The sequence below is a fragment of the Streptomyces sp. S186 genome (assembly GCF_051603415.1).
Lineage (GTDB): Bacteria > Actinomycetota > Actinomycetes > Streptomycetales > Streptomycetaceae > Streptomyces.
In genome coordinates this window covers 7,420,984-7,469,758 of sequence record NZ_CP193932.1, presented here as the reverse complement: position 1 = coordinate 7,469,758, position 48,775 = coordinate 7,420,984, and the positions used below count along the sequence as shown (strand labels likewise).

General features: G+C 68.4%; 80 protein-coding genes and 3 pseudogenes (2 of these 83 running past the window's edge). 16 read left to right on the top strand and 67 right to left on the bottom strand.

The features are described from left to right. The 24 genes from ACRAS8_RS32500 to ACRAS8_RS32385 all read right to left on the bottom strand — a co-directional run. Positions 1–144, bottom strand: the 5' portion of a protein-coding gene (locus ACRAS8_RS32500) for a hypothetical protein (RefSeq protein WP_438489564.1). 120 nt of this gene lie to the left of the window's left edge; 144 of the gene's 264 nt are visible here — the first part of the coding sequence; the start codon lies at positions 142–144; its stop codon lies off the left edge, out of view. Positions 145–246: 102 nt separating this feature from the next. Then, positions 247–903, bottom strand: a complete 657-nt coding sequence (locus ACRAS8_RS32495) for a hypothetical protein (RefSeq protein WP_438489563.1) — start codon at positions 901–903, stop codon at positions 247–249. A 383-nt stretch (positions 904–1,286) separates the two neighbouring features. Continuing rightward, positions 1,287–1,466, bottom strand: a complete 180-nt coding sequence (locus tag ACRAS8_RS32490) for a hypothetical protein (RefSeq protein WP_438489562.1) — start codon at positions 1,464–1,466, stop codon at positions 1,287–1,289. An 87-nt stretch (positions 1,467–1,553) separates the two neighbouring features. Next, a complete protein-coding gene (locus ACRAS8_RS32485; protein ID WP_438489561.1) occupies positions 1,554–2,042 on the bottom strand; it encodes a nucleoside 2-deoxyribosyltransferase domain-containing protein in 489 nt (162 codons plus the stop codon). Then, positions 2,039–2,416 (bottom strand): HIT family protein, encoded by a 378-nt coding sequence (locus tag ACRAS8_RS32480; RefSeq protein ID WP_438489560.1) that lies wholly within the window; start codon positions 2,414–2,416, stop codon positions 2,039–2,041. The genes ACRAS8_RS32485 and ACRAS8_RS32480 overlap by 4 nt, the downstream gene beginning before the upstream one ends. 229 nt (positions 2,417–2,645) lie before the next feature. Beyond that, positions 2,646–2,948 (bottom strand): DUF7739 domain-containing protein, encoded by a 303-nt coding sequence (locus tag ACRAS8_RS32475; RefSeq protein WP_438489559.1) that lies wholly within the window; start codon positions 2,946–2,948, stop codon positions 2,646–2,648. A 74-nt stretch (positions 2,949–3,022) separates the two neighbouring features. Beyond that, the gene (locus ACRAS8_RS32470) at positions 3,023–3,202 is read right to left on the bottom strand and encodes a hypothetical protein (protein ID WP_438489558.1); all 180 of its coding nucleotides are present in this window, start codon (positions 3,200–3,202) and stop codon (positions 3,023–3,025) included. Between the two features lie 336 nt (positions 3,203–3,538). Continuing rightward, positions 3,539–4,078 carry a hypothetical protein gene (locus ACRAS8_RS32465; RefSeq protein ID WP_438489557.1) on the bottom strand — a complete coding sequence of 180 codons (540 nt, stop codon included), beginning with the start codon at positions 4,076–4,078 and terminating at the stop codon, positions 3,539–3,541. A 13-nt stretch (positions 4,079–4,091) separates the two neighbouring features. Beyond that, on the bottom strand, positions 4,092–4,673 hold the full coding sequence (locus ACRAS8_RS32460) for a DUF6197 family protein (RefSeq protein WP_438489556.1): 582 nt from the start codon (positions 4,671–4,673) through the stop codon (positions 4,092–4,094). After that, positions 4,673–4,879, bottom strand: coding sequence for a hypothetical protein (locus tag ACRAS8_RS32455; RefSeq protein WP_438489555.1), 207 nt, complete (start codon positions 4,877–4,879; stop codon positions 4,673–4,675). Before ACRAS8_RS32455 ends, ACRAS8_RS32460 begins: the two co-directional genes overlap by 1 nt. A gap of 244 nt (positions 4,880–5,123) precedes the next feature. Further along, positions 5,124–7,280 (bottom strand): hypothetical protein, encoded by a 2,157-nt coding sequence (locus ACRAS8_RS32450; protein ID WP_438489554.1) that lies wholly within the window; start codon positions 7,278–7,280, stop codon positions 5,124–5,126. A gap of 5 nt (positions 7,281–7,285) precedes the next feature. Beyond that, positions 7,286–8,629: a hypothetical protein gene (locus tag ACRAS8_RS32445; protein WP_438489553.1), complete on the bottom strand. Its 1,344-nt coding sequence runs from the start codon at positions 8,627–8,629 to the stop codon at positions 7,286–7,288. Positions 8,630–8,665: 36 nt separating this feature from the next. After that, positions 8,666–8,884 (bottom strand): hypothetical protein, encoded by a 219-nt coding sequence (locus tag ACRAS8_RS32440; RefSeq protein WP_438489552.1) that lies wholly within the window; start codon positions 8,882–8,884, stop codon positions 8,666–8,668. A 91-nt stretch (positions 8,885–8,975) separates the two neighbouring features. Continuing rightward, complete coding sequence (locus ACRAS8_RS32435) at positions 8,976–9,134, bottom strand: hypothetical protein (protein ID WP_438489551.1); 159 nt, start codon at positions 9,132–9,134, stop codon at positions 8,976–8,978. Positions 9,135–9,222: 88 nt separating this feature from the next. Beyond that, positions 9,223–9,420, bottom strand: coding sequence for a hypothetical protein (locus ACRAS8_RS32430; RefSeq protein ID WP_438489550.1), 198 nt, complete (start codon positions 9,418–9,420; stop codon positions 9,223–9,225). Further along, positions 9,417–9,758 carry a hypothetical protein gene (locus ACRAS8_RS32425; RefSeq protein ID WP_438489549.1) on the bottom strand — a complete coding sequence of 114 codons (342 nt, stop codon included), beginning with the start codon at positions 9,756–9,758 and terminating at the stop codon, positions 9,417–9,419. The genes ACRAS8_RS32430 and ACRAS8_RS32425 overlap by 4 nt, the downstream gene beginning before the upstream one ends. Positions 9,759–9,844: 86 nt before the next feature. Next, entirely contained in the window at positions 9,845–10,039 is a 195-nt protein-coding gene (locus ACRAS8_RS32420; protein ID WP_438489548.1) for a hypothetical protein, read from the bottom strand. A 75-nt stretch (positions 10,040–10,114) separates the two neighbouring features. Next, the gene (locus tag ACRAS8_RS32415; RefSeq protein WP_438489547.1) at positions 10,115–10,285 is read right to left on the bottom strand and encodes a hypothetical protein; all 171 of its coding nucleotides are present in this window, start codon (positions 10,283–10,285) and stop codon (positions 10,115–10,117) included. A 30-nt stretch (positions 10,286–10,315) separates the two neighbouring features. Beyond that, the gene (locus tag ACRAS8_RS32410; RefSeq protein ID WP_438489546.1) at positions 10,316–10,597 is read right to left on the bottom strand and encodes a hypothetical protein; all 282 of its coding nucleotides are present in this window, start codon (positions 10,595–10,597) and stop codon (positions 10,316–10,318) included. A gap of 73 nt (positions 10,598–10,670) precedes the next feature. After that, a complete protein-coding gene (locus tag ACRAS8_RS32405; protein WP_438489545.1) occupies positions 10,671–10,874 on the bottom strand; it encodes a hypothetical protein in 204 nt (67 codons plus the stop codon). A gap of 19 nt (positions 10,875–10,893) precedes the next feature. Then, the gene (locus ACRAS8_RS32400) at positions 10,894–11,103 is read right to left on the bottom strand and encodes a hypothetical protein (RefSeq protein WP_438489544.1); all 210 of its coding nucleotides are present in this window, start codon (positions 11,101–11,103) and stop codon (positions 10,894–10,896) included. 42 nt (positions 11,104–11,145) lie between these two features. Beyond that, the gene (locus ACRAS8_RS32395; RefSeq protein ID WP_438489543.1) at positions 11,146–11,424 is read right to left on the bottom strand and encodes a hypothetical protein; all 279 of its coding nucleotides are present in this window, start codon (positions 11,422–11,424) and stop codon (positions 11,146–11,148) included. A gap of 5 nt (positions 11,425–11,429) precedes the next feature. Then, complete coding sequence (locus ACRAS8_RS32390; protein ID WP_438489542.1) at positions 11,430–11,861, bottom strand: hypothetical protein; 432 nt, start codon at positions 11,859–11,861, stop codon at positions 11,430–11,432. Positions 11,862–12,616: 755 nt separating this feature from the next. Beyond that, positions 12,617–12,832: a helix-turn-helix domain-containing protein gene (locus tag ACRAS8_RS32385; RefSeq protein WP_438489541.1), complete on the bottom strand. Its 216-nt coding sequence runs from the start codon at positions 12,830–12,832 to the stop codon at positions 12,617–12,619. A gap of 188 nt (positions 12,833–13,020) precedes the next feature. On the opposite strand from ACRAS8_RS32385, the gene ACRAS8_RS32380 reads away from it, so the two are divergent. The 7 genes from ACRAS8_RS32380 to ACRAS8_RS32350 all read left to right on the top strand — a co-directional run bounded on the left by ACRAS8_RS32380 (position 13,021) and on the right by ACRAS8_RS32350 (position 18,229). Next, positions 13,021–13,557 (top strand): UTRA domain-containing protein, encoded by a 537-nt coding sequence (locus ACRAS8_RS32380; protein WP_438489540.1) that lies wholly within the window; start codon positions 13,021–13,023, stop codon positions 13,555–13,557. A gap of 1 nt (position 13,558) precedes the next feature. Then, entirely contained in the window at positions 13,559–14,320 is a 762-nt protein-coding gene (locus ACRAS8_RS32375) for a GntR family transcriptional regulator (protein ID WP_438489539.1), read from the top strand. A gap of 140 nt (positions 14,321–14,460) precedes the next feature. Then, on the top strand, positions 14,461–15,042 hold the full coding sequence (locus tag ACRAS8_RS32370; RefSeq protein ID WP_438489538.1) for a GntR family transcriptional regulator: 582 nt from the start codon (positions 14,461–14,463) through the stop codon (positions 15,040–15,042). Positions 15,043–15,138: 96 nt separating this feature from the next. Further along, positions 15,139–15,516, top strand: coding sequence for a DUF6907 domain-containing protein (locus tag ACRAS8_RS32365; protein WP_438489537.1), 378 nt, complete (start codon positions 15,139–15,141; stop codon positions 15,514–15,516). 293 nt (positions 15,517–15,809) lie between these two features. Next, positions 15,810–16,601, top strand: a complete 792-nt coding sequence (locus ACRAS8_RS32360; protein WP_438489536.1) for a phosphotransferase — start codon at positions 15,810–15,812, stop codon at positions 16,599–16,601. A gap of 200 nt (positions 16,602–16,801) precedes the next feature. Next, a complete protein-coding gene (locus ACRAS8_RS32355; protein ID WP_438489535.1) occupies positions 16,802–17,518 on the top strand; it encodes a hypothetical protein in 717 nt (238 codons plus the stop codon). Positions 17,519–17,860: 342 nt separating this feature from the next. Beyond that, positions 17,861–18,229 (top strand): hypothetical protein, encoded by a 369-nt coding sequence (locus ACRAS8_RS32350; RefSeq protein WP_438489534.1) that lies wholly within the window; start codon positions 17,861–17,863, stop codon positions 18,227–18,229. A gap of 222 nt (positions 18,230–18,451) precedes the next feature. Here the strand turns inward: ACRAS8_RS32350 and ACRAS8_RS32345 are convergent, their stop codons facing one another. Both ACRAS8_RS32345 and ACRAS8_RS32340 read right to left on the bottom strand, forming a co-directional pair. Further along, positions 18,452–18,694 (bottom strand): hypothetical protein, encoded by a 243-nt coding sequence (locus ACRAS8_RS32345; protein ID WP_438489533.1) that lies wholly within the window; start codon positions 18,692–18,694, stop codon positions 18,452–18,454. A gap of 99 nt (positions 18,695–18,793) precedes the next feature. Further along, positions 18,794–19,105: a hypothetical protein gene (locus ACRAS8_RS32340; protein ID WP_438489532.1), complete on the bottom strand. Its 312-nt coding sequence runs from the start codon at positions 19,103–19,105 to the stop codon at positions 18,794–18,796. 112 nt (positions 19,106–19,217) lie between these two features. Between ACRAS8_RS32340 and ACRAS8_RS32335 the strand changes: the two genes are divergently transcribed. Further along, on the top strand, positions 19,218–19,379 hold the full coding sequence (locus tag ACRAS8_RS32335; RefSeq protein WP_438489531.1) for a hypothetical protein: 162 nt from the start codon (positions 19,218–19,220) through the stop codon (positions 19,377–19,379). A gap of 57 nt (positions 19,380–19,436) precedes the next feature. On the opposite strand, the gene ACRAS8_RS32330 is transcribed toward ACRAS8_RS32335, so the two are convergent. From ACRAS8_RS32330 to ACRAS8_RS32285, 10 genes and pseudogenes are all read right to left on the bottom strand, one after another. Then, complete coding sequence (locus tag ACRAS8_RS32330) at positions 19,437–19,820, bottom strand: DUF4326 domain-containing protein (protein ID WP_438489530.1); 384 nt, start codon at positions 19,818–19,820, stop codon at positions 19,437–19,439. Continuing rightward, positions 19,820–20,089 (bottom strand): hypothetical protein, encoded by a 270-nt coding sequence (locus tag ACRAS8_RS32325; RefSeq protein WP_438489529.1) that lies wholly within the window; start codon positions 20,087–20,089, stop codon positions 19,820–19,822. Before ACRAS8_RS32325 ends, ACRAS8_RS32330 begins: the two co-directional genes overlap by 1 nt. Before the next feature lie 255 nt (positions 20,090–20,344). After that, a pseudogene (locus tag ACRAS8_RS32320) lies at positions 20,345–20,731 on the bottom strand (hypothetical protein); the annotation flags it as partial. 172 nt (positions 20,732–20,903) lie between these two features. Continuing rightward, positions 20,904–21,095, bottom strand: a complete 192-nt coding sequence (locus ACRAS8_RS32315; protein ID WP_438489528.1) for a hypothetical protein — start codon at positions 21,093–21,095, stop codon at positions 20,904–20,906. 72 nt (positions 21,096–21,167) lie between these two features. Next, a complete protein-coding gene (locus ACRAS8_RS32310; RefSeq protein WP_438489527.1) occupies positions 21,168–21,527 on the bottom strand; it encodes a hypothetical protein in 360 nt (119 codons plus the stop codon). Further along, entirely contained in the window at positions 21,524–21,769 is a 246-nt protein-coding gene (locus ACRAS8_RS32305; protein ID WP_438489526.1) for a hypothetical protein, read from the bottom strand. Before ACRAS8_RS32305 ends, ACRAS8_RS32310 begins: the two co-directional genes overlap by 4 nt. A gap of 72 nt (positions 21,770–21,841) precedes the next feature. After that, positions 21,842–22,090, bottom strand: a complete 249-nt coding sequence (locus ACRAS8_RS32300; RefSeq protein ID WP_438489525.1) for a hypothetical protein — start codon at positions 22,088–22,090, stop codon at positions 21,842–21,844. 45 nt (positions 22,091–22,135) lie between these two features. After that, entirely contained in the window at positions 22,136–22,345 is a 210-nt protein-coding gene (locus ACRAS8_RS32295) for a hypothetical protein (protein ID WP_438489524.1), read from the bottom strand. A gap of 48 nt (positions 22,346–22,393) precedes the next feature. Further along, positions 22,394–22,711, bottom strand: coding sequence for a WYL domain-containing protein (locus ACRAS8_RS32290; protein ID WP_438489523.1), 318 nt, complete (start codon positions 22,709–22,711; stop codon positions 22,394–22,396). A 119-nt stretch (positions 22,712–22,830) separates the two neighbouring features. After that, on the bottom strand, positions 22,831–23,235 hold the full coding sequence (locus ACRAS8_RS32285) for a hypothetical protein (RefSeq protein ID WP_438489522.1): 405 nt from the start codon (positions 23,233–23,235) through the stop codon (positions 22,831–22,833). 170 nt (positions 23,236–23,405) lie between these two features. Between ACRAS8_RS32285 and ACRAS8_RS32280 the strand changes: the two genes are divergently transcribed. Then, positions 23,406–23,687 (top strand): hypothetical protein, encoded by a 282-nt coding sequence (locus ACRAS8_RS32280; protein WP_438489521.1) that lies wholly within the window; start codon positions 23,406–23,408, stop codon positions 23,685–23,687. A gap of 15 nt (positions 23,688–23,702) precedes the next feature. After that, positions 23,703–24,200, top strand: a complete 498-nt coding sequence (locus ACRAS8_RS32275; RefSeq protein ID WP_438489520.1) for a GIY-YIG nuclease family protein — start codon at positions 23,703–23,705, stop codon at positions 24,198–24,200. Positions 24,201–24,390: 190 nt separating this feature from the next. Here ACRAS8_RS32275 and ACRAS8_RS32270 read toward each other — a convergent pair whose 3' ends face one another. The 26 genes from ACRAS8_RS32270 to ACRAS8_RS32145 all read right to left on the bottom strand — a co-directional run bounded on the left by ACRAS8_RS32270 (position 24,391) and on the right by ACRAS8_RS32145 (position 38,170). Continuing rightward, entirely contained in the window at positions 24,391–24,693 is a 303-nt protein-coding gene (locus tag ACRAS8_RS32270) for a hypothetical protein (RefSeq protein WP_438489519.1), read from the bottom strand. 151 nt (positions 24,694–24,844) lie between these two features. Next, positions 24,845–25,090, bottom strand: a complete 246-nt coding sequence (locus ACRAS8_RS32265; protein WP_438489518.1) for a LuxR C-terminal-related transcriptional regulator — start codon at positions 25,088–25,090, stop codon at positions 24,845–24,847. Continuing rightward, positions 25,087–25,458 (bottom strand): hypothetical protein, encoded by a 372-nt coding sequence (locus tag ACRAS8_RS32260; protein WP_438489517.1) that lies wholly within the window; start codon positions 25,456–25,458, stop codon positions 25,087–25,089. The genes ACRAS8_RS32265 and ACRAS8_RS32260 overlap by 4 nt, the downstream gene beginning before the upstream one ends. Then, the gene (locus ACRAS8_RS32255) at positions 25,458–25,640 is read right to left on the bottom strand and encodes a hypothetical protein (RefSeq protein WP_438489516.1); all 183 of its coding nucleotides are present in this window, start codon (positions 25,638–25,640) and stop codon (positions 25,458–25,460) included. Before ACRAS8_RS32255 ends, ACRAS8_RS32260 begins: the two co-directional genes overlap by 1 nt. A 92-nt stretch (positions 25,641–25,732) precedes the next feature. Next, positions 25,733–27,157 (bottom strand): DNA cytosine methyltransferase, encoded by a 1,425-nt coding sequence (locus ACRAS8_RS32250; RefSeq protein ID WP_438489515.1) that lies wholly within the window; start codon positions 27,155–27,157, stop codon positions 25,733–25,735. Further along, a complete protein-coding gene (locus ACRAS8_RS32245; RefSeq protein WP_438489514.1) occupies positions 27,154–27,459 on the bottom strand; it encodes a hypothetical protein in 306 nt (101 codons plus the stop codon). Before ACRAS8_RS32245 ends, ACRAS8_RS32250 begins: the two co-directional genes overlap by 4 nt. Next, positions 27,456–27,677: a hypothetical protein gene (locus tag ACRAS8_RS32240; RefSeq protein ID WP_438489513.1), complete on the bottom strand. Its 222-nt coding sequence runs from the start codon at positions 27,675–27,677 to the stop codon at positions 27,456–27,458. The genes ACRAS8_RS32245 and ACRAS8_RS32240 overlap by 4 nt, the downstream gene beginning before the upstream one ends. After that, on the bottom strand, positions 27,674–27,970 hold the full coding sequence (locus ACRAS8_RS32235; RefSeq protein ID WP_438489512.1) for a zinc finger domain-containing protein: 297 nt from the start codon (positions 27,968–27,970) through the stop codon (positions 27,674–27,676). Before ACRAS8_RS32235 ends, ACRAS8_RS32240 begins: the two co-directional genes overlap by 4 nt. 328 nt (positions 27,971–28,298) lie before the next feature. Then, positions 28,299–29,042 (bottom strand): zinc finger domain-containing protein, encoded by a 744-nt coding sequence (locus ACRAS8_RS32230; RefSeq protein ID WP_438489511.1) that lies wholly within the window; start codon positions 29,040–29,042, stop codon positions 28,299–28,301. Then, entirely contained in the window at positions 29,039–30,121 is a 1,083-nt protein-coding gene (locus ACRAS8_RS32225) for a hypothetical protein (protein ID WP_438489510.1), read from the bottom strand. Before ACRAS8_RS32225 ends, ACRAS8_RS32230 begins: the two co-directional genes overlap by 4 nt. Before the next feature lie 82 nt (positions 30,122–30,203). Beyond that, on the bottom strand, positions 30,204–30,464 hold the full coding sequence (locus tag ACRAS8_RS32220) for a WhiB family transcriptional regulator (RefSeq protein ID WP_438489509.1): 261 nt from the start codon (positions 30,462–30,464) through the stop codon (positions 30,204–30,206). Further along, positions 30,461–31,192: a hypothetical protein gene (locus ACRAS8_RS32215; protein ID WP_438489508.1), complete on the bottom strand. Its 732-nt coding sequence runs from the start codon at positions 31,190–31,192 to the stop codon at positions 30,461–30,463. The genes ACRAS8_RS32220 and ACRAS8_RS32215 overlap by 4 nt, the downstream gene beginning before the upstream one ends. A 127-nt stretch (positions 31,193–31,319) precedes the next feature. Further along, a complete protein-coding gene (locus ACRAS8_RS32210; RefSeq protein ID WP_438489507.1) occupies positions 31,320–31,685 on the bottom strand; it encodes a hypothetical protein in 366 nt (121 codons plus the stop codon). Next, a complete protein-coding gene (locus ACRAS8_RS32205) occupies positions 31,682–32,011 on the bottom strand; it encodes a hypothetical protein (protein ID WP_438489506.1) in 330 nt (109 codons plus the stop codon). The genes ACRAS8_RS32210 and ACRAS8_RS32205 overlap by 4 nt, the downstream gene beginning before the upstream one ends. A gap of 75 nt (positions 32,012–32,086) precedes the next feature. Further along, positions 32,087–33,022: an exonuclease domain-containing protein gene (locus ACRAS8_RS32200; RefSeq protein ID WP_438489505.1), complete on the bottom strand. Its 936-nt coding sequence runs from the start codon at positions 33,020–33,022 to the stop codon at positions 32,087–32,089. Beyond that, positions 33,019–33,543 carry a hypothetical protein gene (locus tag ACRAS8_RS32195; RefSeq protein ID WP_438489504.1) on the bottom strand — a complete coding sequence of 175 codons (525 nt, stop codon included), beginning with the start codon at positions 33,541–33,543 and terminating at the stop codon, positions 33,019–33,021. The genes ACRAS8_RS32200 and ACRAS8_RS32195 overlap by 4 nt, the downstream gene beginning before the upstream one ends. 68 nt (positions 33,544–33,611) lie before the next feature. Beyond that, complete coding sequence (locus tag ACRAS8_RS32190; RefSeq protein WP_438489503.1) at positions 33,612–34,604, bottom strand: recombinase RecT; 993 nt, start codon at positions 34,602–34,604, stop codon at positions 33,612–33,614. A gap of 122 nt (positions 34,605–34,726) precedes the next feature. Beyond that, entirely contained in the window at positions 34,727–34,933 is a 207-nt protein-coding gene (locus ACRAS8_RS32185; RefSeq protein WP_438489502.1) for a hypothetical protein, read from the bottom strand. An 82-nt stretch (positions 34,934–35,015) separates the two neighbouring features. Further along, a complete protein-coding gene (locus ACRAS8_RS32180) occupies positions 35,016–35,414 on the bottom strand; it encodes a hypothetical protein (RefSeq protein WP_438489501.1) in 399 nt (132 codons plus the stop codon). Then, positions 35,411–35,650: a hypothetical protein gene (locus ACRAS8_RS32175; protein ID WP_438489500.1), complete on the bottom strand. Its 240-nt coding sequence runs from the start codon at positions 35,648–35,650 to the stop codon at positions 35,411–35,413. Before ACRAS8_RS32175 ends, ACRAS8_RS32180 begins: the two co-directional genes overlap by 4 nt. Next, positions 35,647–35,976, bottom strand: coding sequence for a hypothetical protein (locus ACRAS8_RS32170; protein ID WP_438489499.1), 330 nt, complete (start codon positions 35,974–35,976; stop codon positions 35,647–35,649). Before ACRAS8_RS32170 ends, ACRAS8_RS32175 begins: the two co-directional genes overlap by 4 nt. A 35-nt stretch (positions 35,977–36,011) precedes the next feature. Next, positions 36,012–36,443: a helix-turn-helix domain-containing protein gene (locus tag ACRAS8_RS32165; RefSeq protein WP_438489498.1), complete on the bottom strand. Its 432-nt coding sequence runs from the start codon at positions 36,441–36,443 to the stop codon at positions 36,012–36,014. 367 nt (positions 36,444–36,810) lie between these two features. Further along, positions 36,811–37,260, bottom strand: a complete 450-nt coding sequence (locus ACRAS8_RS32160) for a hypothetical protein (protein ID WP_438489497.1) — start codon at positions 37,258–37,260, stop codon at positions 36,811–36,813. After that, the gene (locus ACRAS8_RS32155) at positions 37,253–37,483 is read right to left on the bottom strand and encodes a hypothetical protein (RefSeq protein ID WP_438489496.1); all 231 of its coding nucleotides are present in this window, start codon (positions 37,481–37,483) and stop codon (positions 37,253–37,255) included. The genes ACRAS8_RS32160 and ACRAS8_RS32155 overlap by 8 nt, the downstream gene beginning before the upstream one ends. 86 nt (positions 37,484–37,569) lie before the next feature. Next, complete coding sequence (locus tag ACRAS8_RS32150; protein WP_438489495.1) at positions 37,570–37,923, bottom strand: hypothetical protein; 354 nt, start codon at positions 37,921–37,923, stop codon at positions 37,570–37,572. Position 37,924: 1 nt separating this feature from the next. Then, the gene (locus ACRAS8_RS32145) at positions 37,925–38,170 is read right to left on the bottom strand and encodes a helix-turn-helix domain-containing protein (RefSeq protein ID WP_438489494.1); all 246 of its coding nucleotides are present in this window, start codon (positions 38,168–38,170) and stop codon (positions 37,925–37,927) included. Between the two features lie 173 nt (positions 38,171–38,343). Between ACRAS8_RS32145 and ACRAS8_RS32140 the strand changes: the two genes are divergently transcribed. Next, positions 38,344–38,781 (top strand): helix-turn-helix domain-containing protein, encoded by a 438-nt coding sequence (locus ACRAS8_RS32140; RefSeq protein WP_438489493.1) that lies wholly within the window; start codon positions 38,344–38,346, stop codon positions 38,779–38,781. A 542-nt stretch (positions 38,782–39,323) separates the two neighbouring features. Then, positions 39,324–39,626, top strand: coding sequence for a DUF2277 domain-containing protein (locus tag ACRAS8_RS32135; protein WP_438489492.1), 303 nt, complete (start codon positions 39,324–39,326; stop codon positions 39,624–39,626). Positions 39,627–39,780: 154 nt separating this feature from the next. Here the strand turns inward: ACRAS8_RS32135 and ACRAS8_RS32130 are convergent. From ACRAS8_RS32130 to ACRAS8_RS32115, 4 genes and pseudogenes are all read right to left on the bottom strand, one after another. Continuing rightward, positions 39,781–39,986: pseudogene (locus tag ACRAS8_RS32130) on the bottom strand (flavin reductase family protein); the annotation flags it as partial. 114 nt (positions 39,987–40,100) lie between these two features. After that, on the bottom strand, positions 40,101–40,865 hold the full coding sequence (locus ACRAS8_RS32125; RefSeq protein WP_438489491.1) for an NAD(P)-binding domain-containing protein: 765 nt from the start codon (positions 40,863–40,865) through the stop codon (positions 40,101–40,103). Between the two features lie 113 nt (positions 40,866–40,978). Further along, positions 40,979–41,959: an aldo/keto reductase gene (locus ACRAS8_RS32120; protein ID WP_438490665.1), complete on the bottom strand. Its 981-nt coding sequence runs from the start codon at positions 41,957–41,959 to the stop codon at positions 40,979–40,981. Positions 41,960–41,983: 24 nt separating this feature from the next. After that, complete coding sequence (locus tag ACRAS8_RS32115) at positions 41,984–42,961, bottom strand: alpha/beta hydrolase (protein ID WP_438489490.1); 978 nt, start codon at positions 42,959–42,961, stop codon at positions 41,984–41,986. Between the two features lie 141 nt (positions 42,962–43,102). On the opposite strand from ACRAS8_RS32115, the gene ACRAS8_RS32110 reads away from it, so the two are divergent. Beyond that, complete coding sequence (locus tag ACRAS8_RS32110) at positions 43,103–43,756, top strand: TetR/AcrR family transcriptional regulator (protein WP_438489489.1); 654 nt, start codon at positions 43,103–43,105, stop codon at positions 43,754–43,756. A gap of 160 nt (positions 43,757–43,916) precedes the next feature. On the opposite strand, the pseudogene ACRAS8_RS32105 reads toward ACRAS8_RS32110, so the two are convergent. Further along, positions 43,917–44,975: pseudogene (locus ACRAS8_RS32105) on the bottom strand (endo-beta-N-acetylglucosaminidase); the annotation flags it as partial. Between the two features lie 651 nt (positions 44,976–45,626). On the opposite strand from ACRAS8_RS32105, the gene ACRAS8_RS32100 reads away from it, so the two are divergent. The 3 genes from ACRAS8_RS32100 to ACRAS8_RS32090 all read left to right on the top strand — a co-directional run. Then, the gene (locus tag ACRAS8_RS32100) at positions 45,627–47,105 is read left to right on the top strand and encodes a sugar transferase (RefSeq protein WP_438490664.1); all 1,479 of its coding nucleotides are present in this window, start codon (positions 45,627–45,629) and stop codon (positions 47,103–47,105) included. A 91-nt stretch (positions 47,106–47,196) separates the two neighbouring features. Then, entirely contained in the window at positions 47,197–48,522 is a 1,326-nt protein-coding gene (locus ACRAS8_RS32095; protein ID WP_438489488.1) for a nucleotide sugar dehydrogenase, read from the top strand. Beyond that, positions 48,512–48,775, top strand: the 5' end (the start) of a protein-coding gene (locus ACRAS8_RS32090) for a glycosyltransferase family 4 protein (protein WP_438489487.1). Its footprint extends 1,002 nt past the window's final position; only the first 264 of its 1,266 coding nucleotides appear in the window; the start codon lies at positions 48,512–48,514; the stop codon falls past the right edge of the window. Before ACRAS8_RS32095 ends, ACRAS8_RS32090 begins: the two co-directional genes overlap by 11 nt.

Here is a 48,775-nt window from a genome sequence, read left to right as displayed (position 1 = left end):
GGAGAAGCGTCGGATCTTCCCGCGCGCCGCCCACTGGCGGATCACCTGCTGCGGGACTCCGGTTGCCGCGGCGGCCTCGTGAGCAAAAACCAGGTCCCCCGGCAGGATCTCGGCGAGACGCACGGGCACCTCCAGTTCGAGCACGCAAAAAGCCCCCGACGAATCGGAGGCTTCAGGAATTACGGGCACACGAGTGCTTCGTTGGAGGCAGTGTGACATTCAACTACCGACTACGCAAGTGCCGCTCTAAGCAGCCATGTCGCGGCTGGCGAGCGGCAGCTCAAGGACTTCGGCCCGGGTGTACTGAGTGCCGCAGGTGATGCATCGGGTGCCGGGCGTCGAGATGGTGATGCGCATGGTTCCGCCGCAGGGGCATACGATGGTAATGCGCCGCTCGGGACGCTCCCCCGACACCTGCTGACGGCAGGAGTTGGTGAGCGCCGCGACCTCAGCGGCGAATTCCTGGAACGCGGGGTGTTCGGTGGCTGCCCATTCGAGGTTGTTCCGGAGAGCACGCACCACCTCGTCGAGCTGCTGCTGAAGGCCGCCCTGCCAACGTGGATGGGTCCAGCCAAGGCGCTCATGCCAGTCCACGAGCCAGGTCTGCAATATGGTGACGACGCCACCGCGGGCGGACAAACTGAGCGGTCCGAGGCGGAGGGGCAACGGCGCGGTCCGACCGCCCCCGGAGACACGAACGTCACCGCCACCATGACCGGGGGCGAGGGCCAGGGCGAGGGAGGCGTACAGACCGTGGGATCCGGCGAGCACTTCGAGGTATGCGTCGGAGCGTCGTTGGCACGGCCGGCATGCCTGACGGCCGACTTCGTTCTCCCATAGGTCCCGGCGGCAGACAGTGCACGCGGGCCACTGGTAACTGTCCTCGGCGGCGGGATGGTTCATGGCGGGCTCCTCGCGGCGGTGCCAGGGCTATGAGGTGAGCTGTCGCCATTGTGCAGCGAGTGCCCGACAATCCCGGGCCCCTACCGACGGGGTGAATCCGACGTGTTTCTCCGCCAACTGCGCTGCAGTGGAGGCAGAATGCCGATATGGCGACGGTGTACACGGTGCTTGCGGACGACGAGTCCGTGGCTGCGGCTGAGCTGCAGCGCCTGTGCCGTGCTCTGGATCTGACGCCTCTCGGCCGCCCCTCGATTGTTCTGGGGCGGGGGCGGTGGATGGCCCGCGCGACGGCACGCCCTGAGGTTCGCCGAGAGCGGCGGACAACCTGATCGCCCCTGGGGAATGCGCGTCTAGGTGAGCACGCGCTCCGAACGCGATGACACTCACCCAGCGGCCCCTTGAGCTTCGATCACCCCGCCGATGACCACCACGGCGATGGGGAGACCGATCAGCCCGCTGGCAAAGGCCCAGCCCATCTTCACCGTGGTCTTCTCGGCCACTTTCCTGCATAACAAGATCGCAGGCCCAAGGTAGAGGAGCCATGCGAAGACAACGATGTACAAGTACCCCATGATGAGCCCCTTCCTCGGGCATTAAACACCGCGCGCACGTCTGCCCCACCGCGGGCGCGTAGCGGTGGGGCAGACTAATCAGTGCTTGGTGGTGGCGACGATCTCTAAAGCTGCGGCGACCGTATCGTCAAGCGACTCGCGCACGGGGGCTCCGTGCCGCCGCGCGACGTAGATCAGGTACCGATTCCTCTCGGGATTCGCGCAGTTGGGCGGAGCGCCGAGGACCGCCCGACCAGTGGATACGTCTAATCCGAACTCGACATTCGTCGTCATGCCGGGCAGGGCTCGCATGTCACGGGGGATCCAGAAGAGGATCGCGTCAGCAGCGGCTCGGGCTGCGGTCTCCCAGTCGACCTGGTCCTCGTAGCGGTCGGCGCGCTGCCCGTTGCGGGACTCCGGGCTGAGGACGGTCAGCGGCGTCTCGCCGGTCCACTGGGCGGCCAGAGCGGCGGTGGCGGTGGGACGCCAGGACGGGACGGGGGCGCTCTTGTCCGGGGTGGGGCCGGCAAGGAACACGGACGGGCCAGCCGGGATGGGTTCGCGGGCCATGACGAGGCGAACACTCATGCGGCGGCTCGCTTCTGGCCGGCGCGGGCGGTCTGCTGCGGGGTCCACGGGAGCGGCAGGCCGTCTGCCTTGGCGCGCGGAACGATGTGCCAATGCAGGTGGAAGACCGTCTGCGTGGCGTCCGGCCCAACGCTGGTGATGAGGTTCAAGTCGGCGCCGACCTCGGCCGCGTACTGCGCGGCGCGACGCACGGCGTCGGCGGTGACGTCCGGGTCCTCGATGGCGTCCGCGACGTGAGTGCGCGGGATGACAAGGATGTGGCCGTCGTTCACCCCGCCGCTGCGGGGACGGAATGCGAGGGCGTCGGGCCATTCGCGGATGATGGTGGCGGGTGCCTTGCCAGCCGCGATGGCGCAGAACACACAGGACGTCATGGGACACCTCGGGTCAGGACGGGTCGGATGGGTTTGTCGCGGCCGACGACTCGGTCATCGTTGCGTCGATGCCTGGACAGGGGAAGGGGTTTCCTGTTTCCAGATGGTGGTCTCTTGATCTGTGAGTGGGTTAGCGGCCGGTCGCCTGGCAGCGAGCCGGCCGTCCCTACCATTTAGCGACTCGCCTCAGCCTGAGGAGCGTCTTCGGCGTATGTGCTGCCTGTGCGTGTCAGCTCCACTTCCAGGGCTGTCCTGCGCTGGCAGCGCGCTCTGCGGATTCCGCGAATTCGCGGGCAAGGCCAGCCCAGTCAGCCGGCATTTTGCGGTGCTTGGCGGCTGCGCGCAGGGTGGCGGCGATACGTCCAGCCTCGACGGGAGGCACCTTAAAGGGGTCTCCGGAGCGCCTGCCGAAGACATGCTCGATCGCCCGCCATTCGGCAGCTGGAAGGACGTGGGCGAGGTGCCGGGCGAGGTTGTGGATGGTGGTGGCGGAGCGGGTGTTGTTAACGCCGTGCGAGACGGTCCAGCCCATGGTGGGCTCCCTTCGGTCTTGGGCGGGTTGGCGGTGGGCCCGGCCTGTCGGCTCGGCCGGGCCCCGGCGGGGGTCTAGTCGCCGTAGTTCTCGGGCAGTCCGTGGCGGCGGAGCCACTCGCCCTCGTAGTCGGTCCGGCCGACGGCCTCGAACGTGGCCCTGGCGTCGTTCACCTCGTCGTCAGTCATCTCCGTCGAGGTCTTGTTCGCCCAGGTCTTGCCGGTGAGGTCTGGCCAGCGGTCTGCGGATCCCATGTCGTTCCTTCCTGTCGGGTGCTGGGTGGGGCTCGCCGTGTCGGCTCCGGCGGGCCTCGGGGGGTTAGTAGGCGGGACCGTCGTACTGCACGAGGTGGAGTCGGGCAGCTGGGTGCTCGGTTTGGGTTCGGAGAACGTCAGCGGCGAGCGAGTCCAGCAAGTTCGTCGAGTTGAAGCTCAGAAGCGTGCCGGTTAGTGCGTCGTAGATCCGGTAGTGGATCTCGTCGTGTCGGACTCGGCGAGAGGGCAACGGCTTGCCGTTCCATACATCGCGGTCGTCTCGGGCAGCTCCGTGACGTGAGTTCATCCAGGCAGGCAACGGCATGGGGATTCCTTTCAGTGGTTGGGGAGTTGGCGGGCGAGGGCTTCGAGGTTCGTGGCTTGTTGTTCGCGGACGTCGATGAGTCGCTCGTATTCGCGCTGATCGACTTTGTTGTGGGTGGTGATGCCGTATTGCTGGCGGAGGTAGGCGATGTGCTGATTGCGGGCTCCGGGCGCCGACAGCTGGACGGTGTGGCCGAGTTCGTGGATGAGGGTGCGGTCGAGTTCGCGGAGGTCGCTGTTGTGGGAGACGTTGATGGCGACCAGGGCGCCGCTAGCTGTGAGGGCTGTGGCGGCGAAGGCGTGCCGTGCGTGCCAGCGGTCAATCACGCGGCCGACCGCTCGACGCTGCCAGGACGTGTGGCCGGCGAGGGCGAGGTCGGCGTCCTGGATGAGGCGGGCAACGCCGTTCCCGTCGGTCAGGATTATCTCCACCGGGGGTAGACGGCCGCCAAGGTGGCGTGCGGCGAGTCGGCCGGCGTGGACGCCGATTTCGCGGATGCGCTGCTCAAGGCGGCGGGCGTTCCGGCAGCGGCGGTCGGTGGTTATGTTCACGGGTTTCCTTCGGTCAGTGCCCTGCGGCGAGGGCTCGGTGGTGGGAGGCGGTGACGAGTTCGATGGCTTGCTCGGCGGAGCGACAGACGCGCTGGTTCCAATCACCGACGAGTGCCTGCCAGCCCCTCCCCCGCAGCTCGGCGAGGACGTAGCCAGCGGCCATGTGAGCGGAGTCGACAGAGCCGATGCCGAGGCCGTCGACGGTGGTGCAGATCGCGCCGCAGATGCAGCGCCGGCCGCGCCAGTCGCGGAGCTTGTGCGGCTTCTGCTGCCATCCCCAGCGCCGCAACACTTCGGCGGTGACGGCGAGTTGAGTGCTGGGCTTGTGGGACAGGTCGGCGCGGGTGCGGTGCGCCCAGTCGGGCATGGCGCGGGAGATGCGGCCGGGGAGCCGCACGTCGACCGCGGGCCGGGTACCGTGCTGGGGCAGCGCGCGGAGCACCTCGTCGACGAGCTGCTGCGTGGTCTTTGTGGCGAGTTCGCGGGAGTAGCCGGCGGCGATGCTCGCCCACGCCGCTCGCTCGTCGGTCAGGGTCGGTGCGATGCACGCGGCAGCCTGGTCGAGAGCGGCGGCGGTCAGCGTGGGCGCGGACATCAGGCGCTCACCCGCGCCTTGCCATCGCCCGTGCGGTCGGGGCAGGTGACCTCGACGTGTTCGCCGCCGAATGCGGTGTAGAGGGCGCCGACGCCGGAGCAGTGCCAGCAGAGGCCGCGGGCGTGGGCGGTGTCGGGATGGAGAGCACCGTTCTGGGCCTCCCACTGCTGATCGGTCATCTGGGTGCGCGGGTTGATCTTGGACATGGGGAACCAAGCCTCCTTGCTCGGTGGGTGAAATGTGGCTTATGCGGGCCGTCCAGAGGACAGACAATGGGCGCTATGCCCTGGTATGCACCCCGGACAGGGGGTGGACAGAGTCGGTCTCAGGTGTCCACGCGTCCGGCCGAAAGGGCCACTATCCGGGGCCTGTCCGGGGTGCATAACGGCTTATATAGGGACGAAAAGGCGGCGTGGACGGCTAGTGGACGGGGCTAACAGGGGCAAAGGATCAGGACATCGCGGAAGTAGCGACTCGGAGCTGGTCGCGCGTAAAGCCCCTCAACCGCTTGTCTCCAGGCGTCAAGACTCTCTCCGTCGTGATGCCGATCGCCTTCAAGCGATCACGCAGTTCGTCGGCCTCGATCTGCGCGTAGCGATCCGGATAGGAAGCACGCAAGGCATCAACCATCGCCTCGGCGGTCAGACCCCGCCCCTCCGGCACCGCGAGCTGATCGAAGACCGCCACCGCATCCACCCGAAGCTCCGCGGCGCGGGCAGCAGCCACAGCCGCTCGTACCTGGCGCGCCCCGAAGCCGCTGAGCGTCCCAGCCTCAATGCGCAGCCGTTGTCCGCGCTCGCAGATCTTCCCGAACTCCGGCAGGTCGATGGCGTCAGCCTTGAGGGTGACGTGGCCCGACTCGGCGCCCTCGTCGAGGACGAAGACGCCTCGGTGGACCTCGCGGAGCATGTGCGGTGCGGCGCCGGCAGCGACCACCTCGTCCCCCAGCACCATGCGTGCACTGTTGGCGCCCTTGACCCGCGCGGAAGCACGCTTGTCGCAGACATCCCGCAGTTCTGTGGGAACGCTGGACGCGTCCGGGCGCTGAGTGACGAACAGCCCCATGCCGCCAACGGCCCGGGTGACGTTGACGAACCGAGCGAACTTCTCGACCAGCACCTGCTTACCACTGCGTCCCCGGCCGCCGCCCTCCTCCTCGTCCTCTCCCCCGACCTTCACCTTCGTCATCGCGGCGGCCAGCAGCAGCTCTTGGAGTTCGTCGACCAGCAACAACGTGAGCCCGCGCCCCGGCTGACGGGCAAGCTCCCGGGTCAGCTTGCCCTCAGGGCAGGCGGCCGGGTCGGTCTCAAACAGCTGCTCCAGGTCTTCACCGCGCTGCTGCATGTCGGCGATGGTCTCGTCCAGTACGTCGTGGATCTGCCGGAGCTTGTCCGGGGTCGCGCCGGAGACGTAGGCGTGGGCAACCTTCTTCAGCGGGGCCCAGTCGGGGCCGCTCTTCCCCACGATCACGATGATCCGCACGTAGGGGTCGAGTGCCGCCGCTGCCGCGATCAGGCGAGCGAGGTAGGACTTGCCGTACCCCTTGAGGCCGCCGACCAGCAGCGACGACCACAGCAGGTCCAGGCAGCGGCGCGTCTGCCGGGCGTCGAGCCCCAGTGGTACCCCTTCAGCCCAGAAGTCCCACACGTCGGCGGCGGCCAGCTCGGAGCGGGTCTTGCCCTCCCCGAAGGGATTGTCGCTGTTGGCGACCCAGATCGAGAACTGCCCTTCGTGGCCGTCCTCGCTGGTGTCTGCGGACAGCTCCAACTGACCCGCCTTGACCTTCAAGGCAGAAGCCAGGGGCCCGATCTTCGCAATCGCTTCGACGGCGGTCCCTCCACCCGGGAGCTCGACCGTGGCGGTCCAGCCTGGCCCTTCAGAGCGGATCACACCGATGATGCTGGTCTCATCACGCTCGGACTTCTCGATGATGCCGGCCTTGACCAGCGCAGTGATCAAGTCCTCCGCCCCCTGGACCGCCGAAGGAAGTGCCGCCGGGGACGGGGCCCCCTCGATCGCCTCCCTCGGCGGCGCCTCCGGCAGGACGCTCGCCAGCGCCTCCGCCTCGCCTTCATTGCCCGGACGCCCGTGGTAGACCCCCACAGCCATCGCGCAGCACGTCATCAGCAGGTCGATTCCGAAACCGCCCGTGACAGCGGCGGCGGTAGTGGCCGCGATGGTCGCCGTCGACCAGCCGCCCGTCCTGATCCAGTGCCGACGCTTGTGCAGCCGGTACTCGGCCCGACGCTCCTCGATCACTTCCTTCGCCACAGCCTCCGCGTTCATGTCGCCCGCCGCGGCCTTCAGCGCTCCTTTCGCCGACCGGATCAGCTGCGGGTGGTCATCCCGCCGTGCCTCCAGCCATCGCCGGCCCAGCTCCCGGTACCCGCGGAACGACCAGCCGATGTACAGACGGTTATCGAGCGCGTGGCGCAGAGCCTTCTGCGAGTGGATCCACACCGGGCGCTTCTCACCCTGGTGCTCGACGACCGCACCCTCGATGGGGGTGTTCTTGACGAGGCTCAGCGTCGGCCGCGCAGGGTGTTCCGTGGCGGTCGTCATGGCGGATTCCTCTCCGTGGTCGGGGGTGGCGATGTGGGTGCTCATGACAGTCACCGGGACTCTTCCTGAACGGCGCGGCGGAGGCGCACGAGGTAGTCGGCTGTACCTCCACCGACTGCGGCCTTAACCATCGAGTGGGTGAGTTTCGAGGCGTCTCCGAGAGACTCCGCAAGGTTCCGAACCGTCTTCAGGTCGGCATCCGTCAGCGGCTTCTTAGGGGTCTTCGAAGTGACACGCCGACCCGTGCGCTCCCCTTTTCGCCCTAGGGAAATTTCACCTCCTGGCGGCCGCCCGGGAAGGGCGACCTTCGAACCGCCACCACCCCCACGCGGGCCGCCCTGCGGGCCCTTCCCGCACGCTCCACCGGACGTTCCGCCATCCCCCCGGGAGGGGTTGAAGACGTCCGCGAGGAACAGGTCGACTGCGACGCTCTCCGGTGTCCGATCGGCCTCCGACATCACCGAGTCGATCGCCTGCCGGGCGACCTCGCGAGCCGCCAGAGTCCCCGCGGTGATGCCAACCGGGAGCATGTGCAGGTTGTCCCACGCGGTCTTCCACGCCTCATCACGAGTGATCGCCCCGATGGCGTGCGCAGCAACGACCCGCTCATACTCCTCGAACACAAGCGGCCACTTCGCCTTCCGCCGCACATCCTCCAAAGCGTGACGCTGCGTAACCTCGCGCTCCGCGGCCGCCTTCTGCTTGGCAGCCGCCTTGTCCTTCGCCCGCTGCTCCCGACTCCGGCCATCCGCCACCGCCCGGCTCTCCAGCACCTGCCGAACCTCAGCGAGGATCGGGCCGATCACCGAAGTGGCTGCCAGAGCAATCCCGGCGACCGAGCCGTACTCCCCGGTGCCGTGCGTGAGGTTGATGTAGCCGGCGATCGAAGCGAGGCTGGCGGTGAGGATCCAGAACGGCCACCGCGGCAGCCCCTTACGGTGCGCCCACTGAGTGCCCAGCACCCCGACCCACGCAAGCAGTTCGAGGAAGAACGGCACCGGGGACAGCAACCACGCCGGCTCGCCGCTGGTGTCGCCCGTGCGGTGCAGCCCCAGGAAGTAGCTGAGTTGAGCGGGCAGCGCGGCAAGCAGCCCGAGGGTGAGGACGATGTTGGTGACAATCTTGAAGCTGGTGCCGCTGTCGGCCGCCGCCTCGCGCCTCTTCGCCTTGGCCTGCTCCTCGTCCGCCTTCGCACCACGCCGCACGCCAGCCAGCTGACGGTTCAGCCTGGCCTGCTCCACCTGCTCCGCCAGCCTGCTGGTCTCCGTCTTGGCGGCGCCGACCTCGGCAGCCTGGTCGAGCGCCTTCGTCTCTGCCTTCAGCCGGTCGGCCTCGGCGCGTGTCTTCGCCGCCCCGGCCTCACGCTCCTCCCAGGAGCGGTATTCGCTGGTCATGGTCGTTCAGTCCCTTCGGGGGTGAGGGGTGCCGGTCTACGCGGCAGTGCCGTATTCGTCGTGGGGGGCGGCGGTGGGAGTCTTCTTGCTGCGCTGGTCTTCGACGGCCCCGTCGCCAGCGATGCCGGCCAGGACCAGGCCCGCGATGAGGATGCGTATGCCGACCGGGGCGGACAGGCCCATGAACCAGGCCAGCCCGGCGATCATCAGGGCGACCCGGGCTCGGGTCAGACCGATCAAAATGCCGAGACGCATGACGGAGTCCTTCAAGGGAGAGGTGAGGTGGGTGGGGTGCTGCGTCGGATCTCCAGGGCCCGCGTGCGAGACGCGGACCGAGGGCTACCGATCAGCGGCGAGCGGCATCGCGATGCAGGCGGGCCTTGGTCTCCATCTCCTGGCGGGATCGGACGGGGCGCCCCTGCACACCGCAGGAGCAGGTGAAGTTCCAGTTACCGAATCCGGCGTCGTAGACCTCGGTCTCGTGCTTCTTCCGGAACAAGGGCATGAAGGGTTCCTCTCGTGTTGGATGCGGGGCCTGTCTGGCGCCCCTCGCCGCCGGTCCTGTACCGGCGGTGAGGGCTACCGGCGAGCGGTCAGTTGCTGTGTCCTCGGCAGCACTCATCGGTCACGATCTCCATGACCAACTGCTGCTCGCAGGACACCCAGTCGCCCAGGACCACCAGGTAGCAGCCGCACAACGGGCACTCCCAGCGGCCGTCGACGAATTCCAGGAGGCACCTGCAACACGTCGCCGCCTCCACGTCGATCAACTCACCGAGCTTCGCGCTCACCGACGCGCCGCCTTCTTACGGTGGGACTCACGGACCTTCAGCACGTCCTCGGGGGTCGCGTACAGCTGATCGTCGTCGCACGCGAACATCGGACGGATGTGAGGGCCCGGCTTGGTGTCGTACATCGGCCCGTAGCGCAGGCACGCCCCCTCGGCGGACACGGCGCCGTCCATCTTGGCGCCGGTGAACCACTGCTTGTCGTTGAACTCCCAGGGCATCCAGACCTGCTCATCACCCCACGGGTAAGCCGCGGTGTGGATGCTGTAGTAGGTCTTTCCGGGCACAACATCGCGGGCGAACTTCTTCGCGCCGCGCTTGTTCGACTCCCATTCAGTCATGACGGTCTCCTCGAACGTGGTGTGGATGATGACTTCCGTGTGCCGGGTACCGCCCGCCCCATCGCTGGGGCGGGCGAACGGCGGCTTCAGATGCGGCGCTTGAGCTTGGCGATCCGGTCCAAGTTCTCGTCGATGGCCTGCTGCAGGTCCTCCATCTGCCGCCGCGGCAGACGCCCGAGCTTCAGCTCCCGCCGGTACGCGACGATCTCCTCCTGCAGCGTCGCGATCAGCGCCTGATTCGTGACGACGCCACTCGACCCGACGTGGTCTCCAAGACCCATGACTTTCCCCTCAGTTCTGGATGGATGGTGGTGTGGTGCGTCCAGCGCGCCGATGGCGGAGCGCCGGGCAGGTGCTCAGCGGCGAAGGCCGAAGCGCACGATCGCGAGCACGGCGTCAGTGCGGTCGACCACGCGACCGGACTCCATCTCGTTGGCACGGGCCTCCTGGCGCGCCACCTGCTCGTCACGGCCGACAGCCCGGTTCCGGGCAGCGTCCTTGCGCTCGCCGGTCAGGTCGTTCCACATGTCAGTTCTCCTCAGCTGTTGGTGGTGGAGTCACGAGTGGTCGTCGTCACGCCGGTTCTTGGGCTGGACGTCCGAGGCGAAGCGGCCGCCGCGGCGGGCCTCGGCGGGATATGTGCTGATCCACTGCTCAGCGCACGTCTTGTGCACCGGCTCGCCAGCGTGGGAGCGCATCGGCGTGGGCCGTTCACACAGCACACAGGGCAGGTCTTGCCAGTTGTCGAAGTGTCGGCTGTCTCGCCAGTCCAAAAGGTCGCCGGGGGCGGGAATGAAGCCGGGCTCCCACAGCGGCACCTTGCCGCGCTTGCGGTTCACGGCCGCGGGCGCGGCATCTGCTGCAGGACCTCGCCGACCGTGCGGGCATCAACCTTGGCCACGCCGGCGGCCATCAGGCGGCGTCGCCAAGTCGAGCGCCGTGCAACTCATCTACCAGGGACGGAGCGCCCGGGTTGGCCTGGTCGTAGCGGGTGGCCTCGGCGAGCAGGTGCAGCTCCTCGGCCCAGTCGGTGGCGCGCACGTAGCGGGCGATCAGGTCGGAGCGGTACGCCGAGTCGGAGGACGAACGGCGGGTGGTCAGGGCGATGACGGACATAGCAGTGGTCCTCTCGGGGTTAGGCGGTTCGGTCGGTGATGGCACGGAGGACGTCCTGGACGACGTCGGCGGGCAGCAGGCCCTTGTCGATCGCGGCGAGCGTCGCGAACTCCCGGGCAACCCGCTCACGGCCCTTCATCAGGCCGTTGTTGTAGTCAGCGTTCTCCTTCTCGTTGGTGGCGGCTGACTTCCGCAGCAGGTCGGCGGCCTCTTCCAGGTAGCGGGACATAGCAGTGGTCCTCTCGGAAATGTCAGGTGACGGGAAGGCCGGTCAGGCGTTGCGGCGCGCGGGGAGCCACAAACGACGCTTGGGCTCAGGGGCCGGGGGCTCATCGACGGGCTTGTTCAGCGCGGCAGCGATGCGGTCGAGGCTGTCGGCGATGCTGGCGAGGTGAGCGTTCGTCGCCTGCTGCTCCGTAACCAGAGCGAGCAAGGCGTGCGGCACAGCCTTCGCCGGGCCGTCCTGGTCGGACCAGCCATACATGGGGCTCTTACCGTTGACGCCCTTCTCGGCGCGGCGAACGTGGGTCTCGGTCGGGGTTCCGCGCATGACGGTCACTCCCCCGCCGGGCGCGGCTTGGCCCGGCACTTCTCGGCGTGGGACTGCGCCCACTCCCTGGCCCTCTGGACAACCGGCAGGGACGCCTCCGCCGTCTTGCGGTCCACCAAATCGTCGGAGTCCCACTCCGTGTCATCGGTGAACGGCACCTGATACTCGGGCTCCACGCAGCCATGCCCATGGCACCGCGCAGCGGCCCCGAACCGGACCATGCGCTCCTCGGGCTGTACGTAGTCGAGCCGCTTCTTGCTGAAGTTCACGACGACTCGCACCTCGACGGTGGCACCCGCGACAGCGGCGAACTCGCCGACGACCTCACAGCGGGAGTCGTACTCCGTCGCGAATCGCCCACCGAGGCTCCTCCGATGAGAACGAATCACCTCGGCAACAACGTCGAGAACGGCCGGCGCAGACTCGATGTACGGCATGACGGCATAACCTTTCGGCGAGTGGTGCACGAACGGGATGGGTGGTGCGGGAAGGGGCCGTGCCCGGGGACGTGCGGTCAATCCCGGGGCACGGGGACTAGGAACGGCCGGAACGGCGAGCGGCCTCAATCGCCTTACGCAGGGCCTCAGCCTTACGCGCGGCGGCCTCGGACTTACGGATCGACTCGATACGACGACGCGTCTCGTCGTCCGCGCTCACAACGAACCACCAGGAATGCGCTGCGGAAGCGGCGGCAAAGCGGGAGGACTGTCGGCGCGGTCGTGCTGCGGCTCAGGCTCAGCAGCAACCATCACAACCCCCGCAGTGTGGGCTGGACAGCGTGCCGGGCAGCAGACTCATACGCCTCACGAGCCGCGTACTTGTAGAGGAACAGCTGGCTATGCGACGGGTGCCGCGGGTCAGCGGAGATCGCGACGATCCGGGCCGTCAGCCCATCCGCACGCACCTGCTCCGCACGCGCAAGCTCCGGAGCCAGCACCGTCACCACCCCCACACCGGCTGCACGGTCGCTGCAGCGGCCTCGGCGAAGGCGTGGCGCGCCCGACGACGCAACGGCTCGACATAGTCCGCAGAAGCACCACGCTCCAGCAGAGACACCGCCGCGACCACACAACGATCAGCACGAGACTCATCCACCTCGGCCAGACGCGCAGTCGGATCCGTGATCCGGCGCAGAGCCTCACCCACCGACGGGTCAGAGTCACCCGGGAACGGGGAAGGAGCAGTCGACATCTCAGACCACCGCCTCAAGGGAGAGGCATTCCAGCACGGCGTCCTTGGGGATTCGAATTGCTCCTCCGCGCCGCGCGTCGCCTTCGGGGCGCGGCTGGCCATACCGGATGGCGGGCAGTTCGCCGTTGGCGATCCACCGATAGATGGTGGGCTTGGAGACGCGCAGCGTAGCCGCGGCCTCTCCCACAGTGAGCAGCTTTTGAGCCGCAGGCAGCATCGAGCGCTCCAATCCAGGAGGAAGGGGTTGAACCGACTCCTCAACTGTAGGACGTCTCTTGAGAGGCTGCAATCCTCTCGTCCGCTCAAAGCGCTCCCGACTGCCCCGCCGATCCCCCTGACGTGGGCTTATGGTGGAGAGAAATTGATGGATGCCTCAAGAGAAGTCGCGCACTAGAGGAGTCTCGAATGCCAGGAGACGGCTGGACCGGGTCGTCAACGCCGTACATCAAGAGCGGCAAGGGTGACGCCTGGGGCAGAGAAGCAGCTCAGCAGGGGCGATCTGGTACACAGCGGATCCTCGCAGCCGGCGAAGTGAGGGCCCCTGGATCCGTGACGGCCGCACTCGACCTGCCGCAGGGGGAAGCCGTCATCGCGCGAGAGCGACTGATCCTTCTCGACGGGCAGCCTGTCGAGGTAGCGCATTCCTACTGGCCCAAGCGCGTTGCCGCTGGCACTGCACTGGCCGAGACGGGGCGAATCCGCGGCGGTGCGGTAACCCTGCTCGCCGACCTCGGCTACCGACCGGGAACGGTTACGGAGGTCGTGCAGACGCGCCCGGCGATGGAAGCGGAGGCGGATGTGCTGCAACTTGCTGACGCCGGCGAATGGGTGCTCACCCTCACTCGAACCATCACTACGCCGGGCGGAGAGCCCTACGAGGTGTCCGTCATGGTCAACCCCGGCCGCGTTGGGCGGCTTCACTACTCCATGAAGGTCGACTGACATGGCAGATCAGTACGAGGATGCAAGCGTGTGGCCCGTCCAGGACCAGATTGCGGCGTACCTGCGCGACGGCATCCTCAACGGAGACTTCCCGTCCGACGAAAAACTCCCGTCAAGCCGCCAGTTGCACGACAAGTTCGGAGCCGCCGCACAGACGATCAAGAACGCTATGTCGATCCTGGAAAAGGAGGGGCTGGTATACACCCGCCGCGGCGCCGGCGTGTACGCGCGGCAGCATCGGCAACGCACGATGGTGCCCGCGAGCTACAAGAACCCTCCAACTGGCGGCGGTAAGTACCAATGGCTCACCGTCAACGAAGAGAAGGGCGAAGCCCCGAGGTCGGAGCTGCTGACCGTTGAAGAGATCATTCCGCCCGCCGCGGTACGCGAGGCGTTCGGGCTCCCAAGCGATGAGAAGGCGCTGCTCCGGCGGCAAATCATGCACCTGGGCGACCAACCCTGCGAGCTCGTCGAGGTCTACGTCCCCCTCGACCTCGCCCAGGGCACCCCAATCATGGAACGCCGCAAGATCAAGGGAGGGGTGGGACGTGTCCTGCTTGAGGCCGGCTTCCCTCCCCTGCGCTGCGTCGATAGGGTCGCTGCCCGCTGGCCAACTCCGGGGCAGGCGAAGGCTCTTCGCATGCCGACCAAGCTGCCGGTGCTGCGGCAGTTCCGTGTGACGTACAGCGTGGACGACAGGCCCATTGAGGCTTCGATCATGGCGAAGGCGGGTCACCTCTACGAGTTGGAGTACGACTTCTGATCTGGCCCCGACCAGCCCCGGCGCGACGGCGCCGGGGCTTTGTCGTTCGTGAAGCAATCGAGAAGGTTGCCAACTTCTCAACAAACCTCTTACAGTTGCTCGCGAGAGTGGTCGACGCCACACGCATCGCGAGGAGTGGCATGCCCAAATCCGACGAGCGCACCGCGCTCTACCGCCTCTACGACGAAGCCAGCGCACTGCTGTACGTCGGCATCGCACAAGACCCAGCGGCACGCCTTCGGCAGCACCGACTCGATCAGGCTTGGGGATCCGAGATCGCAAGCAACGAGGTGAAGTGGTTCGATACCCGACCGCTCGCCGCAGCAGCGGAGTCCTTCGCCATCCGAACCGAGCAGCCGCGCCACAACGGCCACAGCAGGCCGGAGAGGTCGCGACGGTACAGGCAGATTGCCGACGAACTGCGAGCCGAGATCATGGCGGGCAAGTTGTCGGCGGGGGCACTGCTTCCATCCGAGCACAGCCTTGCAGCGCTATACGCGACGACCCGCGCGACGGTCCGAAAGGGCATCGCCTTGCTTCGAGCTGAGGGGCTCGTCGTCTCGCACCAGGGCCAGGGAGCATTCGTCGCCGATCCGGTAACTCGCAGCGTGCCCGTGTCAGTTACGGATCCGCTGCTCGCTGCCGCAACGCTCACCGAGCACATGACTCGTGAAGCGCTGGCCGCCTTGACGCGGGCGCTCGTCGCGCAGCTCGCCGAGTAGCAAAACGGCCGGACGGTTGCACCCGTCCGGCCAGTTCAACCAGCGAGTCATCACCTCGCTGATCAGTAGTCCGCCTCGTCAAAGATTGGACTCTCCATGACTGTACTGCACGATGTCCCGGTCGTCTCGGCTCCGTCCGCGGTCTCCGAGCCTCCTGTCCAGCATCCGACTCCGTGTCCGTCGTGGTGCAAGGATCGTCGGTGTGTGGTGAACCATCTTTTCGGGCCGTCGGTCACGGCGCATTGGTCGCCGCAGTATCAGTTGGCGAACCCGCGGCCGTTGGCTGACGCCTTCCCGGTGGTGCTGCGGGCGGAGCTGTACCGGTCGGATGAGAACGCGGAGACCGGTGAGACGGTCCTGTACGTGCAGGGTGAGACGGACATCGACTTGTCTGCTGCGGAGGCGGACGTCTTCATTGCGCAGGCGCAGGCGTTCGTGGACACGCTGCGGGTGCTGCGGGCGCAGATGGGCTGATCTGCCCGAGGTCTCACTTGGCCGGGCAGCGCGTGCTGCCCGTGCCGTTCTTCACTCCCGAGGTCGGACCTCGGCTCTTGTTCTCCGGTGGGTTTCTGCCTGCCGGTGATCCTGCGTGGCCATCGGGGAGGGGGTGATTTCCGTGATTCTCCGCAACGACGAGTGCGAGCACGAGTGGGTGTTGTGGTCGGGTGATATGCGCTGCCGTAAGTGCGGGGCAACGGCGTAGCGATACCTGAATGATGGTGGTGGGGTCGAACAGTCGGCCCCACCACCATCGAGGAGGCCGTTTGATGACACCGCGGATCGACTGGGCTGACCTACCTGCCGCTGCCCGTAACGCGGTTGAGGAGTGCAGCGGGACTGTACTGGTGGTGGAACCGATCGCTGATGGTCTCACCTGCGCTATGGCGGCGCGGCTGGTTACGGGCGCTGGGGCGTTCTTCGTGAAGGGTGTGCCGGTCGAGGATGGGCGGGGCTGCGCGGCGCAGCGGTGGGAGCTGGCCGTCAACTCGCAGGTACGTTCGGCGAGTCCGGCGCTGCGCTGGCAGGTTGTGGCCGACGGCTGGGATCTTCTCGTCTTCGATCATGTCGAGGGGGAACATGCAGACTTGTCGCGGCCGTCAGACCGTGAGCTCGTTGCCGGGGTGCTGCGGTCGGTGCAGGGAGTGACCGCCCCCGCAGGGGTTCCGTCGTTCGCGGATCGGTTCGCGGATGTCCTGGACGCCGACCAGCTGTCGCTGTTGTCCGGGGGTTCTCTGCTTCACACCGACACCAACCCTCACAATCTCCTGGTCGGCGAGGAGCGGTGCTGGATTGTCGATTGGGCGATGCCGGCGGCTGGCCCGGCGTGGGTGGATGTGGCGTACACGACTGTGCGGCTGATGGAGGCTGACGTGTCGGCCGGTGAGGCGCTCGATTGGTCGGGGCAGTTCTCGTCGTGGCGTGAGGCGGATCCGGCTGCAGTGGAGGCGTTCGTGACGGGCGTGTGCCGCCAGTGGGAGGCCCGTGTGGGCGTCGCCGGGGCACGCCCGTCGAACGTCCGGTTCGCGGCGCTCCTGGGGGCGACGGTCGCTGCGCGGTGAGTTGAGCGTGCTCAGCCTTGCCCGCTTTCGGGGCATCGTGCACGCCCCTAGTTCACTCCTCGCGCCCCTGCTCAACGCCTCGTTCTTCTGGCAGTCTGTCGCTCTTCTGATCGAGGGGCAGTTCGTAGCGTTGGCGTGTTCGCAGTGTCGGGATCACTCGTAGGTTCTGACGATGCCGTGGCCAGGGTGAGGGGTTTCGTATGACTATGCCCAGTTGGGGCCAGCAGTTTCAGCCAGCAGCACCCGTGTCAGGCTTGTCGGCCCGGAAGAAGGGGTGTCTTGGCTGCGGTGGCGCTCTTGTTCTTGGTGTTGCCACGCTGGCCGTCATCGGCGCCATCGTCGGACCGCCAAAGAAGGCACCGGGCGATGCCAAGGCTCTTACAAGCCCAAGCGCACGGGTCACCGCGTCGCCGCGGCCTACGCCAGCTCCCCACTCGGCGTCGCCCTCGCAACAAAAGCCTAGGGGCAGCGTCAAACCTAAGACGTTGGCTCACGGTGCCCAGCAAGGACTCACCAACTGCATCATCCGGTATGCGGACGCCCCGGACGATCCGGGCGCATCAAAGTACATGGCTCTGGTGCTGGAGGACTCCGGCCGGCCGTATCCACCGGCAGACAGTAACCCCTACAGCGTTCTCTTCCAGCTGACGGTGACTGGCGCCGACGGCAACAGCTACGCCGTTTCAGAAGCGCTCGGCAGCGGGGCGAGGACCGCTGCCGACAACTGGGGAAGCGACTGGTTCGCGACGAAACAGGGCGACGTGGAAGTCAACGCGAACTCCGCTCAAGGGGTAGTGAATTCAACGGTGCCTGTCCCACTTGCCCAGGTGAAGAATGTCCAGGGAGACATCGTGATCACGAACCAGAATGATGACAATTACCTGAAGGAGAAAGACTGCGCGGTACGGCCCTTTTAAAGCGAGCGGCCATGCGTGGGCCTGCCTTGGCGGCGCGTCCGGCCGATCCGGTCGCATGTCCGTCGGAAGTTCAGTGGTCTGCAAACGCCGAGGCTGCCACCTCTGAAGTCGTGGATCGGCAGAACGGCGAGCTTGGGGGTTGCCGCTCTGTGTTCGCTCCGTCGTGCGCGCGGTGTCGTGTTGGGGCCGTGGGAGCACGCCCTCCCTCGCGCGCCCACACCGATGTTCACCTCTCGCGCCTCTGCGCGCGCCGCTGTTCGTGCTCGCGTCGCGCTGACATCGTGGGTGGTGGTGGCTGACGCGTTACGCGGCGTTCGTCTCTTCTGCGGAAGGAAGCCTGCCATGAGCGGTAAACGCCTTCGGATCCTGTCTCTCGCGGTCGCGGCTGTTGCGACCGCCACCGCCTTCGCCATCTCAACGGGGCCTGCCCAGGCTTTGGTGGGGGTCGACTTCGTTGACCTCAACAGCTCCGGCCTGCCGCTGCAAAATGAAGTGGACGGTGATCAGAGTGGCTGCAAGGTGGACAGAGACGCACCCGGCACCGCCTCGCTGGACGTTGATGACGCCACCACCAGGGCCGTTAAGGTGTGGCTGAACAAGAGCAACTGCTCCGGCACGCCGGATGCGGTGATCCCAGCCGGCCAGCTTAGGAATGGACTTAATACCGGCACCCCGATCGGGATGCACTCCTGGTCGCACCGCGCCGCCTGATCTGTGAAGGTATCGGTGCAGTGCTGCTGGCCGGGAGCATCGGCGTCGGCTTCTGGTTGTCGCGGCGGGCGCGGGCTGCGGAGGGTGAACGGGCCCGGTGGGAGCGGTCGTTGGTGTGCAGGGGGTGCACGGCGGTGTTTCCGCGGGAGGATGCGGTGACCGTCTGACCGCTGCGCGTACAGAAAGCCCCGCCCAATCGGGCGGGGCTTTGTCGCATCGGCTTCAGCTGAGGTCGATGATGTCGAGTACGGCGAGGGTCTTCTGGCCGTAGCTGACGAAGATCATGGCGAGGGCGCCGTCAACTCGGATCTGCCGGTTCCACTCGTCGGCGTGACCGCGGGGTGCGGTGTGCCCGATGGGGTCATGGCAGGCGGCTTCGAGGGCCGTGGTGAGGGCGCGGCTGACGGCTGGCGGGAGCTGGTCGTGGAGGGGTTCGCAGCCGGGGTCGTAGATGAGCCGGAACAACGCGCTGACCTCCTACAGGTCTGCCTGAACACGGGCCGGGTGAGGTCGGCGTTTGGCAGAGTATCGGATCAGCGACGGTGCGTTACCGGGCTTTGGAGTTCAGGCGGCACCGCGGGCGCGGATACGCGCCGCTTCCTGCGTGAGCCATTCAGTGCGGTCGACCCAGTTCCCTGGGAGTTCTTCGCCGCGGCTGTCGGCTGCGGCGAGTTCCCGGCCGCGTTGTTCGGCGGCGAGGATGCGGGTGGCGCGGCCGGCCCACTTCTCGACGACGGTCACGAGGTCGTCGACGGGAGCCTTGTTGATCTCCGCGAGGCACTGCTTGGTGAGGGTGGGGTCGCCGAGCGTCTCGCAGATGCTCTCAATGGTCCACGGCGCGGCGCCCATGTTGCCCTCCCGGTGTGGATTCACCATTCGTGACGCACGATAGCGCAGTCGCGCACCGGCGAGCCGAACGCATATGCCATAGGCATGTGCCAGCTCAGAGCGTCGTAACCGTGCAGGTCGGAGCCCCGTTTCTAAGATCATGAACGAAGTGGACGAGCAACGCCTGCCGCTCCTCACCCTCGGCGAGGCACGAGCGGCGGTCGAGCTCCTGCAGCTGCTGGCCACCGGCGACGGTGAGGGTGCGTTCGCGGCGCGGCACCTGGCCGGAAACCTGGCGCGCCGGCTACCGGCCGCGGACTGAGCACGCGCAACGCCCCGCCCGGGGATGCTGGGCGGGGCTGGTCGGCGGGGACAGGCATCACGCACCCTGCACGAGCCCGAGGAGCACGTCCGCGTGGCAGGGCAGTGGGCCGCACCAGCACATCAGGTCACGTCCGGCCAGATCACGGCGGGCACGCTCCATCAACTCGGGCTGCGCGTACAACCAGTTCTCGTACAGCTCGACGGCCAAGGCGTGTGCGTCACGTCGGTCGTTGGCGGGGATCTCGGTTCGCAGACCATGCGGTACCTGGTCGCGGGCGCCGGACCAGTTCACGGCCCATCCGGTGCCAGTGCGAGTCTCGGCGACGGCCCACGGGTTGCCCCACCGGGTACCACGGCCGACATACACGGGCGGGCGTCCCTGAGAGTCGAACGGCGCCTTCCACCCGCGGCTGCGCTTCCGCTGGATACGGGCCGGCATCACGCCTCCTTGGGGTGACAGGAGCAGGCGCAGGGCGCGCCGGTGTACTTGTTATTGAGCCTGCATCGCTTGTGCAGGCGGTCGGCCCACTCGCCCGAGTCCGCGACGTCCGCGCTCTCGACGCGTGCCGCAGTGTCGCAGGCGGTGGACAGGTACGGCGGCACGTCGATCACGGCCAGGATGTGGGGCGGGAGTTGTTCGCTGGTGGAGCCGGGCGGGTTGACGTAGCCGGGCGTCGGGTTCGGGCCAGTCGCGTTTCGGTCGGTCAACGCTGCTCCTCAGGCGGTAGTGAGGTCGGTGAGGCGGTATGCCTTGACGAGCTGGTCGCGAGTCGCCCACCGTTCACTTCCGTAGGGGCGGACGGTATCGCCCTTGATGGTGACGGTGGCGAGGCGGATGCGGGTGCCATCGATCTGGGTGATAGCGACGTGGGCGCCGCCGTAGATGGATTCCCAAACCTGGCCGGCCTGGATGTTGGGTTCCATGCTGCTGCTCCTTGTGGTGTGGGCCCGCCGCGAGTCACAGGCGCTGACGTCGACTTCGGGGTGGGTGAACCGGACGGGCTTGCCGAGCTCGCGGGCGTAGGCGATCTCGGCGCGGGTGCTGTCGCCGATGTAATCGCCGACGACGAGCACCTCATCGGCGAGGCGGATCTTCGCGCGGTGCAGGTCGTCGAGGCGCGTCTTCAGCGCCTCGGCCTCGACCGGGCCGGCCCACAGCAGGTGCGGCTCCTTCATGTTGAAGCCCGGCGCGACGACGATGTTGCCGTCGACGGTCTCCTGGAGGTTGGCCTCCGTCATCTCCGCCATGAAGCGGGTGCTCCCGCAGATGGCGACGATGCGCGGCAGGTTAAGGCGCTGCTTGGCGTCAGCGAGCTTCTCCTCGGGGGTCAGCAGTTGGGGGTAGGACACGGGCGGTTCTCCTTCGGGTTAGGTGTTGTGGGATGCCTGGCGGGTTCGCACCCACCGCTGCAGGCGAGGACTTGGGTCCCTGACGGGTACCGCTCCCCCGTCGGCCGCCAGGGGCCGCGCTCGTCGCTGCAGACGGCGCAGCGCGGTAGGGCTGGCTCGGAACCCCGCGCGGTCACCGCGTCGGCTTCTCGTCGGCGCGGTCGGCGGTCTTCTGCTGCTCCTGCCAGTCGATGCGCAGGTTCCGCATCTGGTCGCAGATGCTGTCGTAGACGGCTTTGGCTTGGATGTACGCCTTCCGGGCGTCCTCGGCATCGGCTTGCAGACGGCGCTGCTTCGTCTCGTACTCCTCGCGGGTCATGGTCATGGTGTCCTAATTACCTCTCGGCAGTGCGGTTGATGGGTGCTGCGAGCCGCTCCAATGCGGCCTTCACGACGCTCATGCTGCTTCTCGGGTACGTGCGGTGAAGGTGGCGCCGGCGGCTTCCTGGAGTTCGCCGGCGAGGGCGATGGCGGTGTCGTGCCGCAGGGTGACTTCGGCGGCGTCGAGGCCGGCTACCGTCTCCAGGTCGTCGCGGGCCGCATCCACGGCGGCGGGGTGCCAGCCGGTGTCGTCGTCCGGGTCGGTGGTGCGCTGCACCATCGCGGCGAGCCGGTCCAGGGCATCGGTGACCGCGGCCTGGTCGTCGGCCCACGCACGGGCCAGCTGGTCGAGCGTCTCGGCGCGAATCTGGTCGAAGCGGAGGATGACACCGGTGCCGTAGCCGTCGAGGCGGGCGGAGAGGTCAGCGGCGCTCACCAGGCGCCGCCGTCAGCCATGCCATCGAGCTTCTTCGCGATCTCCTCGGCGCTGTAGCCCTTCCGGCTCAATTCGCGGCCAATCGCGGCGGCCTCACGCAGCACCTGACGGCGAACGTGATTCGCGATCGCCGGCCAGTAGTGGGCCAGCAACTCAGCCACCTCGTTCTGCGAGCGCGCCTCGGTGCGCGGCGCGGAGTAGACCAGCTTCGTGACCTCGGTCGGGACATCCATCGGATCCATGACGTGCTCCTTCGGGCTGATGCGGGCGGGATGGCCGCCCCGCTCCGGGGCTGGGCGGCCGGGGTAGCGGAGTTACTCGTCGACCTGGCCGACGTACCGGTAGCCGGTGCGGGTCGGGCGGAAGCGGTCCAGGCGGATGCGGGTGAGCCGAACGCCGGGCAGGTCGGCCGCGATCCGGTCTTCGGGGTTCCAGGCCACCTGCTGAACGGTGGCGTGGCTGGTGTCGATGTCGACGATGCGCAGGTACCGGTCGGGCATGCGGGGGTCGTTGTCCTGCCAGATCTGGTCGACCTGCACGGTTGGGGTGGTGGACTCGTTCATGGTGATCTCCTTCATCGGGGTCGAGGCAAAGACGGTCATCAGGTATCAGGCGGGCAGTCCGTCGCGATGGAGGATCCGCTGCGCCCGCTTGTACGCGCCGAACTGGCGGACGCTGCCGTCCTCTTGCTGCGAGTGGCGCAAGGACTGGAGAACCCCCTCGGGGTCCTCGACGGTGGCCTCTCCACTCTTCAGATGCTCGATGGCCGCGGCGATGATGCGCCGACGATCAGCCAGAACCTCGTCGCGGTCGATCACGGTGAGCTCCTTCAAGGTGGTGCAGACGGGCTGGGCACTGGAGTTGGTCTAGCCGACCTCCACGAGGCGGTGGCCGACGATCCGGTCGATGCGGAAGGTGCGGTCTTCGCCGCGCAGCCGGTCGTGGCCGCGGACGGTGATGTGGCCGGTGGAGGTGGCGGTCAGTTCGGCCGGCTCGATGACCCGGGTCGACTCGGTCCCGTCGACCTTCACGTAGGCGATCTCCACCGGGGCGGAGGCGTCGATGGCGCGGTACAGGTCGGCCAGCAGACAGAACGTGCGGGAGACGGCGGCGCGGACGAGGTGCCGGCCAGCGGCCAGAGCGGCGGCGATCGTGCGGCGGATGGTGGTGGCAGTGCGGCGCATTGGGTCCCCCTCGGACTGCGCAGGCTGAGTGCCTCGTAGGGCGCACGGTCGGGCCGTGCACCCGGGTGGCGATCAGGTCGGGTCAGGCGCTGGCGCGGAGGGCCCCCGGCGGTGGGCATTCACCGGTTCACCGCGTCCCAGATGGCGCGGCCGACGGTGCCCGGCTTCATGCTGGCCGTGGCGGTGCGCGTGGGACCGGAGGGCAGACCAAGCGGACCCCCGGACCAGTAGGTGATGAACGCCCCCGGCGTGATCTCGCCGACGACGTAGCGCTTGCCCTTAAAGGTGACGATCCGGCGGCCGTCGCTGCCCGCCTCAACCGTGGCCGGCTCGTCAACCAGGGTCATGTGCACCACGCGGTTATCCGCGTATTCGATGTGGTGCTCCGTGCGACTGGAAGACATCTTCCGCACGCTGCGCTCGCGGGACAGCCGGCCGATCGTCGCGTCGTGCACCTCGGCCATAGCCTCGGAGATGCTGACGTGAGCGGTGGTTCCGTTCTCGGTGCGCTCGTAGACCTTCATTTCCGTCTCCCCTGCGGTTGTTCGCTTGGCGATGACTCCAATGTAATCCAAGCAACTTGGCCAAGCAAGTGGCCCAAGCGAGTTGGACAAGATTCTTTGGGTTGCTCTACAGTGAGTGGGAGTCGCGCACCCCATAGCTATGGCCAAGCGGCTTGTGCAACCATGTGGGCATGACCGACTACAGCCCTAGCCCGCAGCTCACCGAAGCACTCGACGCCTTCATCAAGGCACAGGAGGCTGAAGAGGCGGCCCGCCTGCAACTCCGGGCGGCAGTCGCCGAAGACCTCAAGACCTACGACGTAACAAACGACGTCATCGCCGGCCACCTGCCGTGGTCCAGCGAGACCGTTCGCGGCATCGCCCGCGAGTACGAGGTGCCTCGCAAGCGAAAGCCCACCGTCAAGTCCATCAAGCCCAAGAAGCGCACCGCCGGAGGAGCCTCCTCTGGCTGAATCGGAGGACTCGCCGTGACCGTCAGCCAAGGCCGCACCGCCCTGTACCGCGTCTTCGACGCCGCCGGGAAGCTGCTCTACATCGGCATCAGCCAGAACCCCGACGTCCGGTTCGGGCAGCACTCCCAGAACAAGCCGTGGTGGCCCGAAGTCGTAGATCGCAAGGTCGAGTGGCATGAGAGCCGAGCCGAAGCCGCTGACGCCGAGCGGGCTGCGATCGAATCCGAGCAGCCGCACTGGAACCTCAACCATGCGGTGCGCCCAATCGGCAACCCCGAGTCGGACGACCTGTACGCCGAGCACCGGTGGAACCTTGAGGAGATGCGCGCCCTGCTTCCCACCCTGAAGGAGCAAGCCGCACAAGACCTCAAGGCCGGCGCCACCCCCGCCCAGCTCGCCAAACTCACCGGCCTTTCCGACGAGTACTTCCGCCGCATCGCCAGAGCTGTCGGCGCCGACCGCAAGCGCGCACCCACCGTCGGCCGCGAAGCCCAGAAGAAGCCCGACGCCTGACCTGTCCCGCCTGAGCCGCACGCCTTCCGGTGTGCGGCTTTTGCGTGCCGTCAGCGCGTTGCCCGTCAGCACGTTCACCGGCCACCGCACGCGGTCGTCTGCGGCTGCCGGACTTCGAGCCGCACCGGGGCGACGAGCGGGCCGAGCGCGAGGTAGGCGAACCATGCGGCGAGTAGCGCGCACAGGAGCCTCATCTCGTGCCGTCGGCGGGCTGGCCGTCCGGAGGCTCCAGGGCGGCGAGGAGTCGGTCGGCGTAGTCGGCGGCGAGGCCGCGTGGTGAGCACCAGGTGCGCATGTCGGCGGCGAGCGCCCGGACGCGGCCGAGGGCTGCCTGTTGCTGGATGACGGTTTCGCGTAGGGCGAGGATCTGCTCAAGCTGCCGGCGGATGGTGGCGTTGGGTGTCGTGGGGTCGCGGGGCGCCACGTGCCCGTCTGCGGTCCTCTCGGGTGTTCCGGCGCCCTTGGCGTCGTTCTCGCTGCGCGGGGCGCTCACGCGGCCACTGGTGGCCGTCTCGGGGGCTGTTCGTTCCTGTCGGTGGGTCACTTCGGGGTCTCCTACGGGTCTGTAGGGCCGCGTGGCGGCCGTTGGCGGTCGATGTGGGGCCTGGGAGCCCCGCGATGCTCTGCGGGGCTCTGGCGGGCACTCAGCGCTTCGCGGGGCGGATTTCGTCGGCGCTGATGAGGCCGGAGGCGAGGGCGAGGGCTACGGCGTGGGTGCGGCTGGACGCGCCGAGGCTGTACGCGGCGTACCGGATGCGGAGGTTCACAGCGGCCGCGGTACAGCCGATGCGGTGGGCGATCTGGCTGGACGTCAGGCCGTTCGCCGCGTACACCAGCGCTTCGAGCTGCGGGCCGGTCAGGGTGGCCCGTGGCGCCGTCGGGGCGGTCACAGCGGGTCTCCTTCGCGGGGGTGGCCTGCGGGTGTGCCGGCGGGGATCGGGAGCGGCGTCCACAGGCGGGTGACCACGAGCTCGTCGACGGCGCCGTCGATGCCGACTCGGGTGCGCCACACGCCGTGGACGTGGAGGCGCCGACCGGGGCGAAGCACTCCGGCGTAGGCCGAGGCGTCGCCGGTGCCGGGGTTGCGGAGCACGACCCGGTGGTAGTCCCGGCCGTCGAGCCGACCGTTCCGCCAGCGCGGGATGCTGAGGGTGAACCGAAGCTCCAGCTCCCCGTCGACGGCCCGCACGAGCTCCGGGAGGCCACCCCTGCCGGATACCTCGCCGACGAGTTGGAGCGGTCGGTGATCGATGGGCATCACGCAGCCTCCTCGGGTGGGTTGGGGTTCCAGGTGTCGGGTCCGGGCACGGTCACGGTGCGGCGAGCGAGTCGGCGGGGTGCCGGCCACTCGGAGCACGGGACGGTGGGCGGCGGGTCGTCGAACGCGAGCTGCCCGGAGCCGGCGGGGACGGGGTGCGGCAGATCCAACCGCGGTGCCATCACGGCGGGTTGGGTGCGGCGGCGACACACCGGGCCGAGACCATCCGGAGCCCGGCGGCGCATACGACGGCCGCACGCACGGCAACGGGCGGTCACGCGGCGGCCTCCAGGGCCAGGCGGGGCGCCGGAAGCCCGGCCCGTTCGTGCAGCAGCTGGATGCCGGCGACGGCCTGATGCCGCACCACACCGTTCCCGAGGGCCTTCAGCATCGCGCTGCGCGTCAGCCCCGGCGTCTCCGTGACCCAACCCTCGGGCAGGCCCATCATCCACTCGGTGAAGACCGGGCTCAGACGTCCCCGAACATCAGTTGGCCATGGGGCCCGTCGCCCAAGGATCCGCTCCCAGCGCCAGATGGCGGGGCTGTAGGGACCCCAGTCGATGTCGCAGTCTCCGGCGCGGAGTTCGAGATCTGGGACACGGCGCTCGGCAGCATCAGGTCGCCCTTCGAGCCCCGCTGATTCGGCCCGCCCTTCTCCTCGTCCGACGCTCGCGGCGTCGGCAGGAGCCGGGTCGCGTCGGTCAGCGTCATCCCGTATCCGTCGCCGTAGGGCGTCCCGTCCGGCCGAAAGTTCGCCGTGTCCCTGGAGTCCGCCACCGTCGGCGTCGGCAGCAGGTTCACGATCACCTCGTTCAGCGGCCTGGCGTTCCGGTCCATCAGGTTCGACTCGCCGGACTTCCAGTCCCGTGCTGTCGGCGTGGACAGCAGCGAGATCGCCGTTCGCAGATCCGGCCCGCCCGTCCCGTGCACTCCGGCCCCGTTCGTGTCCGAAGTGCGGGGCGTCGGCAGCAGCTTCACCGCGATGCCCAGCGGCGTGCCCTGCCCGTTCCCGTTGATCCCCTTCGCGAGATTCCGTCGCCGCCTGGCTTCCCAGGACTCCAGCGACTCCCCGTCGTTCGGGTTGCCCGCCGTCGGCGTCGGCAGCAGCCGGCCAGGCGATGACGAAGACACGCTTGCGGGGGTGGGGAGCGCCGACCTCCGACGCTGCGACGACACACCATTCCGCATCGAACCCGAGGCGGGCCAGGTCCCCAAGAACGGCTCCGCATGCCCGCAGTGGAGGTTCAACAGATCCGTCTCCCACACACTGCGGGCAGGGTTCCATGTCGCCGGCAGCTTTCGCTGAGAGGAGGCCCTGGACATTCTCGATCACCACCAGTTGGGGTCGGAGGACGTGGATAGCGCGAGCCATGTGGGTCCACAGGCCCGATCGGGTGTCGGGGGTGAGGCCGGCACGGCGACCGGCGGTGGAGACGTCAGTGCAGGGGAAGCCACCGGTGAGGATGTCGACGGGCTCCACCTCGGCCCAGTCGATGGCGGTGACGTCACCCAGGTTCGGCACTGTCGGCCAGTGCCTGGCGAGGATCTTGGCGGCGTACTGGTTGGTGTCCTCGCGGCCGTCCTTGTCCGGCGGCTCGTACTGCGAGTGCCACACCACCTCGCCGCCGAACACGTCCATCACGGCCAGGTCGAGGGCGCCTGTTCCGGTGAACAGGGAGCCGATACGGGGGCCGCTCATGCCGTGCTCCGCTCGTCGCTCGTGATCGGCACAGCGATCACGGTGGGGTCGTCGGCGATAACGGTCACGGGCCGACGGTGGACCGTGGCCACGAAACCGGCCGGGGTGTCGCACGCTGCGGCCACCGCGACGTAGGCCGCCCGGGACATACGCCGGATCGAGCCGGTGTACCGCTGCCAGCAGGCGCTGCACGGCACGTGACTGGTCACCACCCCGTCGCCGGCCAGCGCGCGGCGGCCCGTCGACGGGTCAGCGGCCCGGGCGACCCACACCGGGGTGCCGATGGGCAGGATCTGGGTCATGCGGCGCTCCTGGTCGGTACGGCGTAGAGGTGGCGGCGAGGCTGCGGCTTGCGCTTCCCGCCGACGGCTTCTTCCAGGGCGCGCCGGTTGGCGGCGGCCTGGATCGCGGAGACGCCGCTGACACGTCGCTGCTCCCCTGTGGTCCGGCGCTGCTGGGGCGCGTCGCCGAAGGTGCCGGTCGGCAGTTCCTCGGCGAGCAGCCGCTCCATCGGGGTCATGCCGCGGTCTCCTGGGCCTCGATGTGTCGGCGGGGGTGGGTGTCGCCGTTCCGCAGCGGCCAGCCGTTTTCGTGGCACGGGACGCCAGGCTCGACCTGGCAGGCGGGGCAGCAGGCCACGATCTGCACCCAGTTGGAGACGCGCTGCGGGTGGGGCTGGGGCATGAGGCGGCGCTTGCTCGGTGTGGTGCAGGGCTGGTGCTCGTGGGCGCCGCAGTGGGGGCAGGGCACGGCGCGGGCGGGGTGCTGGGCGGCGCGGAGGGTGTGGCGGATGCTGTCGGGCATGCGGGTCATGTCTGGCTCCTGGTGTCGGGGTTGCGGCGGCAGGCGGGGCATTCGCAGGGCGGGCCGACGGTGCGGGGGTTGGCGCCGGCTTCGGACCACTCGCGGTACTCGGTGAGGGCACGGGCGCACTCGGCAGCATCGGGCGGGTTGGACGGTGGGGCGGGTGGCCTGGTGCCAGGAGGCCACGCTCCCGGCCGGCGGCCGGGCACAGCCGGTGCGGACCGCGGTGTGGTAGCGGCCTGGCGGCGGCTCTTGCCCTCTGCGATCTGGCCTCGCAGGAACGACCGCAGGTCGCCTTGTTTGCGCATTTCGGTGATGTCTTCGGGGTCGAAGTCGGTCACGACGCCTCGCTCTCGGGCTCGACGATCCCGGCGTCGGGGATGTCCTCTTCGGCTTGCATGCGGGCCAGTGCCCGTCGGGATGCCTCGCGGCGGCGCTCTTCCTCGGCGGCCCGCTGTTCGGGGGTGACATCGGGCTGGCCGGAGGCTGCGCGGATCCGGGCGGTGTGCGGCTGGGAGCGGGGCTTACCGAGGGGTTGCTTGCTGCTGCCGCCAGGTGTCTTGCACGGTCGGCCTATTTCGGCGCTGCACGCCGGGCACTGGACGCCGAGCGGGCCCGCGCGGCGCACCGTGTCGAGGAGCGACTCCTCGTCGGAGTCCGGAACCGCCCGGCCGACACCGGCCAGCTCCTTCGCTACGTCCCGGTGCGGGCCGCCGGTGAGCGCGAGCCGTCCAGACGGCGGGGTAACGCGGCCGGAGGCGATGGCTTGCACCTGACCGCGGTAGCGGGCTAGGTACTCGGCAGTGGTCTCGTTGGCGATCGGCTCGTACTGGAAGTTCTCCAGCCGCTGCGAGCGGATCTTGCTGCGGAGGGTGCGGACGTTGTGCGGGAGGATCCACAGCTTCTGGTCGGGGTCCTTGGGTGGGGTGCTGTAGTACGCCGCGACAGCGGCTTTGGCGTCGTTGTCGAGAGGCACGTCGTGGAGGGCGGAGGCCCAAGCGATGGCGGCGGCCTTGGAGGGCTTGCGGTTGTCGAAGGCGGCGCAGTGGCCGAGTAGTTCGGCGGCTTCGTACTCGTTCATGCGGAGTCCTCGGATCGGGGATCGGCGGCGAGGGCGGCCCAGCCGGCGACCGTCGCATCGGTGCCGGTGAGGGTTTGGCCGGTCGGGAGTTGCAGGACGTTTGAGGGCTGGCGCTGTGCGCGCTCGACAGCCCACTTGTGTGCGCGGCGGATCCACTTCTGCCACTCGTCGTTCCAGTTGCTGCGGCGCTGGGCGTTGGCGCGGAAGTGGCTAATGAACTGGGCGGTCTCGTAGTCGAGGTCTACGAGGGGGGCGTAGCCGTCACGGTTGGCCCAGCGGCGTAGTCCGTCGTTGAGTGCGAATCCGCCGTCCATGTCGATGGGGGCGTCGCCGTGAGGCGGCGTGGCGGTCGCAGGCGCGTGTGCGAGGTTGTAGGTACTACCGCAACCACCCCCCTCTTCTACGGGGCTGGGGATAGGGGCAGGGGCAGGGGCAGGGGCAGGGGCCGCGCGCATGTGCGTGCCCGCGCGCCCGCGCGTAGAGCCTTTCGGACCCCCTTCGTCAGGGGGGTCGGAGGGGGTTCCCGAGGGGGTATCGGAGGGGGTTCGGGAACCCCCTCGGGTGGGGTCGGGTTCGGGGGTGCCGAACGCCTTCCGGAGGGTCTCGATGTGGTCAGCGATCTGCTGGCGGATCGAGGGCCCTTCGGTGCTGTTACGGAGCTTCGCTGGCTCGTCGTTGAGCTCGCCCAGCGGGATGCGGTCCATTTCCGCCAGGAGCGCCCTCTGGAGCCGCTTGGAGGAGATCTCCAGCGCCCCGGAGACCATGGCGCCCATGACTTTCGGCATGCGCCACACGCCGTCGTTGCGGACGAACGAGCGGATGAGGAGCTCCTCGGTATCGTCGTCCACGACCACGAAGCGCGCCTCGTCCAGCGCAGTGATGCGCTTCTCCAGCTCGGCGACGGTCAGGCCGCGGGCCTTGCGGGACCAGCGGCGCAGGGTGAGGTCGAGCAGGCCGGCGTGGTTGAGGTTGGGCTGCGAGATCAGGAACAGGTACATGCGCTGATCGCGCTCGTCGAGGTTGAGGAAGTCCTCGTCCTCCCAGATGGAAGTGAGGATGCGACCGTGTCCGCGTGCCATGGGTCTTCCTTCGGGCGGGGGTAGTCGGGGCTGGGCGGCTACTGCTGTTGGCGTCGGTCCGGCGCGTGGAGCGTTGGTGTGTCTAGGCGGCGGCGGCCTGCTGGCGTCGCTTGGCGATGGCGTGGCGCTCGCGCGGGGTGGTGCCTCCGCGGATACCGCCTCGCATCTGCGGCGGGAGTCCCTGCTCCTCGGCGAGGGCTTCCTCCAGGCAGGTGGCCTTGACGGGGCACACCTCGCAGGTGGACTTCGGTTCCCTGACGGTGGCGGCGTTGCAGACGTCGGGGGCGAAGATTTCGGGGTCGATCTGGGCGCAGAGTGCCTCGGTCCGCCAGTCGGTGTTCACGCGGCGGCCTCCAGTTGCTTCTTATAGCGGCGGATGGCCTGAGCGAGGGTGACCTCTCGGACGCCGAGGCGTTGGGCGGCGAACTCGGCGGTGTAGCCCTGAATTTCGACGAGTTCGATGCCGTCGTGGCCAAGGATCTCTGTGCGGCTGTCGCGGGCGTTCGGGTCGAAGGTGGGGTCGTCGATGCGGTCGACGTCATCCCAGTAGTCGACGTCTTGCCAGCCGCGAGCAGAGGCGACGTTGCGAGCGCGGGTGGAGGTGCCGTCCATGTGGTGGAGCTGCCGGTAGGCGTCTTCGATCTTGTCTGCGAGCATTTGACGCATGCGCTGTTGGCCGGCTGCGAGGAGGGCGATCCGCGTCTGGGTGGTGCCGGCGGCGCCGGCGATGGTGTGCTGGGCGTGCCCGCGGGCCATGAGGGCACGGACACGTCGGACGGATCCGGTTGCGTCGATGTAGAAGCCGCCGTCGCGGTTGGTGGCCGCCACCACTGACATGATCTTGTTGTGGGTAACGCGGTTGATTCGCGTCACGCGCCCCGCGGCGATGTCTCGGAGGTAGCAGGCAGAACAGCCGCTCGCCTTGGAGATCCGGTCCCAGCTCATGGTCTGGCGAAGAAGGGCGATGTGGGCACGGGCTCCGTCAGGGGCCAGTCGGTTAGGGATGCCGTGGTGGCGGTTGAGTTCTCGGCGCTTCTTGTTGCGGTAGCGATCGAGGTCGGTGACGGTCAAGATCGTGACTCCTTTCGGGCGTTGCGGCGGCTGGCGGCGGGTGCGCGGTAGAGGGCTTCGTAGGCGGCGAGTTGCGGGTCGAGGGGTTCTCGGCAGCGGAGGAGTGCGGCGAGCCGGCGGAGGCGGTTCACGCGGCGGCCTGCCGGGGCCGGCGAGCTTGGGCTATGAGCAAGCCCTTGAGGGACAGTCGCCAAACGGAGATGCGGTGGCCGTGGGTGGGGCCGCTGGTGGAGGGCACCATCAGGCCGGTGTGCTCGATCAGCCCGGCGGTGCGCAGCGAGTTGATGGCGGCGCCGAGGTAGCCGTGGGACAGCTCGGGCAGGACGTCGCGGAGGTCGTTGGCGGACCACTCGTCGCAGGCCAGCCCGAAGTGCCAGATGGCCTGCTCGACGAGGAACCTGTCCCAGTCGTCGGTGCGGGCGACGATGGTGTCGAGGGTGGTGTTCTTGTCGGCGGCGGCGAGGCGTTCGGCCGGGGTGAGGCGGCGGGTCATCGCGCACCGCCCTCGGCCTGCTCAGTCGCTCGGGCGATGCCTTCACAGGTGGCCTTGTCGGCTTCCTGGCGGGCGAGGATGCGGGCGTTGTTGCGCGAGGCGCGGATGAAGAAGGCGGTGGCGGCTTCCTCGTCGGCGCCCATCGGAGCGTTCTCCTCCCGCAGGCGCTCCTTTCCCCAGCAGCCCGAGCAGAGCAGGGGCTGCTGCTGGCGGTCGCACCATTCGCACGTGACGGGCAGTACGTGAACGTTGTGGTCAGGCTCGTAGAGGAACAGGGGCCGGGTCTGCTTGCAGTGGTCGCATCGGGCTTCGACGGGATGGTTCATCGCGGTCTCCTGGCGGGTGTGTTCTGCTGGAGGGGTGGGCCGCCGCCGTTTCGGTCGGCGGCGGCTCGGGGTGCCCTACGGGGCGGTTTCGAGGCAGTCGCAGTCGCCGACGGCCTGCGCCGTGCAGACGTGCTCGCCGAGCGGGGTGCGGGTGTCGGCGTGCAGGCGGTAGGCGTCGAGCAGGTCGTCGAGGTTGTGCCAGGCAGGGGTTCGGCCGAACCGGTCGCGTTGCACGTCACGCTGGGCCTTCAGCCACTGCTCGACAGCGTCACCGCGGCGAGGTTGGTGCGGCTGATACGGGACGAGCGGCCAGGAGCCGTCGATGACGACGGTCGGATCGATACGACGCTTGTACTCCTGGAAGGAAGCGGCCTGTTCGGCGGCCCACTGGATCTGCCAGGCGTGCAGTTGGTCTGCCCGGACCTGTAGCTGCGGGTACTTCTCAGCGATGGCGACAGCGACCTCGACGGCGGCGCGGGCATCGGCATCAGCGGTGTGCGCGTCCGTCAGCTCGACGCCGTAGTGGGCAGCGAGAGCCTCCAACTTGCGGGAACCCCTGCGGTACTTGTCGGCCTGCTTGTCGAGGACGAACGGGTCAATGACCGGGCCGACCGGTTGGCAGAGGCGCTGCTCCAGCGACGGCAGCCCGTGGCGCCGGCATTCGCGGTCGAGGATCGTGAAATCGAAACGCGCATTCATCGCGACGACGGGCACGCCCATCTCCAGCGCCGCGGTGAGCGCGCGGGCGATCTCCTCGACGACCTCGGCGGCCGGGCGCCCGAGGGTGCGGGCGTGCTCGCTGGTCACTCCGTGAACGGCGGTGGCTTCGGCGGGGATATCGACGCCGGGGTCGGCGAGCCACAGGTGGGAGTGGTCGGGCAGTCCGTCCAGGTCGGCGGCGCGCGGCGTGAAGTCGATGACGGCGGCGGTGACGATGCGGGCGGTCTCTACTTCGACGCCGGTGGTTTCCAGGTCGAATGCTCGGAGTGACTGGGTGTGCCAGCTGGTCATGACGCCTCCTTCGCGGGGCCCGCGATCTGGGGAAGATTGAGGTGGCCGAGTTCGCCGTTGCGCCAGGCGGCGGCGATGCGGTCGCGGCCGTCTTTGGTGGGGCGGACGGAGTGAGTGAGGGAGCGGGTCGCGCGGATCTCGACGCCGTCGACGTCCTCGACGACGCCGGTCTCCTTGTCGGCGACGGTGGCGGCGCCGGCGGCGGTCATCTCGGCTAGGAGCGCGGTGGTGTACGCCGGGCGTACCTCGGTGACGAGCCGGGTGGTGACGTTGTGGGGGCTGTTCTTGCGCACCCAGGCGAGGAAGGCGTCCGGGTCGGTGACGACGGCGGCCGGCTTGGCGTCGGAGCGCGAGATGGTGGCGACCTTGGTGCCGTCGGGCAGGGCAGCGTCGATGCGGGAGGCGCCCGTTTCGACGAGGGCTTCCTGCATGGCGGCCTTCACCTCCTTGAGGCGGTCGGTGACGGCGTCGGCGAGGCTCTTTAGGGCGGCCTCTTCGAGTGCGAGGGCTTGCAGGTCCATGCGGTGTGGTCTCCTGGTTGGGTCGGTCGCCCCCGATTGCCGCGGGGGCGACCGTCGGTCGTGCGGGGTTATGCGGCGTGGCCGCGGAGCTGGCCGAGCAATGCGCGGATGGCATCGGCTTTGGCTTCGGAGAGCGGCATGCCGAGGGCGCCTTCGGCATCGCGGTCGATGTCATCGAGACCGACCTGGGCAGCGAACTGGCGGAGGTCGGCTTCGGCGGCGGCGTGCTCGTCGGCCGGCTGGTCAGGGACGATCTCGGCGTCAACGGTTTCGACGTCCGCCGAGGTGTCGGTCTGCTCGGCGGCAGCCTTCTCCCTGCCGACCTCGGCGATCTGCGCCAGGTACTCGGGCACAGCGCCGTCGGCCTTAGCCTCCTGCCAGATCCGCCGCACCGTGGCGGCATCGGCCGCCTGGCTGGCCTCGTGGAGGTAGTCCCGGCTCGGCGCGGCGGGCTGTGGTGCGGGCGTTGACCCCTGATTGGCCTGGCGGGGCTCCACGCGGTGAAGCTGGTGCACCTCTGCGTCCATCGGCAGTCCCGCGTCATCTACTCGGGCCCCGAGTTCCTCGGCTGTATAGATCGCTCCGTGCAGCACCTCGGGACATGCGGCGCGGACGCACTCGGCGATAGCGCGGGACCGCAGCATGGCGCGCGGGTACTTCTCCCAGTTCTGCTTCTCTCCCTTCTGGCTACGGGAGTAGGGGCGGTTGTTGCGGAGCTCGCACAGTCCGGCGGTTACCGCGTCGTCATACGTCCAGGTGATGGCGTTCTCGAACTCGGGGTCGTCGGACCGCCAGATGCTGACGGTGCACTGGCCTGGCTCTTGCCGGATGCGGACCTTGTGGCCAGCCTCGCGGGCCCGGGACAGCATCAGGTCGGCGGACTGGGTGGGCTTGCCCTTGATGACGTGGATGGTGGTGATGGTGGTGACCACGTCGATGCCGAGAGCGCGCCCGTACTCCATGGCCCACAGAACGGAGCCGGGATTGTTGCGGTACTCCTGCGGGAGGAGGCTGGCTCCTGAGATGGACTGGCAGAACAGCCAGGCTTCGTGAGGGCTCATTGCGCCAAGGGAGAGGGCACCGCCGGGGGCGGAGTGTCGGACAAGTTCGGTACTCATGTGCTGCCCTTTCGGGTGTGCTGGGGTTGGCCGCCCGCGGTGTGCGTGGCGGCCGGGCGGGGCTGTCAGGCCGTCAGGTCGTCGTCGCACTTGGCGCAGCGGGAGTGGGCGCCGGTGATCGCGCCCATCTCGTCGTGCAGGTGGACGAGGAGAACGTCGCCTCCGCAGCCGGCGTGATCGACGTCCTGGGCGCGGTAGGTGCGTTCGAGGCCGCCGCCCCAGTCCTCGGTGTTGATGAGCGTCCAGACGATCTCGTCGGGCAGTTTGGTCACGGGTGTCTCCTGTCGGTTCTGGACGGGGATCGAGCCGGTTTTAGGCATGGCTGTCCCGTCGGAGGTGGTGCGGTGGGGTGTGTCAGGCGGCGTCGGGGCCGCGCTGCTGGAGCGGGATGACGCGGGCGACCGGACGTGTCAGCGCGGCGAGTTCGCGGCGGAGGCGCTCGTTGTCGGCGGTCAGATGCCGGTTCTGCTGATCGATGTAGGCATTGACGCGGTTTACTTCGGTGGCCCAGTCGATGGCCTTCTCAAGCTCGGCCAGTAGGCGCTCGCGTTCGGCGGTGAGCTGGTCGATGGTCACCATCGCGGCGACCTGCCGTGCGAGGGCGACGGCGGCCTCTTGGTGGAGTTGAGTGTTGGCGTCCCGCACGTCGGCGATCTCGCCGTCGAGGCTGTGGAGGTCACGCTTCAGGCGGGCGTTCTCCCTGCGGGCTTCGGCGAGTTGGCGGCGGAGGCGGAGGATGAGTCGGATCGTCATTGGCTCGCCGCCTGGTTCAGTCGGTACACCCGGCAGTTCTCCGGCCCTGCCTCGACGAGCCGGCCGCGCACTGCCAGGTGCTGCAGGTCGCGTCGAGCGGTCGACCTCTGCGGGCCGAGGCCCATCTCGGTGTACAGCTCCCGCACTTGGCCCGTCGTCCAGGTCCGCAGCGGATCCCGCCGCATCTCCGCGAGCAGACGCTGAGCCCGGATCGAGAGGTGCCCGCCAGCGGTCATGACGCCACCGCCAGAGCCAGCACCGGAGCCTCTTGCCGGTGATGCAGGGTGAGGATGACGGTGATCCCGTCGCGGGTGACGTGCCCGGAGGACACCCAGCCGCCGAACTCGATCCGCCGGGTCTCCACTTCGGTGATGCCGAGGGCCCGCTGCCACTGCGCGAACCCTTCCTCGTCGCCGTGCAGGGACACGTCGATGGTCAGCTCAGCCACCAGCGAGATCTGTCGGTGCACGTGCACCTCCGCGGCCGGAAGGTGCGGGTAGGACTCCCCCAGCTCGGCGAGGAGCCGGTGGCCGCGGGCCTGGTCGAATGCGGTCAGAGACACGGCGCCTCCAAGGCGGATCGGGGTGAACGCGGCGGTCATGAGGCGGTCCTCCTCCGCGCATCGTTCACTGAAGCTGTGAGCCACGGGTGTGGCAGCAGGTAGTTCGGGGATCCGGCGCCCACGGCACGGCGCATGCGCTCCCGATTGATAGGCAGCCCCATCCGGGTGCGGACTCGCCAGACGGTGATGCGTTCCACGCGGAGACGCGCCGCGACCTGGTTGTCGGTCAAGCCGACCCTGTGCAGCTGCCGCACCGCCTCGGCGCGTTCCGGGCGCGTGTACGAGGCGGGCGGATCACCAACCATCAAGCGCCGCACAGCCGCCTCGTCGACGTCGCTCTTCTGCAACTCGTAGGGCCGATAGGCGGCAGCAGGGTTGTCGTGCTTGCGCTGACGCAGGTAGTCCCGCTGGCAGAGACCCAGAGCGTAGTGCCGCCGGTCACAACCGGGCTGTGTGCAGGTGTTCACGGCTCGTTCCATCCGTTCACGCGGCGAGCGAGGGCTCGGGGTGGAAGGCGACGGCCGTCCGGCCACACGACGTGGGCGGCTGCCTGCATGGCCAGCTGCTCGACTTCCCGGTCCATGCGGCACAGTTCAGCGGCGAGGGTCTGGCACGACTCGCAGGCGTCAAGGTGCTCTTCGTGGGCCCTTTCATCTGTTCGCTGGAATCGCTCGCGGGCCTGGGTGCCTGCCGTGTCGGGATCGGTAAGGAGCCGCCGCAGGTAGGCGACTCTCGTCCGGTCGCGGCGGCACTGGTAGCAGCCAGCTACATGGACGTGGCAGGTTTGTGCGCTCATGTCCCCTCCAGAAGTTCGGATCGGGGTGGTTTCGGCGGTCACGAGACGCCGCCCTCGCTGGCCGGGATGCCGGCGTCGACGGCGAGACGGCGCAACACGGCGCACACTTCGTCCGCCCGCAGCCATACAGCGTGCAGCTGGGCCGCGCGCCGCTCGATCCGGTCTGCGGCGTCGCTCAACACCTCTTCGCGGAGGCGCGCCTTCTCCTGCTCCAACGCGACGGCGATGGCTCGGGCCTGCTCCAGCTGTGCGAGCAGCCACGGCACGGTTTCATGGGCGTCGCGGATGAATGCGGCGTCGGCGTACACCTGGGCTTCGTCGCCGTCCGCCAGGTGAGCGATCACCCGATCCCGGAAGAAGCCGGTAGGTCCGGTGCGCACATTCGCAGAGATCGTGTAGTGGCCGTGGAGGTCTCGCTCAGTGCACCACGTGCCGGGGGAGGCGGCGGCCACGCGAGCCGCGATCTCGGTCAGGCGGTCGTCAGCCACGGCGGTCACCGCCTGCCTCGGTGGCCGTGAAGCGGGCCGCGAACTCGGGGTAGTCGGCGAGGGTGGAGACCCGAACCTCCGGGTGCTGCACGAGGAAGAGAGACATCGAGGTCGCGGACACCGCAGCGTCCGAGTGGGCCGGGTCCGCGAGGAGACGCTTCCGAACCTCGACAAGGACCGTCGGGTCGGCCGCGGAACGAGTTGATGTTTGAATGGCGTTCATGACGCCTGCCCTTCTGTGGTTGGGGTGGTGCGTCAGGGCCCGGTTGCCGGTGTGTGAGAGCCCGGCGGCTGGGCCCGCTTGCCGCTTTAAGCGGCGACGGGGACCGCAGCCGGCTTGGGGGCCGGGCCGCTGCGTGTCGACTTGCGGGTGGCCGCCTTGCGGCGCCGCACCTTGGCCAGCTCGGACGGCTTGGCCTTCTCACGGTTCATCGCCCGGATCTCGCGGCAGTCCTGGAGGCTGAACTTCAGGAACTTGCCGAGGCGGTGGTGGGGAAAGCCGCTGTGGTTGGCGCCGTCGCGGAGCCATCGTTCGCCGCAGCCGATCACCCTGGCGGCGTCCTTCGGGTCGAGCATCACCTCGTCACGCTCAAGGGCCTCGATGGCGGCTTCGACGACTGCGTCGCGATCAGCGCCAGTGGGCTTGTCCTTGGGACTGGGCATGTCACCTCTTCTCGTTGGGCTCCTCGTGGGGGATGAGGAGTTCGTCCTCTTCTGCGTGGAGCGTTTTGCGGAGTGCGGCGTATGTGGGCGGTCGCATCTGCTCTCTGGTGCCGGTTTCCAGCCGTTGCAGGTAGCTGCGGCTGATCCCGGCTGCCTCTGCAGTCTCACGGACGCCGAGGCCCTGGCGTTTACGCGTCGCTCGTATCGCCGCCCCGTTCACCTGGTAGGTGGCTGGGGGTCTGCACATGAAGAGAATGTACGTGCTTAAGCTCGCAGAAACTAGCAATACCATGCAGTAACTTGTAGAAAATCTCAGATAGCGAGTGTTAACCTCAGGCCAGAGTTAAGGAGACGTGAAGGAATCAGCCATAATCTGAGTGTTCCTAGCTGTTCCTGCGAGTACCTGAGACGATGCACGCCATGCCTCCCCCTACAGACGACACAGCGCTCGACCGACTCGCTGACCTAGTCAGGCGTCGGCGCGTCGAGCTGGGCATGAACAAGAGCGACGTGGCCAAGGCCGCCGACATCACGATAAACACGTACATGAAGATCGAGGACGGCAAGCCCGTCCGAGACCTCACCTACAGCAAGATCGAGACGGTGCTCCAGTGGGCACTCGGCTCCTGCCAGGAGGCTCTGCGCGGCGGCGACCCCACCGTCGCAGAGAAGCTGACGGATGGAGTCGTCGTCAGCCCCATGACCGACGACGACCTCGAAGGGGACGTTGGACAGGCCGTCACCAATGCGGCGATCGCCGTGGCCGACAGCATGTCAGCGGCAGACATTCGCGAGTTGAAACAGCGCGTGATCGATGAGCTGCGCCGCCTCCGACAGAACCGGAACGTCGGAACCTGACCCCTCCACAGGCACAACCGGCGCACCGCCCCTGGTCGTTACCGTCACATGACAGATCAACTCGCGCAAACCCGGTTACTAGAGTCGTTCAATGTGCGACTATCGGTAGTCACTTGGGAGGTCCCTCGTCCCGGAAGGGGGGACCATGCACGAAATGGTCACCGCGGACCTCGGCCCAGGCTTCCACGCCTTCCGAGGACTAGTAGATGGCAAGCTCGTGTGCGTGGCGACACCCCAGGTCCTACACGATGTGGGAGAACGACGCATCGTGCGGGACCTGGTGCGACGCCAAGGAGGAAACTGCGAGGCGTGCCGCAACTGCATCATCGGACGGCACGAAGACTGAGCAGTCCACGCGGGAGGTCACGGCAGGGCGGGGAAGGTACCTGCCGGGCCACCGCGCGAAGGGCCCAAGGGGACACAGCCACGCCGGCGTTTCCCACCCCCCGACCGGATCAGGCGGGAAACTGGGAAACCAATGGGAAAACGATCATGCAATTCTCTGCGACGTACTGCACGAAAATGCAACGAGCTACCCGAACATGCATGCTGCGTCGCAGGTCAGGCGATGGCCACCCCTCTGGCCTGCCGCATCCCCGCTCGGTGGTTTCTCCCGCAGTATCAAGACGCTCCGTCCGCCTGTCACGCCCGAGGTCCACGATGAGGACATCCGGGCCGCGGCCTTGCAGTACGTCCGCAAGCTCTCCGGATTCTGCGCTCCGGCCGCCCACAATCGCGAGGTGTTCGACCAAGCCGTGGAGAGCATCGCGGCGGCCACCCAGGACCTCCTCGACGGCCTCCAGGTCCGCGGGTCCGCTGCCGGCCCCGCCGCCCCTCGTCAGTAACCGGTACGCACCGTCACACCGCCCGCCGCGCCCGCGCCTCCGGCGACGCCAGAATCCAGTCATCCCTGACGCCGTCCGGTATCAGCCGCTGATATCCACGGAAGCTCCCGTACTGTGGCTGCGCTCATCGACCGATTCCCAGCTGCAGGAGTCTGCTCGGCTCGGGTTCGATCGCCGCCGCCCCGAACTCGCTCACGCCATGCGGAAAGTCGGTGGCCGTGTCGTTGATCTGCTCGAAGAGGTACTCCGGCGTGAAATTGACGACGAATTCGCCGGTGGCCTCGATGTTCCGCAGGGTGTCCTGCGGCCGACGGCGCTGAACTGCACCACGGGCGGCGTCATGCTGGCGATGCCTCGAAACCGCACGCGTTGCCGGCATGAAAACGGTGGCCGTCACCACCCCGCACCACGTGTCGGGGCCGCCTACTTGACGGTTAGCGGTTCTCCAATGGGCGTCCGCCTCTGCCGGCGTGGTTATGCGAGGTCGGCGAGGAGGTTGTCGAGGGCTTTCGTCAGGGCTTCGGAGTTGGCCGGGTCGAACCAGGTGGTGCGGATGCGTTCGTTGTTCCCGTTCGGCGTCTCGTGGTCGGCCGCGAGTCGGTCCAGGGAGCGGGTCTCGTCGCTCAGGGAGCGGCCGACGCCCTGGAAGAGGCCACGGACGTAGCGGTCGGCGTCGTCGGGGGCGATGCCGTGGTCGGCGGCCCACGAGGCGAGTGTGGCGAGATACGCGTAGTGGGTGGTCAGCGTCCCGGTCAGCGCGGAGAGGACGTTGAAGGCGGCCTCGTCCGCGACGGGGAGCGCTCCGCCCATCCGTGCGAAGAAGGAGTCGACCTCCGGGTGCGACGGGTGCACGACCGTGACGGAGCGGCGTTCGCGGATGGTCGGCAGGGGGATGGCACGGACCAGTGGGGCGGTGGTGCCGAGCATCCGGCGCAGGTCGTCGTTGCCGACGCCGGCCATCACGTTGACCACGATCCTGTCGCCGCCCACGTGCACTCCGGCCAGGGCACCGTGCCAGTCCTGGCGGCGCACCGCGATGATCACCAACTCGGAGCGGTCCACCACTTCCTGGTTGTCTGCGCACACCTCGACGCCCTCGTACTGCTCGGACAGTTCTGCGGCCGTGCGGGCTCCCCGCGGGGAGAGGAACACCTCCGGCGAAGCGCCGCCCCCATGCCGCAGGCCCGTCACGATGGCCCGGCCGATCTCGCCTACCCCGATGATGCCGATGCGCTTCATTGTGCCGTTCTCCGTCCTGTCTTCCGGGCCGTCCCCCATGTTGCCCTCCATGGTGCGTGGTGATCATGAACTTGTTGGTGGAGTCTGTGCGTTGAGGCTGTGTCAGTCGGGTCTTATTCGTCGATCAGGCGGATGCCGTGGTCGCCGTAGCGGGCTCCCTGGGCTCCGGTGGTGGGGACGGCGGCGTCGATGGCGCTGAGGTCGGCCGCGGTCAGGTGCAGGTCGAGGGCGGCCAGGTTGTCGCGCAGGTGGAGGCGGCGCGAGCTGCCGGGGATGGGGATGACGTCGCTGCCGCGGGTGAGGAGCCAGGCGAGGGCGACTTGGGCGGGGGTGGCGCCCTTGGCGGCGGCGAGTCGGGTGAGGGCGTCGACGATGGCCAGGTTGGCTTTGAGGTCGTCGCCGTTGTAGCGGGGGGCGGTGGCGCGGAAGTCGCCGCGCTCGTAGCGCGTGGTGGCGTGGACGGCCCCGGTGAGCAGGCCGCGGCCGAGCGGGCTGTAGGCGACCAGGACGGCGCCGAGGTCCCGGAGCGTGGGCAGGATGTCGTTTTCGACATGGCGTTCCCACAGTGAGTACTCGGTCTGGGCGGCACTGATCGGATGGATGGAGTGGGCGCGTCGGAGGGTGGCGGCGGAGACCTCGGACAGGCCGATGCGGCCCACCTTGCCCTGGGCGACCAGTTCGGCCAGCGTGCCGACCGACTCCTCTACGGGGACGGCGGGGTCGATGCGGGCGAGGTAGTACACGTCGATGTGGTCGGTGCGCAGCCGGCGCAGGGACGCTTCGCAGGCGCGGCGCAGATCGTCGGGTGAGCCGGCGGGGACCAGACCTTCGGCGGTGCGCCGGACGCCCGTCTTGGTGGCCAGCACGATGCGGTCGCGGTACGGGGCGAGGGTCCGGCCGAGGAGTTCCTCGTTCGCTCCGTCGCCGTAGAAGTCGCCCGTGTCGTAGAGGGTGACGCCGGAGTCGAGGGCTTCCAGCAGGGTGGCCGCGGCCTCGTGCGGGTCGGTGGAGCCGTAGGTACCGGTCATACTCATGCAGCCGAGGCCGAGCCGGGAGATCGCCGGGCCGGCGGGCCCGGGGGTGGTGGTGTGCATCATTCCTCCGTCACCATTCCTCCGTCACGCCGACAGGGCCGCGCGGAGGAACTCGTGGACCTCTGCCCGGGCCGTCGCGGCCTGTGGTTCCACGCCTGGCAAGGTGAGGAACGCGTGCCGCGCTCCCGGGTACTCGGTGGCCCGCACGGACGTCCCGGCCGCCCGCAGTCGCTCGGCGTAGCGGCGGCCGTGATCGGCGAGGGCATCTTGGGTCGGTATCACGAGCAGGGCGGGGGTGAGTCCGCTCAAGTCGTCCGCGTACAGCGGCGAGACGGCGCGGGCGTCGGTTCCGGGCGGGACGGCGAGCCGCTGGATGAGCTGCAGTTGCGGCAGGGCACGGGTCGGGCGGTATGCGTACTCGGCGATGGAAGCGTAGTCGTACATCGTCTCGGTCACGTCGACTACGGGGTTGACCAGTACCTGAGCCGTGAGCCGCAGGCCGGCCCGCCGGGCCCGGATGGCCGTCAGAGCGCTGACCAGCGCGCCGAAACTCTCGCCGAAGACGGCCGTGCGCGTCGGGTCGATGCCCCACTGCGAGGCGTGCCGCACGATGTGCTGGAGCACGTCCCAGCCGTCGTCGGCGGCGTTCGCGAGCGGGCTGTCCGCGGCGACGAGGCGGTGCTCGACCGAGACGACTACCGCGGGAAGGTGGGCGGCGAGGTGGCTGTTGGTCCAGTCACACTGCACCGCGGAGCCCACGAAACCGCCTCCGTGGATATGGAGCACGAGTGGCAGGTCGGGCCGGGCGGCGGCCTCGCCGTCGCCCGTTGACAGTGGCCGGTACACCCGGGCCGGGATGTCGCGGCCCGGCAGCGCGACATCCTGCCACTCGATCGCCGCCCCGGGGTCCGGCTCCCCGATGAGCGCCCGCGCCGCGCGGGACGCCCGGAAGCGGTTCTCCGCATCGCGGTAGGCGATCAGTTCCTCGGTCGTTATCGCTGCGAAGTCCGGCTCCGGCGGCCGCTTCACAGGAGTGGTCTCGACAGCAGTGGTCTCGCTCATTTCTCCCTCTCCCCTTCCCCGCTTCCTTCTCTCAGCCGGCCTCTCGGTCAGCACATGTCCTTAGTATGCACGCACCGCGTGCAACAGCAAGTGCATAGACTAGACTGAGCTCGAACGAGAGGGGCGAGCGAGAGGGGCGAGATGGCAGGCCGAAGGCGTTGGTCGACCGAGGAGATCCTGGATACGGCGGCGGAGCTGCTGCGCACGAGCGACGCCGAGTCGTTCAGCGTACGCAAGCTCGCCGCGGCGCTCGGGACCGACTCCTCCAGCCTCTACCGGCACTTCCGCAACAAGACCGAGCTGTTGCGCGCGGTCGCCGACCGAATCCTCGCGGCCGCGATGGACGGCTACCGCCCGGAGGGCGACTGGCAGCAGCGCATCACCGCCACCGCCCTGCGCCTGCGAGAGGCGTTCGGCCAGCATCCCCAACTCGCCGCGATCTGGGGGCGCTACGCGTCCGGCGGCACCGGTTCCCGGCTGGTCATGGAGGAGCTGCTACAGGCGTTGCGGGCCTCGGGCCTGCCCGATGAGGAGATTCCGCGCCGCTACCACCGGATCGTGATCCTCCTCGCCGCGCTGATCGCCTCCGAGGCCGGCATCGGCACCCTCACCCCCGGCGAGTACGAACAGGGCTTGGAGCACTTCCGTGTCGCGGTCCTCGGCGCCGACCCCGAACGCTTCCCCGCCCTGGCTCACTTCGCCCGCGAGATCCGCCCTCTCGGGGCCGACCGCCCTGCCGCATTCGACGAGATCCTCGCCGCCCACCTCGCCCGGATCGAGGCCGCAATTCCCTGACGTGCCCTGCCTCTCGGCCTCCTGCGAGCCGCAACTCCCTGTGGATGCCGGTATGCGACGGCTGGACGACCCACCGGTAGGTGGGAAGCACGTCCTGGAGGGAGAGGTTGTTCCACCCGCCGGTGCGGACCTCCTTCCCGCGCCGGAAGTACCTGGTGCCGTGCCCCGTGTTGAAGTGGGTCACGAAGGGGAGCCGGCGCACGGGAGTGGACTCCGGCACATAGCGGGCGATGCCCCGCCAGAGCAGAGTGGGCGTTGACGAGGGATCGCCGTTGGAACCGACCCAGATGTCCGCCTCCTTCTTGTAGAAGTCGGCCAGGTCCATTGGCTGGTACTTTCCCTTTTCGTCCTTCGCCGGCATGGATTTGTCCTCGGGAACGAAAAGCGCGACCGAGGTCAGATGCTGCTTTCCCTCCGGACAGACATACTCCGGGTTGGCAGGTGCCTCCCACGACATCTCGATACCCGCGTAGACGTCGTAACGGCTGCGCTTCAGTTCGTCGGTGGCCTTCGTCGCCGAACTGGTGAGCTTGCTCTGGCTCCATGCGTAGTTGAGAAAAATGGAATCCGAGACGCGAAAGGTGCCGTCCTGGAAGAACATCTTGTTCTTGTCGTTCAGCTCGTTCTGCCAAATGACCTGGCCCGATGCGAGCATGCTGTCGTACCACATGAAATCGACGGTGTTGGTGGCGCGCGCGTAGGCGAGTACGTCCCGGAAGCCTTTCGCGATCTTCTCGTCGGCGGATTCTTTGCCGTCTGTCTCCTGATTGATGTACCAGGCCTCGAACCCGTAGTACCGGGCCACCTGGATCAGCTTGTCCGCCACCGGATACGTCGAGCCGGACTTCTTGGCGAAGTTCTCCAGCCATTTCCGCTTCCCTCCCGCAGTAGCCGCCTGGGGAAAGAAGACTGTTCCGTAGACCTTCACGCCGTTGCGGTGCGTGGCGTCGATCACGGGTGCGCTCGGCGCGAGGATCAGCCCTTCGCCCGCGGAGCCTCCCCAGAAGACCAGGGTGTCCAGGCACTGCCAGTGACTGAAGGCGTAGAACGTGTGGTCGTAGAAGCCTTGCGAGGGGTTCTTGGAGGTGTCGGCGAAAACGGAGCAGGTGGCGATACGCGCTTCGCCGACCCGGGCGGCCCTCTCTGCTTCCGGCAGAAGCCGGCAGCACGCTGTCGCGGCCGACACCGGGAGCCCTCCCCAACTCCCCACCTTCGACATGGAGTTCGACTTACGCGCCACCCGCAGGCTTGATCCCAAAGCACGCACACCGATCTGACGCCCCATCAAGTCCCGGTGCCGGCAGCCCCCAGAAGTTCCGTCATCGCAGGTCACAAGGTGCGTCTGCATCGTCAAGGCGCCCGCGGGCGGTCATCGTTCGGTAAATCCAGCTTCAAGGATTGAGCACAAGTTCCACACATCCCCTCTCCAGGCGGGCCCCGATGCTCTAGATTGACCGTGCTTCACCGGACACGAGGCGACAAATGATGATCTATGGGTCCGGAGCTGCGGACGGCCAGCAGTGGCGTCCCCGGCGCCGGACGCGGGGATGATCAATTCCTGAACCCCGAAAGGGGGCCTTGGGTGTGGGGAGCACCCGAGGTTTCGATGAATTCCCACACACCCCAAGACCCTGGCAGGGCCTGCGCGTCCGCTGCTGCCTGGGTGGGGTGTTCAAGTAACGCTGCAATAACGCTGCAATGCCGGGATGTCATGCGCGGGGGGGGGCGGAGGTCTCCCGGACGAAGAACAGCGCGGCGCGGGGGGCGGGGCCTCCCGAGGGGCGGAACAGTGCGGGGGGCGGGGGCCTCCCGAGGGGGAGGAACCGTGTGGAGCGAACACGTCGAGCCCAGTGGCGAGCTGGGGGGGTCTGTGCAGCAGGGGGAGGTGGCCGGCCCGATTCTCTCGTCGCGCGAGCGTCCGGTAATCGGGGAAATCAGCCAGCCCGCGACCGACTGGGAGCAGCGGTACCGCCGTACCGTGATCGCCAGCGATTCCGTGGCCACCGCCTTCGTTGTGGCGGCGATCGGCAAGTTCTTCGGGGTCCGGGACGCGGCCAACTGGCATGAGAAATGGGGAATTCTCGCGTTCTTCACCGAACTGCTGGTGCTGGGGACGCTTGCGGTGAGCCGGTCGTGGGCCCCGGCCGTGCTCGGCCAGGGCGCCGAGGAATTCCGCCGGCTCGGACGCGCACTGTTCACGGCAACCGTCGTACTGGCGCTCGGCGGAATCGCCCTCGCCTCGCGCAACATCAAGCTCTGGATCTTCGTCGCGATCCCCGCGATCGCGCTCATCACCATGACCGCGCGGTATCTGCTGCGCCTCTGGCTGCACAAACAGCGTAAGGAAGGACGGTGTCTGCGACCGGTGCTCGCTGCCGGGAGCCCGGCCACCGTGCGCGACCTGATCACCCGGACCCGCAAGTTCCCGCACCTCGGCTGGCGGGTGGAGGCGGTGTGCACGCCGGACGGTCTCGGGCTCGACGGTGACCAGTTGGACGGAGTGCCGGTCGTCGGCCGGCTGACGGACGTCGCGGGCCACGTCCGCCGCGACGGCTACCGTGTCGTCGCGGTCACCCCGGACCCGCACTGGTCACCGGACCGGCTGCAGCGGCTGGCCTGGAACCTCGAAGGCAGCGATGCCGAGATGGTCGTGGCCCCCGTGCTGATGGAGGTGGCCGGCCCGCGGCTGCACGTCGACGCGGTGCTCGGGATACCGCTGCTGCGGGTCAGCATGCCGACCTTCACCGGGGGGCGCCGGGCGGTCAAAGAGGTCGTCGACCGGTTGGGTGCGGCGGTCCTGCTGATGCTGTTCGCGCCGCTGATGGTGTGCGTCGGGCTGCTCGTGCTGGTGGACAGCCGGGGTGGGGCGTTCTACCGCCAGCGCAGGGTCGGCAAGGACGGCCGCGAGTTCACCATTCTCAAGTTCCGCACCATGGTCACCGGCGCCCACGGGGCACGTGCCGAGCTGGCCGACCGCAACGAGGGCGCCGGCCTGCTGTTCAAGCTGCGCCGGGATCCGCGGGTGACCCGGGTGGGAACGGTGCTGCGCCGGTACTCGATCGACGAGCTGCCGCAGCTGTTCAACGTGCTCACCGGATCGATGTCGCTCGTCGGGCCGCGGCCTCCGCTGCCGGAGGAGTCCGCCGCGTACGGCCCGGACATCCGGCGGCGGCTGCTGGTCAAGCCCGGACTCACCGGTCTGTGGCAGATAAGCGGACGCAGCGACCTGCCGTGGGAGGAGGCGGTCCGGCTGGACCTGCGGTACGTGGAGGACTGGTCGCTCGCCCTGGACACAGTGATCTTGTGGAAGACGCTGCGTGCGGTGCTCCAGGGGCAGGGGGCCTACTGATGTGCGGGGGTCGTCGTCCGGTCGGCACACGGAAGCCGGGGCGGACACGGAAGGCAGGCCGGAAGGGCCTGCCTGGGGGGAGGAACGAGTCATGAAGGTAAGCGTCCTGGGGCTCGGCTACGTGGGCTGCGTGTCGGCAGCGTGCCTGGCCAGCCTGGGTCACGAGGTCATCGGGGTGGACGTGAACCAGGTGAAGGTCGACCTGGTCAACGACGGCAAGGCCCCGGTGGTCGAGGAGCGGATCGGCGAGCTCATCGCCGAGGTCGTGCGGGCCGGATCGTTGCGCGCCACCGGCGACGTCCGCGAGGCGATCATGGAAAGCGAGGTGTCGCTGGTCTGTGTGGGCACGCCGTCGGAGCCCAACGGCAGCCTGTGCACTACCTACTTGGAGCGGGTCACCGAGCAGATCGGCGCCGCGGTGGCGGATCGCAAGGGGCGCGGCGGGCGGCAGACCGTCGTGTTCCGCAGCACCATGCTGCCGGGCACCTGCCTGAACCTGCTGGTACCGATCCTGGAGAAGTTCGCCGGCGGCACGGCCGGGGTGGACTTCGGGGTCGCGGTCAACCCGGAGTTCCTGCGCGAGGGCACGAGCGTGCGGGACTTCTTCGACCCGCCCAAGACCGTCATCGGCGAGCTCGACCCGGCCAGTGGCGACGTGGTGGCGGCGCTGTACGACGGCTTGCCGGGCGAGGTGTTCCGGGTGCCGGTCCCGGTGGCCGAGGCGATCAAGTACGCGGACAACGCGTTCCACGGCCTCAAGATCGGCTTCGCGAACGAGCTGGGCGCGGTGTGCCAGGCACTCGGGGTGGACTCACACCAGGTGATCGACGTGTTCCTGGCCGACCGCAAGCTGAACATCAGCCCCGCCTATCTGCGGCCCGGCTTCGCCTTCGGTGGCTCCTGCCTGCCCAAGGACCTACGCAGCCTGGTCCACGCGGCCCGGCGGGCCGACGTCTCGGTGCCCATCCTCGCCCATGTGCTGCCCTCCAACTCCGACCATCTGCAGCGCGCGGTGGAGCTGGTCGAGCGCACCGGCAAGCGCCGGGCGGGCCTGTTCGGACTGTCCTTCAAACCCGGCACCGACGACCTCCGCGAGAGCCCGCTCGTCGAGCTGGCGGAGAGACTCTTCGGCAAGGGTTACGACCTCAAGATCTACGACGCCAACGTGAGCCTGTCCCGGCTGCTCGGCGCGAACCGCGAGTACATCGAGACCCGGCTGCCGCACCTCGCGCAGCTGCTCGCGGACTCCGTCGACGAGGTGCTCGAACACGCCGAGGTGTGCCTGGTCGGGACCAGGGACCCGGCCGTGCTGTCGGCGCTGCCGCATGGCGAGGGCCCCGTGCTGATCGATCTCGTCCGCCTTCCCGACGCCGAGGCGCGCCGGGCCGAACCGGGGTACGTGGGCCTTGCTTGGTAACGCAACAAGCGGTGTCGGGTCGGGCCGGCGCGCGCTGATCCTGGTGGAGAACCTGTCGGTGCCGTTCGACCGGCGGGTGTGGCAGGAGTGCACGACGCTGCGCGACGCGGGCTGGACGGTGCATGTCATCTGTCCGCAGGGCAGCAAGCGGGACACGGAGCCGGAGGCGGAGATCGACGGGGTGCGGATCCACCGCTACCCGTTGCGCGCGGCCACCGGAGGGCCGGCCGGCTACCTGCGGGAGTACGGAACG

Excerpts from the sequence above, each read along its gene's own strand:
- ACRAS8_RS32240 (WP_438489513.1), bottom strand. The coding sequence starts at position 27,677 with ATGACCCCGATGGAGCGGCTGCTCGCCGAGGAACTGCCGACCGGCACC.
- ACRAS8_RS32125 (WP_438489491.1), bottom strand. The coding sequence starts at position 40,865 with ATGAAGCGCATCGGCATCATCGGGGTAGGCGAGATCGGCCGGGCCATC.
- ACRAS8_RS32225 (WP_438489510.1), bottom strand. The coding sequence starts at position 30,121 with ATGGCACGCGGACACGGTCGCATCCTCACTTCCATCTGGGAGGACGAG.
- ACRAS8_RS32115 (WP_438489490.1), bottom strand. The coding sequence starts at position 42,961 with ATGAGCGAGACCACTGCTGTCGAGACCACTCCTGTGAAGCGGCCGCCG.
- ACRAS8_RS32390 (WP_438489542.1), bottom strand. The coding sequence starts at position 11,861 with ATGCCGTACATCGAGTCTGCGCCGGCCGTTCTCGACGTTGTTGCCGAG.
- ACRAS8_RS32195 (WP_438489504.1), bottom strand. The coding sequence starts at position 33,543 with ATGGACCTGCAAGCCCTCGCACTCGAAGAGGCCGCCCTAAAGAGCCTC.
- ACRAS8_RS32230 (WP_438489511.1), bottom strand. The coding sequence starts at position 29,042 with ATGAACGAGTACGAAGCCGCCGAACTACTCGGCCACTGCGCCGCCTTC.
- ACRAS8_RS32445 (WP_438489553.1), bottom strand. The coding sequence starts at position 8,629 with ATGACCAGCGAATACCGCTCCTGGGAGGAGCGTGAGGCCGGGGCGGCG.
- ACRAS8_RS32470 (WP_438489558.1), bottom strand. The coding sequence starts at position 3,202 with ATGGGATCCGCAGACCGCTGGCCAGACCTCACCGGCAAGACCTGGGCG.
- ACRAS8_RS32175 (WP_438489500.1), bottom strand. The coding sequence starts at position 35,650 with ATGACCGCTGGCGGGCACCTCTCGATCCGGGCTCAGCGTCTGCTCGCG.
- ACRAS8_RS32280 (WP_438489521.1), top strand. The coding sequence starts at position 23,406 with ATGACCGACTACAGCCCTAGCCCGCAGCTCACCGAAGCACTCGACGCC.
- ACRAS8_RS32145 (WP_438489494.1), bottom strand. The coding sequence starts at position 38,170 with ATGTGCAGACCCCCAGCCACCTACCAGGTGAACGGGGCGGCGATACGA.
- ACRAS8_RS32155 (WP_438489496.1), bottom strand. The coding sequence starts at position 37,483 with ATGAACGCCATTCAAACATCAACTCGTTCCGCGGCCGACCCGACGGTC.
- ACRAS8_RS32375 (WP_438489539.1), top strand. The coding sequence starts at position 13,559 with ATGGCAGATCAGTACGAGGATGCAAGCGTGTGGCCCGTCCAGGACCAG.
- ACRAS8_RS32190 (WP_438489503.1), bottom strand. The coding sequence starts at position 34,604 with ATGAGCCCTCACGAAGCCTGGCTGTTCTGCCAGTCCATCTCAGGAGCC.
- ACRAS8_RS32355 (WP_438489535.1), top strand. The coding sequence starts at position 16,802 with ATGACTATGCCCAGTTGGGGCCAGCAGTTTCAGCCAGCAGCACCCGTG.
- ACRAS8_RS32140 (WP_438489493.1), top strand. The coding sequence starts at position 38,344 with ATGCCTCCCCCTACAGACGACACAGCGCTCGACCGACTCGCTGACCTA.
- ACRAS8_RS32350 (WP_438489534.1), top strand. The coding sequence starts at position 17,861 with ATGAGCGGTAAACGCCTTCGGATCCTGTCTCTCGCGGTCGCGGCTGTT.
- ACRAS8_RS32455 (WP_438489555.1), bottom strand. The coding sequence starts at position 4,879 with ATGTCCAAGATCAACCCGCGCACCCAGATGACCGATCAGCAGTGGGAG.
- ACRAS8_RS32485 (WP_438489561.1), bottom strand. The coding sequence starts at position 2,042 with ATGAGTGTTCGCCTCGTCATGGCCCGCGAACCCATCCCGGCTGGCCCG.
- ACRAS8_RS32395 (WP_438489543.1), bottom strand. The coding sequence starts at position 11,424 with ATGCGCGGAACCCCGACCGAGACCCACGTTCGCCGCGCCGAGAAGGGC.
- ACRAS8_RS32340 (WP_438489532.1), bottom strand. The coding sequence starts at position 19,105 with ATGGTGAATCCACACCGGGAGGGCAACATGGGCGCCGCGCCGTGGACC.
- ACRAS8_RS32245 (WP_438489514.1), bottom strand. The coding sequence starts at position 27,459 with ATGACCCAGATCCTGCCCATCGGCACCCCGGTGTGGGTCGCCCGGGCC.
- ACRAS8_RS32330 (WP_438489530.1), bottom strand. The coding sequence starts at position 19,820 with ATGCCGGCCCGTATCCAGCGGAAGCGCAGCCGCGGGTGGAAGGCGCCG.
- ACRAS8_RS32200 (WP_438489505.1), bottom strand. The coding sequence starts at position 33,022 with ATGACCAGCTGGCACACCCAGTCACTCCGAGCATTCGACCTGGAAACC.
- ACRAS8_RS32405 (WP_438489545.1), bottom strand. The coding sequence starts at position 10,874 with ATGTCCGTCATCGCCCTGACCACCCGCCGTTCGTCCTCCGACTCGGCG.
- ACRAS8_RS32110 (WP_438489489.1), top strand. The coding sequence starts at position 43,103 with ATGGCAGGCCGAAGGCGTTGGTCGACCGAGGAGATCCTGGATACGGCG.
- ACRAS8_RS32290 (WP_438489523.1), bottom strand. The coding sequence starts at position 22,711 with ATGCGCCGCACTGCCACCACCATCCGCCGCACGATCGCCGCCGCTCTG.
- ACRAS8_RS32135 (WP_438489492.1), top strand. The coding sequence starts at position 39,324 with ATGCATGCTGCGTCGCAGGTCAGGCGATGGCCACCCCTCTGGCCTGCC.
- ACRAS8_RS32285 (WP_438489522.1), bottom strand. The coding sequence starts at position 23,235 with ATGAAGGTCTACGAGCGCACCGAGAACGGAACCACCGCTCACGTCAGC.
- ACRAS8_RS32120 (WP_438490665.1), bottom strand. The coding sequence starts at position 41,959 with ATGCACACCACCACCCCCGGGCCCGCCGGCCCGGCGATCTCCCGGCTC.
- ACRAS8_RS32180 (WP_438489501.1), bottom strand. The coding sequence starts at position 35,414 with ATGACGATCCGACTCATCCTCCGCCTCCGCCGCCAACTCGCCGAAGCC.
- ACRAS8_RS32260 (WP_438489517.1), bottom strand. The coding sequence starts at position 25,458 with ATGCCCATCGATCACCGACCGCTCCAACTCGTCGGCGAGGTATCCGGC.
- ACRAS8_RS32315 (WP_438489528.1), bottom strand. The coding sequence starts at position 21,095 with ATGACCATGACCCGCGAGGAGTACGAGACGAAGCAGCGCCGTCTGCAA.
- ACRAS8_RS32450 (WP_438489554.1), bottom strand. The coding sequence starts at position 7,280 with ATGAGCACCCACATCGCCACCCCCGACCACGGAGAGGAATCCGCCATG.
- ACRAS8_RS32370 (WP_438489538.1), top strand. The coding sequence starts at position 14,461 with ATGCCCAAATCCGACGAGCGCACCGCGCTCTACCGCCTCTACGACGAA.
- ACRAS8_RS32255 (WP_438489516.1), bottom strand. The coding sequence starts at position 25,640 with ATGGCACCGCGGTTGGATCTGCCGCACCCCGTCCCCGCCGGCTCCGGG.
- ACRAS8_RS32360 (WP_438489536.1), top strand. The coding sequence starts at position 15,810 with ATGACACCGCGGATCGACTGGGCTGACCTACCTGCCGCTGCCCGTAAC.
- ACRAS8_RS32440 (WP_438489552.1), bottom strand. The coding sequence starts at position 8,884 with ATGCGTCTCGGCATTTTGATCGGTCTGACCCGAGCCCGGGTCGCCCTG.
- ACRAS8_RS32205 (WP_438489506.1), bottom strand. The coding sequence starts at position 32,011 with ATGAACCATCCCGTCGAAGCCCGATGCGACCACTGCAAGCAGACCCGG.
- ACRAS8_RS32460 (WP_438489556.1), bottom strand. The coding sequence starts at position 4,673 with ATGTCCGCGCCCACGCTGACCGCCGCCGCTCTCGACCAGGCTGCCGCG.
- ACRAS8_RS32420 (WP_438489548.1), bottom strand. The coding sequence starts at position 10,039 with ATGGGTCTTGGAGACCACGTCGGGTCGAGTGGCGTCGTCACGAATCAG.
- ACRAS8_RS32365 (WP_438489537.1), top strand. The coding sequence starts at position 15,139 with ATGACTGTACTGCACGATGTCCCGGTCGTCTCGGCTCCGTCCGCGGTC.
- ACRAS8_RS32435 (WP_438489551.1), bottom strand. The coding sequence starts at position 9,134 with ATGCCCTTGTTCCGGAAGAAGCACGAGACCGAGGTCTACGACGCCGGA.
- ACRAS8_RS32235 (WP_438489512.1), bottom strand. The coding sequence starts at position 27,970 with ATGACCCGCATGCCCGACAGCATCCGCCACACCCTCCGCGCCGCCCAG.
- ACRAS8_RS32480 (WP_438489560.1), bottom strand. The coding sequence starts at position 2,416 with ATGACGTCCTGTGTGTTCTGCGCCATCGCGGCTGGCAAGGCACCCGCC.
- ACRAS8_RS32210 (WP_438489507.1), bottom strand. The coding sequence starts at position 31,685 with ATGACCCGCCGCCTCACCCCGGCCGAACGCCTCGCCGCCGCCGACAAG.
- ACRAS8_RS32415 (WP_438489547.1), bottom strand. The coding sequence starts at position 10,285 with ATGTGGAACGACCTGACCGGCGAGCGCAAGGACGCTGCCCGGAACCGG.
- ACRAS8_RS32095 (WP_438489488.1), top strand. The coding sequence starts at position 47,197 with ATGAAGGTAAGCGTCCTGGGGCTCGGCTACGTGGGCTGCGTGTCGGCA.
- ACRAS8_RS32300 (WP_438489525.1), bottom strand. The coding sequence starts at position 22,090 with ATGAACGAGTCCACCACCCCAACCGTGCAGGTCGACCAGATCTGGCAG.
- ACRAS8_RS32495 (WP_438489563.1), bottom strand. The coding sequence starts at position 903 with ATGAACCATCCCGCCGCCGAGGACAGTTACCAGTGGCCCGCGTGCACT.
- ACRAS8_RS32475 (WP_438489559.1), bottom strand. The coding sequence starts at position 2,948 with ATGGGCTGGACCGTCTCGCACGGCGTTAACAACACCCGCTCCGCCACC.
- ACRAS8_RS32385 (WP_438489541.1), bottom strand. The coding sequence starts at position 12,832 with ATGCTGCCTGCGGCTCAAAAGCTGCTCACTGTGGGAGAGGCCGCGGCT.
- ACRAS8_RS32380 (WP_438489540.1), top strand. The coding sequence starts at position 13,021 with ATGCCAGGAGACGGCTGGACCGGGTCGTCAACGCCGTACATCAAGAGC.
- ACRAS8_RS32305 (WP_438489526.1), bottom strand. The coding sequence starts at position 21,769 with ATGGATCCGATGGATGTCCCGACCGAGGTCACGAAGCTGGTCTACTCC.
- ACRAS8_RS32335 (WP_438489531.1), top strand. The coding sequence starts at position 19,218 with ATGAACGAAGTGGACGAGCAACGCCTGCCGCTCCTCACCCTCGGCGAG.
- ACRAS8_RS32150 (WP_438489495.1), bottom strand. The coding sequence starts at position 37,923 with ATGCCCAGTCCCAAGGACAAGCCCACTGGCGCTGATCGCGACGCAGTC.
- ACRAS8_RS32425 (WP_438489549.1), bottom strand. The coding sequence starts at position 9,758 with ATGACTGAATGGGAGTCGAACAAGCGCGGCGCGAAGAAGTTCGCCCGC.
- ACRAS8_RS32250 (WP_438489515.1), bottom strand. The coding sequence starts at position 27,157 with ATGAGCGGCCCCCGTATCGGCTCCCTGTTCACCGGAACAGGCGCCCTC.
- ACRAS8_RS32400 (WP_438489544.1), bottom strand. The coding sequence starts at position 11,103 with ATGTCCCGCTACCTGGAAGAGGCCGCCGACCTGCTGCGGAAGTCAGCC.